This is a genomic window from Labrys sp. E2SS-1L (assembly GCF_057073705.1).
In genome coordinates this window covers 1,017,128-1,072,871 of the sequence record NZ_CP172712.1, presented here as the reverse complement: position 1 = coordinate 1,072,871, position 55,744 = coordinate 1,017,128, and the positions used below count along the sequence as shown (strand labels likewise).

The window sequence follows — 55,744 nt, the reverse complement described above, 5'->3', positions numbered from 1 at the left end:
CCCAGGCTGGAATTGCGGTCGACATAGGCGTAGCGCATCGCCTCCACCATCAGATGCACGGTATTGGCCGAATCAGCGCCGAGATAGGAGAGCGGATAGCCCTCCAGCACGTTGAGGATCTCGCAGATGATCACGCCGCCGGAGCTCGGCGGGGGCGAGGAGATGATGTCGTAGCCGCGATAATTGCACTTCACCGGCTCGAGCTCGCGCACCTTGTACTGCTCGAAATCCTCCTTCTTGAGGATGCCGCCCTTGGCGCCGGACGCCTTGACGATGGCATCGGCGATCGCGCCCTTGTAGAAGGCATCCTGGCCCTTTTCGGAAATGGCGGAAAGCGAGGCGGCGAGATCGGGCTGCTTGAAGGTGTCGCCGACCGCATGCGGCTTGCCGTCGGCCTGCAGGAAGATCTTGGCCGCGTTGGGATCGCGCTTGAGCCAGTCGGCATTCTCCTTCACCGAGGCGACGTCGCCCTGGCCGAGCACATAGCCATCCTTGGCATAGCGAATGGCGGCTTCCATCAAATCCTTGCGCGGCAGGGAGCCATATTTCTCGCGGGCATATTCGAAGCCTGCCACCGAGCCGGGCACGCCGACGGCGAGATAGCCATCCGTGGAGGCGCCCTTCACCGGGTTGCCCTTGTCGTCGAGATACATGTTCTTGGTGGAGGCCGCCGGCGCCCGCTCGCGGAAATCGATGAAGGTCGACTTGCCGTCCTTGGTGCGGATGGTCATGAAGCCGCCGCCACCGATATTGCCGGCTTCCGGCCAGACCACCGCCAGCGTGTAGCCGACCGCCACGGCGGCATCGATGGCGTTGCCGCCTTTCTTGAGGACGTCCACGCCGGCCTGCGTGGCCAGGCGCTGGGTGGTGACGACCATGCCGTGCTCGGCCTCCACCGGCGCCGGCGAAGCGGCATGGGCCCCTGCAAGGGGTGCGAAGGTCAGTGCGACGACAAGACCGGTGACGGTCACCGGACGGACGTGGTGCATAGGCTCCTCCTCTGACTGCGCGGTTTCCGCCCCCCGAGGCCGGAACGCCGCGCTCATTTCCTTGACGTTCAGAGCCTGATTCGAACCAGGTTGAGAGAATCAGGCCTCCGCTGCACCCGACTTGCTCGGGAACATCGATCATCTCGGCACGACCGCTCCCCGGGACCGCATCAACGGCCCGCCGGCGGCGCACGCCTCCGAAGGTCTCATTGCTAGACGGGATTTCGGCTTGCGTCGATAGAGCCGTGTCTGACCCGGCCCCCTCTCAGCCTCAAGAAATCGTTCGGCGCTTTGCCACCGGCAGGCTGGCCACGGCCGCATCGACCGCATCGCCAAGGCGCTCGACCACGGCATCGACCGCGTTGCGCTCGATGATGAAGGGTGGTGCCAGCAGGACATGGTCGCCCTCGACGCCATCGATGGTACCGCCCATCGGGTAGATCATCAGCCCGCGCGCCATGGCCTCGCGCTTGACGGCGGCGTGGAGCTTGAGCGCGGGATCGAAGGGCTGCTTGCTGCTGCGCTCGGCGACGAACTCGATGGCGCGGAACAGGCCGCGGCCCCTGACGTCGCCGATATGGGCATGGTTGGCGAAACGTTGCTCCAGCCGTTCCTGCAGGTGGCCGCCCATGACGACGACATTGGCCAGAAGATTATCGCGCACGATTGTCTCCTGTACGGCCAAGGCGGCCGCGGCGGCCATGGCATGGCCCATATAGGTGTGGCCATGCTGGAAGAATCCCGAACCTCCGGCGAAGGCCTCGAAGATCGCGCCGCTGAGCAGGACGGCGCCGATCGGCTGATAGCCGCCGCCGAGGCCCTTGGCGATGGTCATGAGATCAGGCGCCACGCCCTCCTGCTCGCAGGCATGCAGCGTGCCCGTACGCCCCATGCCGCACATGACTTCGTCGAGGATGAGCAAGACACCGTAGCGGTCGCAGATCTCGCGGATGCGGGCGAAGTAGCCCGCAACGGGCGGCACCGCGCCCGCCGTGGCGCCGACCACCGTCTCGGCCAGGAAAGCGAGGACTTCATCCGGCCCCAATTCGAGAATCTTGTCCTCAAGGGCCTGTGCGGCCCGCGCTGCATAAGCTTCGTCGCTCTCGCCCGGTGCCTGGAAGCGATAGGCGAAGCAGGGATCGATATGATGGGTCTCGATCAGCAGCGGCAGGAACTGGGCCCTGCGCCACTGATTGCCTCCGGCGGCGAGGGCCGCCAGCGTATTGCCGTGAAAGCTCTGGCGCCGAGCAATCACATGCCGGCGCTGCTGCTGCCCCTTCTCGACGAAATATTGCCGCGCCATCTTCAGGGCCGCCTCGACGGCCTCCGAGCCTCCGCTGACGAGATAGGCCCGCTCCAGCCCGGCAGGCGCATGGGCGATCAGGCAATCCGCCAGTTGCTCGGCGACCTCGGTGGTGAAGAAAGAGGTATGGGCATAGGCGAGCATATCGAGCTGGCGGTGCAGGGCCTCCCGCACGGCCGGATGGCCATGGCCGAGGCAGGAGACCGCGGCCCCGCCCGAGGCATCGATATAGCGCTTGCCGGCGGCATCGATCAGTTCGATGCCGCGCCCCCCGGCGGCGACCGGCATGACGGCATTGGCGGCACGATGGAGCAGATGGCTCATGGAGAGGTTCCAGGAAGTTTCGGCTGGGGACGCTGGGTCAAGTGGGTGCCGAGGGCGGCCAGATGCGCATCGGTCCGGCGCAAGGCGGCAAGTGCGGCTTCGCCGTCATGGCCGGCCACCAGCGCAGCCAGCACTTCGGCCGCCGCGAAGGCCGGCGTCACGGCATGCAGGAAGGAGGGGCTGGCCGTCGGCACGACGAGGTGATGGCGCGAGATCCTGGCCAGCGGCGCCACTTCGCTGTCGGTGATGGCGAGGACCGACAGCCCATGCGAAGCGGCATGCTCGGCGAGCTCGAGGGTGAGGCGCGTATAGGGTTGCAGGCTGACAGCCACCATCACCTCGCCCGGGGCGGCACCGATGAGGGCGTCGGCGCCGGTGGCGGCGATCCCGTCGAGCAGCACGCTGGGCCTGCCGATCAGGGTGAGTGCATAATGCAGGTGCCAGGCGACCGGATGGCTCGCCCGCAGGCCAAGGCAATGGATGCGGCGTGCTGAAGCAAGCGCCTGCGCAGCGCCAGCAAATGCGGCGAGCGGTTTGGCTGTCGCAAGCCCACCAAGCTGGGCGCCGAGCATGGCGAGCATGGCGGCGGCAAGGTCTCCGTCGCCGCCGCGCTCCTGCCGGGTAAGATGGTCGCCCGCCTGGCCCGCGAAACCTGTCGGCGCTTCCCGCAGCGTATCGGCATGCCGTTCCCGCAGGGCCTCGTAACCGTCGAAACCCAATTGCCGGGCCAGCCGCATCATGGTCGCCGGCTGCACGCCGGCACGGCGGGCCTGTTCCCGCATCGACAGAAGAGCGACATCGCGCGGATTCTCCAGCACATAGCGCGCGGCTGCCTTGATCTGCGCCGGCATCGCGTCAAAGCCCCTGACGATCTCCTCGGCCAGGCCGTCGAGATCCACAAGCTTGGTCATGCCCTGTGCTCCGTCGGAAGGATTATTGAAACAAATGTATCATATGCTATCGTATTGATACAAATGAATCCTTACCCGGAGACGGATTTGTCGGCTACGCTGGATTGCGCCCCCCGTTTCATAGCCGTCGCTCCCAATGGCGGCCGACGGACCAAAGCGGATCACCCGGCCCTGCCGATGACGGCCTCCGCCCTGGCGCAGACGGCCGCAACCTGTCTCGAGGCCGGAGCGGCCATGATCCATGTCCATGTCCGGCGCAAGGATGGCAGCCATTTGCTCGATGCCGAGGCCTATCGCGCCGTCATCGCCGCGATTGCCGCCGTGACGGGCAAGGATCTCGTGGTGCAGGTCACCAGCGAGGCGCTCGGCCTCTATTCACCGGCGGAACAAAGGGCCGTCATCCGCGCCACCAGGCCGGAGGCGGTATCGCTTGCCTTGCGCGAACTCGTGCCCGTTGCCGCTGAGGAAGCCGCCTTTGCCGAATTGCTGCTGTTCCTCAGGCTGATCGGCGCCATGCCGCAGATCATCCTCTACACGCCGGACGAAGCCGTGCGCCTGGCCGACATGCAGCAGCGGGGCCTCATCCCCTATGAAAAACTGCCCGTGCTCTATGTTCTCGGCCGCTATACGGCGGACCAGACCTCCAGCCCCGCCGATCTTCTGCCCTTCCTCGCCGAGGACATGCCACGCTTCGATCCCTGGAGCCTGTGCGCCTTCGGGCCGCAGGAAGCAGCCTGCGTCACCGCCGCAGCCCGACTTGGCGGGCACGCCCGCGTCGGCTTCGAGAACAACCTTCATCGCCCCGACGGCACGCTGGCCCGGGACAATGCCGAACTGGTGTCGCTGACACGCCAGGCGATCGAGGCGATCGGCCTGAAGATCGGCGATGCCGATGCCCTGCGTGCGGCAACGCTGGCGGCATGAAAAAGGCGGCCCGGAGGCCGCCTTCATTCACAAAGCAGATGCTGAAGCGAGTTTTCGCCTCAGGCCGCCGAGGCCGAAACCCAGCGCGACAACTCGCCCTTGGGAGCGGCGCCGACCTTCTGGGCGACGGGCTTGCCGTCCTTGAACACGATGAGCATCGGGATCGACATCACGCGGAACTGCGAAGCGATCTGCGGGTTCTCGTCGACGTTCAGCTTGGCGATCTTGACCTTGCCGGCCATCTCGGTGGCGATCTCGTCGAGGGCGGGCGCGATCATGCGGCAGGGACCGCACCACTCGGCCCAGAAATCGACGACGACCGGCTCAGCCGAATTCAGCACGTCATTGGCGAAGGAGGCATCCGTGACCTTGATCGTGTTGGCACCCATTTCGAGAATCTCCACAGCGGGAATGGCGGAATCGCCATGCAAATATCCGTTGCCCTCAAGCTAGGAATGCACCGGCCCAGCGTCAAGGAGCGGAATGGCCTCTCGCGCGAATGTGCACGGCTGATATGCAGATTCGAGGCGATTACCGGCCCAGTTCGGTGAAATCCAGCGGCTAGCCGATCACCACGCGCGTATCCGACATGCCTCGGTGCCGGATGAGCTGGTAGAGGGCTGCAGCGTGGGACGGCGCCAGCCGGATGCAGCCATGGGAAGCGGCACGACCGAGCTGCTTGACCGAATAGGTACCGTGCACCGCATAGCCCCCCTTGAAGAACACCGAATAGGGCATCGGCGAATTGTCGTATTTCTTCGAGTAATGCATGCGCTTGAGCAGCTTGGGGCGGTAGATGCCGCGCGGGGTATAATAGCCGCGCCGCGCGGTCGACACGGCCCAGACCGCCTCGACATTGCCGTCCACGATCACGGTCATGCGCTGCCTGGCGATATCGACCTTGGCCACGACGCCCGCGGAGGCCGGGGCCAGCTGGCAGAGCGCGGCGACGAAGAGCGTGAAGGCAACGGCGATCCAGCGGAATTTCGCGCTCAGATGCGGGGCAGGCATGACAGGTTCCTCGATGCGGTTCGCTGACATTGGCCGTACCGGGCCCTTATTCGCCATGCGCTTTCGCACAGGATGCAAGTCCGCCCGGAGCCGAACAAAGCATGAATCGAACATGGTTAATTTTCGGTTTCCATGCTCCGGCCGGCGGGATCCGAAATCCGAGGGATTACCGCTCGATGCTGCCGTTTGGGAAAAGACAGGATAGGATGCGGTCACGAATCACTTCGCGGGAGCACGCATGCGCCGTTTCGTCCGGACCTTTCCGTCGCTCAAATGCGGCTTGGCCCTGGCCGCCTTGCCGCTCCTGGCCATGGGGGGATCGGCCGTGGCGCAGGACATCACCCCGCCCGGCTACAAACTGCCGCCGCTCGGCGCGGTGACGGCTGCCACCCCCGCCAAGCAGCTCTTCGGCCGCGCCGAGACGCCGGCCAATATCGGCCTCGGCTCGATCGGCTTCTACGCCAAGGGCTGCCTGTCGAACGGCGTGGAACTGCCGGCCGACGGACCGACCTGGCAGGTCATGCGCCCCTCGCGCAATCGCGCCTGGGGCAATGCTGCCGTCATCCGGGTGGTGAAGAATCTCGCGGCCAAGGCCCCGACCGTGGCCGGCTGGCCCGGCATCCTGATCGGCGACATGGCGCAGCCGCGCGGCGGCCCGATGTTGACAGGCCATGCCTCGCATCAGATCGGGCTCGATGCCGACATCTGGCTGACGCCCATGCCGAACCGCAGGCTCAGCGTCGCCGAGCGCGAGACCAAGAGTGCCGTGATGATGGTGCGCCCGGACCGGCTCGACGTTTCGCGCTCGTGGACCGCGGGCCAGATGGGCATCGTGCGCGCCGCCGCCCAGGATCCGGCGGTCGAACGCATCTTCGTCAACGCCGCCATCAAGAAGGCGATGTGCCGCGATGCCACCGGTGACCGCTCCTGGCTCGGCAAGGTGCGCCCGATGTATGGGCACGACTATCATTTCCATGTCCGCATCACCTGCCCGCGCGGCAGCCCGAGCTGCACGCCCCAGAAGCCGCCGACAGGCGATGAGGGCTGCGGCAAGGAACTCGACTACTGGTTCTCGGATGCGGTGCTGCATCCCAAGCCGCGCCCCAAGCCGCCGCACCCGCCGCGCCAGCTCACCCTGAGCGATCTGCCCGCCGCCTGCAGCCAGGTCATCGCAGCGCCGTAGAAACGGCCCGAAGCCTGCCTTCCGGCCGAAGGCGGCATGGGCAGTCGAGCAGCGCCAAGCCGCGACCTCAATCGTCGGGATGGCCCGCCTTGGCCTGCAACAGGTCCGAGAAGGCCAGCAACACGCCCGAGATCATGAACACCATGTGGATGCCGACCAGCCAATAAAGGTCGCGGTCGGTCAGCTTCTCGATCTGCATGAAGCCCTTCAGGAGCTGGATGGCCGAGATCAGCACGATCGAGGCCAGCAGTTTGAGCTTGAGGCCGGCGAAATCGACCTTGGTCATCCAGGACGGCCAGGACAGATGTTCGGTGCCGTCGATCTTCGAGACGAAATTCTCATAGCCCGAGAAGATCACGATCAGGATCAGGCTGCCGAGCAGGGCAAGATCGACCAGCTCCAGCACGCCGATCACCGTTTCCTCAGTGGTGAAGCCATAGGCGCCGACGACATAATGCAGCAGTTCCTGCCCGAATTTCAGCAGGACGACGAACAGGGCGATGACCAGCCCGATATAGAAGGGCGCCAGCACCCAGCGCGAGGCGACAAGGCAGCGCTCGATCATTTTTTCCATGGAAAATCTCAACCCGATTGAACAATCGCGGGCAAAATAGAGGGACGCGCCCGGCCTGGGAACCCAGCCTTGCCAAATTGTAATCGAGTTGGATGGCTATCGCGGCCGCGGCCGGCTACTTGACGCGCAGGATCTCGACGCCGGCCATGGCGCCCGGCACGGCGCGCGGCTTTTCGACATGCACGCGCACGGTTGCAGCACGGTCGAAGGCAAGGCAGCGCTGCGCGAGCCGCTCGGCGAACGTCTCGAGCAGGTCGACATGGCTGGCGGCCAGGTCCCGGCCGATGGCGGCGATCTTGTCATAATCGATCGTGCCCTCGATATCGTCGTCGCCGAAACGGGCTTCGGCCAACGTCAGCTCGACATCCACGACCAGGGGCTGGGTTACGCCCTTCTCATGCTCGTAATAGCCGATATGGGCTTCGAGATTGAGGGCGCGCAGAAAGACGCGGCTATAGGATCGCGGTTCGGTCATGGCAGCGAGACATGCCACACTCAGCCGCGAAGCGCCATCGCCGTTTCGCCCGTTGCTTGCGCGGCTTCGCCATTCAGCGGGTTGTCGGGATCCCAGCCATAAAGGGTTTCGCCGAAGCGCATGTCGCGCGCATCGAGATGGATCAGGCGGCCGGTGAGCCCGGTGCCGAAGCCGACGATCTCGCGGATCGCCTCCAGCGCCATCATCGAGCCGGCCACGCCGGCAAGCGCGCCGAGCACGCCGGCCTCCGAACAGCTTGGAATGGTGCCCGGCGGCGGCTTTTGGGGGAAAAGGCAGCGCCAGGTCGGGTTGGGCTCGCCTTCGGCATTCCTCTCGAAGGGCCGCAATGTGGTCAGCATGGCGTCGAACACGCCGAGCGCCCCCATGATCAGCGGCTTGCGGCCGAAGAAGCAGGCATCGGAGACGGCATAGCGGGTGTCGAAATTGTCCGAGCCGTCGATCACCAGGTCATAGGAAGCGATCAGGCCGGCGGCGTTGGCGGGATCGATGCGCAGGGCATGCGGAACCACCGTCACATGCGGATTGAGCCGTGCGATCGCCTCGCTTGCCGTCTCGACCTTGGGACGGCCGATATCGGGCGTGGCATGGATGATCTGGCGCTGCAGGTTGGAAAGCGAGACGATATCGTCGTCGGCGATACCGAGCGTGCCGACACCTGCCGCCGCCAGATAGAGCAGCACGGGGGCGCCGAGCCCGCCGGCGCCGACCACCAGGATACGGGCCCGCGACAGGGCCTGTTGCCCGGCGCCGCCGACCTCGTGCATGACGACATGCCGGGCGTAACGCTCCAGCTCTTCGGATGAGAATGCCATGGGGCGAATGTAGGGGCGCGGAAGGTTGGGCGCAATCGCGGGGAGGGCCCTCCTGGGAGGACTTATCCATGGTCTCGCCTTCTCGATGCGAGCCTGTATGATCGCGCTCCAAGAATCAGTCCTGAACAGACCGAAGACGAGGCCCTGATGACTCCTGCTCCGCGCCCCCCCGGAAAGGGCGACCACGTCTTCCTGGTCGACGGCTCATCCTTCATCTTCCGGGCCTATTTCCAGTCGATCAACCAGGACGCCCGCTACAATTACCGCTCCGACCGCCTGCCGACGGGGGCGGTGCGCCTGTTCTGCAACGTGCTGCACAAGATGATCAAGGAAGGGGTGATGGGCAAGCAGCCCACCCATCTCGGCATCATCTTCGACAAATCTGAAGACTCCTTCCGCAAGGAGATCTACCCGCCCTACAAGGGCCACCGTCCCCCGCCGCCGGAAGAGCTGGTGCCGCAATTCCCGCTGATGCGGGTTGCCGTACGTGCCTTCGGCCTGAAGCCGGTGGAGCAGTCCCGCTACGAGGCAGACGATCTGATCGCCACCTATTGCGACATCGCCGTCAAGGCCGGCGCCGACGTGACCATCGTCTCGGCCGACAAGGATTTGATGCAGCTGATCCAGCCCGGCGTGGTGATGTTCGATCCCGCTTCCGGCGACCAGAAGGCCAAGGGTTCGCGTCCCGAGCGCCTGATCGCCGAGCCCGAGGTGCTGGAGAAGTTCGGCGTGACGCCCGACAAGGTGGTCGATGTGCAGGCCCTGGCCGGCGATTCCACCGACAATGTCCCCGGCGTGCCCGGTATCGGCGTCAAGACGGCGGCGCAGCTGATCAATGAATATGGCGACCTCGAAGGCCTCCTCGCCCGGGCCGGCGAGATCAAGCAGCCCAAGCGCCGCGAGAGCCTGACCGACCCCGTAAACATCAAGCTCGCCCGTATCTCGCGCGAACTGGTGAAGCTCGTCACCGACGTCACCCTGGAAACGCCGATCGAGGATCTCATCGCCCCCGGCCTCGATGCCAAGGGCGCCATCGCCTTCCTGAAGGCGATGGAGTTCTCCACCCTGACCCGCCGCATCGCCGAGGATGCCGGCCTCGACGTCGCCGATATTCCGGCCGACGAGGCACTGAAGATCCCCGACAGCGATTTCTCGCCCGCCCCGGCCCGGACGCCGGCGCCCAAGCCGGGCGCGGACGGCGTCTCTCCCGTTCCTGCGGTTGCCACGGGGGCTGGCACGCCCTCCGCCGTGGTGGAAAGCGTCAAGGCCAGGCTCGCCGCCATTCCCTTCGACGCCGGCTCCTACGAAACCGTCGCCAGCCTGGAAGCGCTCGACGGCTGGATCAGCAGGGCCCGCGAACTCGGTTATGTCGCCTTCGACACCGAGACCACCTCGCTCGACGCGCTGCAGGCCGATCTCGTCGGCTTCTCCCTGTCGGTCGAGCCGGGCAAGGCTTGCTACGTGCCCCTGCGCCATCGCGACAAGGCAGATCTGTTCGGCGGCGGCATGATGGCCGGGCAGGTCGAAGTGTCAGAGGCCCTGAAGCGGCTCAAGGGCCTGCTCGAAGATCCCGGCGTGCTGAAGATCGGCCAGAACCTGAAATACGACACGCTGGTGATGGGCGAGGAGAACGTCAAGGTCGCGCCCTATGACGACACCATGCTGATGTCCTATGTCGTCGATGGCGGGCGCGGCAATCACGGCATGGATGAATTGTCCGTGCGTCATTTCGGCCACAAGCCGATCGCCTTTTCCGAGGTCTGCGGCTCCGGCAAGTCGCTGATCGGCTTCGACCAGGTCACCATCGAGCGCGCCACCGCCTATGCCGCCGAGGATGCCGACGTCACGCTGCGCCTGTGGCTGCTGCTCAAGGCCCGCCTGGTCGCCGAGGGGCTGGTCACCATCTACGAGACGCTGGAGCGTCCGCTCGTCGCCGTGCTCGCCAAGATGGAATCGCGCGGCATCATGATCGATCGCCAGATCCTGGCGCGCTTGTCCGGCGAATTCGCCCAGAGCGCCGCCCGGCTCGAGGCCGAGATCCACGAGCTTGCCGGCGAGAACTTCAATGTCGGCTCACCCAAGCAGCTCGGCGACATCCTGTTCGGCAAGATGGGACTGCCCGGCGGCAAGAAGACCCCCACCGGCCAATGGGCGACCTCGGCCCAGGTCCTGGAGGACCTGGCCGACCAGGGCCTGGAACTGCCGCGGCGCATCGTGGCCTGGCGCCAGCTCACCAAGCTCAAATCGACCTATACCGATGCCCTGCCCACTTATGTGAACCCGAAATCGGGCAGGGTGCACACCTCCTACTCCCTGGCGGCGACCACCACCGGCCGCCTGTCCTCCTCCGAGCCCAACCTGCAGAACATTCCGGTGCGCACCGAGGAAGGCCGCAAGATCCGCTCGGCCTTCATCGCCGCTCCCGGCGCCAAGCTGATCTCGGCCGACTATTCGCAGATCGAGCTGCGCGTGCTCGCCCACGTCGCCGAGATCCCGCAGCTGACCAAGGCCTTCGAGGACGGCGTCGACATTCACGCCATGACGGCTTCGGAGATGTTCGGCGTGCCGGTCGCGGGCATGGACCCGCTGGTGCGGCGGCGCGCCAAGGCCATCAATTTCGGCATCATCTACGGCATCTCGGCCTTCGGGCTCGCCAATCAGCTCTCGATTCCCCGCGAGGAGGCGAGCGCCTATATCAAGAAGTATTTCGAACGCTTCCCCGGCATCCGCGACTACATGGACCGGATGAAGGCCGAATGCCGCGCGAATGGCTATGTCGAGACCGTCTTCGGCCGCAAGATGCATTTTCCGGCGATCGAATCGAAGAATCCGTCCGAGCGGGCCTTCGTCGAGCGCCAATCCATCAACGCCCCGATCCAGGGTTCGGCCGCCGACATCATCCGACGCGCCATGAGCCGGATGGACGCCGCCCTCCTCAAAGCCGGGCTCTCGGCCAAGATGCTGTTGCAGGTGCATGACGAACTCGTCTTCGAGGCACCCGAGGAGGAAGTCGAGGCGACGCTGCCGGTGGTCTCCCAGGTGATGGAGCATGCAGCCCTTCCGGCCCTGCAGCTCAAGGTGCCGCTGCAGGTCGAAGCGCGGGCCGCCGGCAACTGGGAAGAAGCGCATTGAGGCCTGGAGCGCGGACATCCTGTCCGCTCTTGAAACAATCAGATATCAGGATAGGACAACGCCCGTTTTTCTCTGCAAAAGCCGAAGGCAAACGAATTTCCTGGCAGCGTATCGTTTCAAGAGCGGACAGGATGTCCGCGCTCCGGGGCATTACTCCTTTGTAACGCGCCCCAATTCTGGCCGGTTCTTGTCCGATTGAGGTGCAGCACCCACATGGGAGGCGTTGCGGCCTACCCCCTCAGGAAGCAGCCGCGAAGGAGAGTCAGGATGACCCCCAACGAAAAAGCCCTCATCGAGGACCTGTTCAACCGCCTGCGCAGTTCCGCCCCGACCGGGCGCGATAACGAGGCGGAAGCCGCCATCGCGACGGAGATGGCTCGGTCGCCCGGCGCAGCCTATGCGCTGGTGCAGACCGTCCTGGTGCAGGACCACGCCCTGCGCGAGGCGCATGCCAAGGTGCAGGCCGCCGAAACGGCCTCCCAGCAAGCGCAACAAGCTCCGCAGGCGCCCCAGCAGCCTGCACAGCCGCAATCCATCCTCGAGCGCGCCGGCTCGGCCCTGCAGGGCTTCGGTGGCCAGCGCAACCAGGCTCAGCCAGGGCAGGTGCCTCCGCAGCAGGCCGAGCAGCCCGCCCGTGGCGGCGGCTTCCTGCAGGGCGCCCTGCAGACGGCGGCCGGCGTCGCCGGCGGCGCCTTGCTGTTCGAAGGCGTGCGCTCGATGTTCGGCGGCGGCGGTGGCCTGTTCGGCGGCGGCAGCTCTGCTCCCTGGGGCGAAGGCAACACCACCATCAACGAGACCATCATCAACGAAAACGCCGACAAGGGCCGCGACAACGACGACAATGTGCGCGACGCCAGCTACGATTCGAATGACGACGACGATGATGGCGATTACGATTCGGACGATTCCGGCGGCAGCGACGACAGCTGGATCTGATCGAGCCGTCTCCGGGTGCACGGGCATCACAGCGACATGTTTGCATGTCGCGATGCCCGTCCTTGGAAACGTACCGTTTGCCGGTGAGATAGAACGGGCAGGATGCCCGTGCACCGGAAAGACGCGAACCATATGACCTGACAAAACACCCCCGGCCAGTGCCTGACCGGGGGTGTTTTGCGTGGCAGGCAGGTCGCCTTACAGCCCTTCGAACAGGGCGCTGGAAATGTAGCGCTCGGCGAAGGAGGGCACGATCACCACGATGGACTTGTTGTCCATGCCAGGGCGGGCCGCCAATTCCAGCGCCGCGGCAACTGCCGCACCCGAAGAAATACCGCAGGGGATGCCCTCGATGCGGGCGAGGAGGCGGGCGGTGTCGAAGGAGGTCTGGTTGCCGACGGTGATGATGTCGTCGATCACCGAGCGATCGAGCACGTCGGGCACGAAGCCGGCGCCGATGCCCTGGATCTTGTGGGGGCCGGGCTGGCCGCCCGACAGCACCGGCGAATCCTCCGGCTCCACAGCGACGATCTTGAGATCGGGCTTGCGCGGCTTGAGCACCTGGCCGACGCCGGTGATGGTGCCGCCGGTGCCCACGCCCGAGACGAAATAGTCGATGTCACCCTTGGTGTCGTTCCAGATCTCCTCGGCCGTGGTGAGGCGATGGATCTCGGGATTGGCGGGATTGCGGAACTGCTGGGGAATGATGGCGCTCGGCAGTTCCTTGACGATCTCCTCGGCCTTGGCGACCGCGCCGCGCATGCCCTGGGCAGCCGGAGTGAGCACCAATTCGGCGCCGAGCAGGGCCAGCATCTTGCGGCGCTCGATCGACATCGATTCCGGCATGACGAGGATCAGGCGATAGCCGCGGGCGGCCGCGACGAAGGCGAGCGCGATGCCGGTATTGCCGGAGGTCGGCTCCACCAGCACGGTGTCGGGCTTGAGATGACCGGACTTCTCCAGCGCATCGATCATGCTGACGCCGATACGATCCTTGACGCTGGCGATCGGGTTGAAGAATTCGAGCTTGGCGAGGATGCGCGCCTTGACGTTCTTGGCCTTGGCCAGCCGGTTGAGCTGCACCAGCGGCGTGTCGCCGATGGTCTCGGTGATCGACTGGTAGATGCGGCCGCGGCCGGGCACATGATTGGCATTCGCCATGGGGAACGTCCTTGATTGAAAGCGGCTGGAATTCAACATTAATCCACGAAAATGTCGAGGTTTATGTTGAATTACATATTTCTAATGTTTTTAGATCGCCAAGTTTTTCAGATCGCAAAGTCGATATTCGCAGGCGTGCCGCCAAAGACATGCTTGCGCTCGGCATCCCGGCAAAGATCCTCGACGGTGATCTGGTCGAGTTCGGCCAGGAAGGATTGCGAGGCCTGGTTCACCGCCGGGGCGATAACCTGGTCGACCAGGGTGGAGACAGGCGCCGGATCATCCTCGCCGGCGGCATCGGTCATCGCCGCGCGTACGATGTCGCCGACGCTGATGCGCCGCCGCTCGCGGGCCAGTTCATAGCCGCCCCGCGGACCGCGCACCCCCTTGAGAATATTGTGGCGCACCAGGGTCTGCAGCAAGGTTTCCAGATGGCGCGGCGGCAAGGCATGCCGGGAAGCAAGAGCCTTGGCGGCGACCGGCGTGGGCCTCGAATGGTGGGCGATATCGACCACGGCGGCGAGGCCAAGCAAGGAACGGCGCGAAAGCAACTGCATGTCGACCCCCTGATACGGTCCTATTCCAGAGCAAAGAGCGTTCAAGACTGAACGCCCATTTCCTCTGACTTCTCGTTCCGACGCGTCCTTGCGATTCGAATGATTCTTTCGAACCGCAAAACGCTTTAGGTTGCGGTGCCCGTCGAACCGAAGCCGCCGCTGCCGCGAACGGTCGAATCGACTTCCGCCGTTTCGACCAGGACAGACAACGTCACCGGGGCAATGACCAACTGGGCGATTCGCATGCCATGGGTGATGGCAAAAGATTCTACACTCAGATTGATCAGGGCGACTTTAATCTCACCGCGATAATCGGCGTCTATCGTACCGGGTGCGTTCAAAACGGTAATTCCGCTTTTCACAGCCAATCCGGAACGTGGGCGCACTTGTCCTTCATAGCCCTGTGGAATTTGGAAAACCAGCCCGGTCGGCACCAGAGCACGCATCATCGGTGCAAGAACCAGGGTTTCCCCCGGACCCAGCGCTGCCGGCAGGTCGAGACCTGCCGCCCCCTCGCTCTGGTAGGCGGGCAGCGGCAGGTCGGCGGCATGGGCGAGTTTCTTGACGGGAATGGTCAGGGTCATGGCAATCCTGCGTGGAGGGCGGGTCTTCAGACCCGCCTGTTTCAAAATCGTGGGGACAGGTGACGGCGTCGATGGGTCTGAAGAGCCTGTCTCAAAACTCGCAACACGGCCCGGAATAACTCCACCTTTGCCATGCTCGGCCTCGTCCGGGGCATCCCGATACCGCAACCCCATCGAGACTGGGATCCCAGGATCACCGGGACAAGCCCGGTGATGGCAAAAAGTCGAGGTTCCCCCGGTTTTCGGTCAGGCCCCGAAGACCGGCCCCCGGTCACGCCGCGGCACTGGCCAATTCGCCAAAACGAGCCACCAGAGCCCGGGCGACCGCATCCTTGTCCATGTCGGGCCAGGTCTCGATGCCCGAGGCGGAGACGAGATGAACGCGGTTGCGGTCCCCGCCCATCACGCCGCTCTCCGGCGAGACATCGTTGGCGACGATGAGATCGCAGCCCTTGCGGGCGAGCTTGGCCTTGGCATGCTCGACGACATGCTCGGTCTCCGCCGCGAAACCGACGACCAAGGACGGCCGGTGCGCCTTGTCCTTTGCGATGGTGGCGAGAATGTCGGGATTTTCCACCAGCGAAAAGCTCGGCGTGGCCTCGGCGCCCTTCTTGATCTTCTGGGCACCGGCATCGGCCACGCGCCAATCGGCCACCGCTGCCGCAAAGATGGCGATATCGGCCGGCAGCGCAGTGCTGACGGCATCCAGCATTTCGCGCGCTGTCTCCACCGGCACCAGGTTCACCCCCGGCGGCGGCAGCAGCGCAACCGGCCCCGAGACCAGGGTGACGCGAGCCCCCGCGGCCAAGGCCGCCGCCGCAATGGCATAGCCCTGCTTGCCGGAGGAGCGGTTGGCGATGTAGCGCACGGGATCGATCGGCTCATGCGTCGGCCCGGCCGTCACCAGTACATGCTTGCCGGCAAGCGGCAGTGCCGGCAGCAGGCGCGTATCGGCAGCCACCGAACCAGGCAGCGGAATGAAGGTCGGGCCCGCCAGGGCCTTTTCGATCGCAGCGACGATCTCCAGGGGCTCGGCCAGCCGTCCCGGCCCGTATTCGCCGCAGGCCATCTCACCGTCATTCGGGCCGACAAAGAGCACACCGTCCTCGCGCAACTGGGCGATGTTGCGCTGGGTCGACGGATGCAGCCACATGCGCACATTCATGGCCGGGGCGACCAGCACGCTCTTGTCGGTGGCCAGAAGCGTGGTGGAGGCAAGATCATTGGCGAGCCCCTGCGCCATCTTGGCGAGGAGATCGGCCGTCGCCGGCGCCACCACCAGTAGGTCGGCATCGCGCGACATCTCGATATGCCCCATCTCGGCCTCGTCCGTCAGCGAGAACAGGTCGGTATAGACCTTGTCGCCGGTGAGGGCGGAGACGGAGAGCGGTGTGACGAAGGCTTCGCCGGCCTTGGTCAGGATGGCCCGCACATCGGCACCGCGCTCGCGCAGGCGGCGAATCAGTTCGAGGCCCTTATAGGCCGCGATACCGCCACCGATGATCAGAAGAATACGCTTGCCGACGAGGGGAGTGGACATGGATCGATCCGCCTGGAGCCATTATCGCATTGTGCCAAAGCTTTGCGATTCCTAGAGCAAAACGCGTCCAAGTGTGAACGGCTATTTGCCCTAACTCTTTGTTTGGACGCGTCTTTGCGATTCTTGGCGATTCCAGGAAATCACAAAACGCCGTGGCGAGTCAGCCAGATCGCAAAACACTCCAGGAACTGGGCGAAAGAACCTTCCACCGGAATGTGCTCTGCTCCAGGACCTGCCGCACACACATAAATAGCGGAACCCGGCGATTCAATCGTTTCAGCGTTTGCTCGCCTGCGTCTCCATCCCGACGGGATGGGCCAGCCAGGCGAATCGATCCATCCCCGCATAACGGATCGGATCGCTGCTCGGCGACGCCGGCATGCCTTCAAGGATGAGGCTGGCAATCCTGTCGTAGTCACCGTCGAAATGGTGCCCGCCGGGGACTTCGACCACCTGCACCTTTGCGGCATCGACATCGTTGCAGCCCGACCGCGCGCCTTCATCGGCGCCGTGGAAGCACTGGATATGGGGGCCGTCAATGGCGTCGACGGCCGGGATGGTCGCCCTGCGCCCGCCGGCGACCTTCATGAAACCGACGGCGTAGTCGGCTTCCCGCGAGAGGCCGAGTAGCGAGACCTGGCGAATGCGCGCGCGCAGGTCGTCGGAGAGGCGGGTATAAATCGTGGCAGCGATATCGGCGCCGAAGGAATAGCCGACCAGGATGACCGGCCTGTCGGGGCCGATCGAGGCGGCCATCCTGTCGATCGCGGCCGCGACCTCGTCGGGGGAGCGGCGATGGATGAAATAGGCCAGGCTGTTCAGGCCGACCGTGGTCACGCCGGCGCGGGCAAGCCCCTCGGCGATACCGTCATCGATGCCCCACCAGCCGCCATTGCCCGATAGCAGGATAGCAACGGGGCCATCATCGCGCCTGCCCTTGACCAGGACGACCGGAAGGTCGCGCAAGGAAGCGGGCACATTGGCATTGTCGGGGGCGGCCAATCCACCCCAGACCCCGCCAAAGGCCTGCGGAAACCAGCGCGGCAACACCTTGGCGTCGACGAAGACGCCACCTGCGACGACAAGGGTCAGAAAGGCGAAACGCCGTAATGTCAGGGAACGGACCATGGGACGGCATGAAACAGATGAACTGTCTGTTCCTGTGCCCTGAACATGGCGCGACGATGGCGGCCCGGAACCGCATTAGATCTAGAACGTCGACCACGCTCCATCAATCGATGGAGCCGAGAGATCGACAATCTTGGCGCCACCGCCTTTGCCGACAAGAAGGATGTCGACCAGTGGTCGACACTCCATCCATCCGGCTCGATCAGCGCGGTGCCAGCACCATCACCATCTGGCGGCCTTCGAGCGAGGCATCGGATTCCACCTTGGCGATCAGGCCGGTGTCGTCCTTGACACGGTTGAGCAGGCGATAGCCGATCTCCTGATGCGCCATTTCACGGCCACGGAAGCGCAAGGTGACCTTGACCTTGTCGCCTTCCTCGAAGAAGCGCTTCATGGCCTTCATCTTGACGTCATAGTCGTGATCGTCGATGGCCGGGCGGAGCTTGATCTCCTTGATCTCGACCGTCTTCTGATTCTTGCGGGCCTCGGCGGCCTTCTTCTGCTCGTTGAACTTGAACTTGCCGTAGTCCATGATCTTGCAGACCGGCGGCTCGGCATTGGCTGCCACTTCGACCAGGTCCAGTCCGGCTTCAAAGGCCATGGCGATCGCCGCCCTGGTGTCGGTGACACCGCGATTCTGCCCGTCCTGATCGATCAGCATGACTTCGCGGTTCCGAATCTCCTCATTGATGCGCGGGCCGTCCTTGACGACGGGTGCGTTTGTCCTCATAGGGCGACGAATGGCGGTAAACTCCTCTACCATGAATTGATTTGGGCGAGCCGACGGCTTCGCGTCGAAGCCCGCGCCCGGATGCGGGAAGATGTTGCCGAAGCGCCCGGAAGTCAACGCTTTCATGCCCGCTGCGCGAAATTTAGATCACAAATCAGCCCGATAGACTGTCACGGGCTCGCCATGCGGCGAACAATTCGCGGCTTTTCGCTCACTCGTCTTTGAGCTTGCGGCTCTTCATCAGAAGGTCGGCATAGACATCGAGCGTGGCATTGCACATCACGTCCAGCGAGAAATGTGCCTCGACATGCGCGCGGGCACGCGCCGCGAGGCCATCGCGGGCCGAGGCGCCCAGGGTCAGCGCCTCGTGCAGGGCCTCAGCCAGGGCTTCGGCATCGCCCACCGGCGTGCGCCAGCCCGTACGCAGATTGCCGACGATCTCCGGCGGAGCCAGCACGGTTTCGGAGGTGGCGCCATGGTCGGCCACCACCACTGGGCAGCCCATCGCCTGCGCTTCCACCGCCGTGCGTCCGAACGCCTCCGGGCTGGTGGACGGAATGGCGACCGCTGCCGCGGAGAGATAGGCGGCCGGCATGTCCGAGCAATGGCCGACGCGCAGCACCAGCCCCTTGAGGCCGCGCTCGGCGATGCGCGTCTCGAGCTCGGCGACATAGCCGTCCCGGCCCTGGGCATCGCCCGCCAGGACGAAGACGGTGTCTTCGATACCCTTCTGCTTGAGGATGGCGGCGGCGTCGATCAGCACGCGCTGGCCTTTCCAGCCGGTGAGACGGCCGGGCAGCAGCACGATGCGCTGATGCGGCGCCACGTTCCAGGCCCGGCGCAGCGTCTCCACGCGCTCGAAAGACACGGCGGAAGGCGTGAAGGCCGTCAGGTCGGTACCGCGATGGATGACGCGCAGGCGCTCCGCCGCCTCCGGCCAGTTTTCCTTGATGGTGGCGGCGGTGAAGTTCGAATTGGCGATGACGACATCGGCCTGCGCCATCACGCCGTTATAGCGCTTCTTCCATTCGGAACTCGCCGAATAGGCGCCATGATAGGTGGTGACGAAGGGCAGGTTGAGCTTCTTGGTGGCGAGGCGGGCCGACCAGGCCGGCGCGCGCGAGCGGGCATGGATGAGATCGACCTTCTCCTCGCGCACCAGGCGTTCCAGCCGCCGGGCATTGCCCCAGATGCGCAGCGGATTCTTGGTCGAGGCATTGAACGGGATCCAAAGGCCGCCACGGGCCTGCAGTTCGCCGACCAGCCGGCCGCCTTCGGTGGCGACCAGGGCCCGGGCACCCGCCCGCGTCAGCGCATCCGCGATGTCGATGGTGGTGCGCTCGGCACCGCCGGCATCCAGGGCCGGAATGATCTGCAGCACGGTGATACCGGCAAAGCGTTCCTCCTTCGGCCGTCGGCCGACCGGGCGAGCTTTGGACGAGAAATCGGACATGGGTGCAGATTTTTCCGGCTTGGTTCGGCGTGATGATGAGGGTGGCCAATGGACCTTCGTCCATGACACCCTCTATAGAGCGCCCCATGTTCTAAATGAAAGGTGATGCAGCGCAGGATTTTCGGGCCGGCCCCGCATATTTTTTCGGGCGTCCCACCAGAACGCGCCGCCGCACCAGCAAGAGGAAGTGACCGGATGACCAGCAACCCCGCCATGATCAGCGTCGGCGAAGGCCCGTCCAGCCGTGCGATTGCCTGGCGTCACCAGCCCGGACGCGGCCCGGATGTGGTATGGCTCGGCGGCTTCCGCTCCGACATGCAGGCGACCAAGGCCAGTTTTCTGGCCGAGTGGGGCGCGCGCCATCACCGGGCGGTGACGCGATTCGATTATTCCGGCCATGGCGAATCAGGCGGCCGCTTCGAGGAGGGTACCATCGGCTCCTGGCTCGAGGACGCCCTGGCCGTGATCCGCGAAGGCGTGAAGACGCCGCCGATCCTGGTCGGCTCCTCAATGGGAGGCTGGATCGCCCTTCTCGCCGCGCGGGCCCTGGCCGGCACGCCGCTGGCACCGGCCGGAATGGTGCTGATTGCCCCCGCTGCCGATTTCACCGAAAGGCTGATGTGGGACCAGTTTCCCGATGCGGTGAAACGCGAGATCATCGACAAGGGCGCCTGGCTGCGCCCATCCGACTATTCGCCCGAGCCCTATCCGATCACCCGGGCGCTGATCGAGGAAGGCCGCAACCATCTTCTTCTCGGCGACATGGTGAAAACCGGCTGCCCCGTCCATATATTGCAGGGGATGGAGGATCCGGACGTGCCCTGGCAGCATGCCATGGCGCTGGTCGAGAGCTTGGCCGAGGACGATGTGACGGTGACGCTGATCAAGGATGGCGACCATCGCCTGTCGCGCCCGCAGGATCTCGACAAGCTGGTCGAAGCGGTGGAGGGCATTGCGCCCAAATCGCAGCTTCTCCTATAATTGCGAGGTCCTGGCCGGCCTTGACCCGGCCCTTGGAGCGGAGAGACAGATGTTCATTCAGACCGAGGCGACGCCGAATCCCTCGACCCTCAAATTCCTGCCCGGCCGCGAAGTGCTGCCCGAAGGCATCACGCTGCACATGACGAATGCCGCCGAGGGCGCGCAATCGCCGCTGGCGCAGAAGCTCTTTTCCATCGAGGGCGTCGCCGGCGTGTTCTTCGGCTCGGACTTCATCACCATCACCCGCTCGGGCGTGGAATGGCAACACCTCAAGCCTGCCGTGCTCGGCGCGATCATGGAGCACTACCTTTCCGGCGTGCCCATCCTCAACAAGGATGTCGCGCCGCTGGAGGAAGGCGAGGAGTTCTTCGACGAGGCCGACGAGGACACGGTCGAGACCATCAAGGACCTGCTCGAGACCCGCGTGCGCCCGGCCGTGGCGGCCGATGGCGGCGACATCACCTTCCGCGGCTATCGCGAAGGCGTAGTCTATCTCGCCATGAAGGGCGCCTGCTCGGGCTGCCCCTCTTCCACGGCCACGCTGCGCAACGGCATCCAGAACCTGCTGCGTCATTTCGTGCCGGAAGTACAGGAAGTCCGCGCGGCCTGAGGCGGCAGGGTGCTTTGACGAGCGGCATCGTCCGGCCGCTTTCATCAATGTTTAAGGTGGCGGGTGCTTAATCCCCTCGGGGGGCCGGAGTTCGCTACGGCCATGCGCCTGCTGCCATCTATCCTCTTTGCGAGCGCCCTGTTCGGCGCAGCCCAGGCCCAATCCGCACCGCTGACGGAGCGGCGCCTGATCGACCTGTTCGATGTGCGCCTCGTCCGGGACGGGCTGGATCCGATCCGTGCCTGTCGCGGGAAGGACGACGAGTCCTATGCCTGCACCTTCGGCGACGCCGAATATCTGACGACGATCACGCCGAGAGGTGATGTCACCGGCTCGATCGGCACATCCCGTTCGCCCACCTCGATGACCATCGTCCTCGCCGGCGATGTAGTCGATTCGATCGGCCTGGTGGGTGACCGGGCCAGCCCGGCGGACCTGATCAACTTCACCGCCCACCTCGAAAGCCTGTTGCATGCGATCGGGCCGGAAAAGAGCGACTACGACATCGAGCAGGACACACTCGATCTCGGCGTGATGCGCGGCGATGCCGATGGCGACATCGGCAAGGCCCGGGTCGTTACCGAGGGCTTCGCCACCATCCGCTGCCTCAACCAGCGCCTCACGGTGAGCGCCGGCATTGCCTGCATGATCACGATGAGGCCGACCGGCTGAACCTTCTTCGGCTCGTATCACATGGATAATTGGGAAACGGGCGTTTCCAAAGCGCCCACCCGTTCCCCCGACGCAAAATGCTTCATTCCCACTCGAAGAAGTCCGGATGGGTACGGCGCCATTCCGCCACGCGCTCGCGATGGGCGCCGATCATTTCGCCGAACTGGACGCAGGCCCGGCGGTCGCCCCTGTCGCAGCCTGCATGCAGGCGATCGAGGCGGTCGACATAGGGATCATAGGCGACCGGGGCCGGCTCATACACCGGCGCAGGCCGCGGCGGCGGGGCGGGACGGTCGGCCAGTGCCTGGCCGAGCAGGACGCCGCCGACCGCGCCAAGCGCTGCACCGCCGACGAAAGCACCGGTGCGGCCATCGCCGGCAGAGGCCGGCGTGACCGCCAATGCTGTCGTCACGCAAAGAATCGCGGCTGAAAGGCAGATCTTCATCGTCATTGTAACAGGAACTCCGATTTGATTACCCCAGCATTGTCAGTAAAATATCGGCTGACGCCTTAAGGCCAGATGAACAACAATGGTTTATTTCAAATATTTCTTCCTAAGAAATCAGTAATTCTTGTGACGCTGACGCCGAATTTGGCCACAATCTCGAACCGATTGACTGATTTGATTGCGATCCCTGCGGTTCAGGCAACAAGTCCGGCCAGCGGTTGAACCGGCAGCGAATCCGGGAAAACAGTCGATCCCAGCACCATTGGCGAGAGGCCGAACTGGTCGGCCAACAATCCCTTCAGCACGCTGCGCACATCCGTGGTCGGCTTGAGATCGCGGCCCTCGTGAAGCTGGGCGATCTTCAAGCCCGGCCAATCGGCGACGACGCGCCCTCCCTTGACCGCACCGCCCGCCAGCAGCATGACCGTGCCGGTGCCGTGATCGGTCCCTTCGGTGCCATTGATGCGCGCAGTGCGACCGAATTCGGTGACGGCGACCACGATCGTATCTTTCCAATGCGGCCCCAGGCCGCTCTCGAACGCCGCAAAGGCACCATCGAGACCACCAAGCAAGGTCGCGAGCCGGCCGGTCGCCCCGCCCTCGTTGACATGGGTGTCCCAGCCGTCGAAGGCCAGCGCCGCCACGCGTGGCCCGTCATCGGCCGCAATCAGGCGGGCCGCTCCTTCGGCGGCCTGGCGCATGCCGGCGGCACTGTCGAGACCTCCCTTGCGCCTGGTCATGCCCATGCCGTCTCCGGCCGCCATGCGTTCGGCCTCCAGCCCCCTGCGCAAGGCGGAGGCGAGGACCGGATCGCGGTGGTCGTAGAGATCGAGAAGCCGCGCGGCGAGATCATCGCCCGCATCCGGCAGCACTTGCGGGGCCCAGCCGAGCACCGGCGCGGCACCCCGCATCACCAGGGGCGTCGAGGGCCCGACGGCGAGACCGCCCTGCGGCGCGACGCGGTCGCCGGCAGGAAGGGCGGCGAGAGCGCGGTTGAGCCAGCCCGTCGCGGTATGGCCCGGCCCCGGAAAGCCGCTCTCCAGCACGTCCTGCCCGTCGAAATGGGAGCGTTCGCGATAGCCGGTGGCAGCGGCATGCACCACCAGAGCCTGCCGGGCCTGGAACAGCCGGGCAAAGGTCGGCATGGCCGGATGGAGAGCAAAGAACCCATCCAGGGGCAGGGCCGGATGCGGCCCGTCCAGCGCCAGGGCGATATCGCCATGCGATCCGCGATAATCGGGGTCACCGACCGGCGCCACGGTCGAGATCCCGTCCAGCGCGCCACGCAGCACGAGCACGACCAGGCGCGGATCCCTTGTCCCGGCCGCTCGGGCAAAACGCGGCAGATAGGCCCAGCCGAACAGGGCGCCGCCGGCCAGCAGGACAGCGCGGCGGGAGGGATGCGGACGCTCGCACAATGAATCCATGGCTATCTCCTCTGGAACTCGGGAGCCATCAAGAGCAGCGCCACCGCCTGCTGGCGCGACTCGGCGCGGATGACGGCATCGCGCGTCTCGGCTGATACCGAGGGACCGATGAGCGCTTCCAGGAGATCGGCAGGCTCGGCAAGAGTCCTGGCCTGGCGCGCCGCCTGCGAGGCGATATCGAGGCGCATCGCCATGCCCGCCGGGGAGGCCTGTGCATCGACGAGATCGGAAAAGCCGTTCGGGCCGGGCGGCTGCCACAGGGGCGCGCCCAGCACCGCCAGCCAATTGAGGGTCTGCCCGGGATCGGCCTCGGAACCGGGACCGATACCGCGGCGCAGGGCGAGAACGAAATCGAGGGGAGAGCGCATCTTCGCCAGCGGCTGCGACCAGGCGTCCGGCGCGTTGACCAGCGCCACGGCGATGGCGCGAAGATCGCCATCCGTCTTGGCGAACGTCTCCGCCAGGCGTGCGACCATCTGAGGTGGTGGATCGTCCGCGATGAAATGGCGCGCGATCTTCGTGGCGATATGCCGGGCGGTGGCGGGATGGCGGGCAATATCGTTGAGCACGGCCTCGGCCTGGCCCATGCCGCCGGCCGGGTAGGTCTTGCCGAAGAAGACCTGGTCGCCGGGCTCATGCGTGTTGGCATTGAAGACGAAGCTGCCGGGCTCGCCGAGCCGCCCTTCCCGCCCCGCCACCATCCAGCCGGTGAGGATGCGCGCGAAGGCGGTCACGTCGGCCTGGCTATAGCCGCTGCCGACACCAAGCGTATGCAGTTCGAGGATCTCGCGGGCGAGGTTCTCGTTCAGGCCACGGTTATGATTGCGCCCCGCCCGCGAGCCTGGGCCGATGGATTGCTGGTTATCCAGGTAATAGAGCATGGCCGGATGATGCTCGACGGCCACCAGCATGTCGGCAAAGCGGCCCAGCACGAAGGGGCGGATCGCCTCCCGCTCGAAGGCGCCCGCCGCCGCGCGCACGATGTTGTCCTTGGCGGCCGAGACGCAGAAATGGTTGGACCAGAAGGCGACGAGGCGCTCGACGAAGCCGATTTCCGCCGCCATCGCCTTGGCAAAGCGCGCCTGCGCTTCCGCCTTCAGCAGCCTGGCCTCGACGGGCGGCTCCGGCTTCATCGGCCCCTGCGGGGCGGGAGCGGCGGATATAGCGGGCTTGCCTTCCGGGTCCATCTGGACGGCGGCGGGCGCCGTCATCCGCTCCATCTTGCGCTGCAGGTTTTCGTTCATGACGGCCTGGATGGCCGCGGCACTGCCCGGCAGGCGGTCGGCATCCGCCGCAACCGGGATCAGGGCAATATCGGGTTTGGCAAGCTCCGCCCGCAACGCCGCGCGCGGGTCGCCGCCCAGCCTCGCCAGGTCGCCGGGGCGAGGCCCCAGGCCGAAACGATTGAAAACGACCCGTGCAGGGTCAAGGTCCTGCTCCACCACCACCGCCTCCCCCATTCAGGGTGGCAGCAGTATCGGCGAGGTGTCCGCTGCCATCGCGGCGATCCGATGACTTTAAGAAGGTCGACTATTTCCAAACTTTGCTGAACAACCGACGGCCTGAGCTTGACCGGGCAGCATCGTCCACCAGCAGACGCGGATGGTTTGCCTTTCTACCGTAAAGGGAGTAGGCAGGCTTCCCGCGACAGCGAATACTTTTCAATTTGGCCAAAGAAAGCCTCCTGCACCAAGTAGAGGCATGACCCAAAACAAGAAAACCGACGAGGAAAGCCCACGAGCCGGCCCTTCCCGTCCTGCCCGCCTCCTGGACGTGGCACGTCTTGCCAAGGTTTCCCGCGCAACGGCGGCCCGCGCTCTCGGCGGCTATGGCCTGGTCACCGAGGAGACGCGCGAGCGCGTCGCGGCGGCGGCCCGGACGCTGAACTACCGGCTCAACGAAGCGGCCCGGGCCATGCGGGCAGGTCGCACCCAGGTCATCGGTGTGGTGCTCGCCGACATCAGCAATTCCTTCTTCGCCAGTGCGGCCCGGGCCATCATCGATACCTGCGCTTCCCTCGGATACCAGACCCTGATCGTGAACACGGACGACGATCTCAAGACCGAGGTCGAGGCGGTGCAGACCCTGATGGAAAAGCGCGTCGCCGGCATGATCGTGGTGCCGTCCTCGCCCGACCATAACGAGCATCTGCAGAAGGCCGGCGCCGGCGAGGGACGCATGGTGCTGCTCGACCGCCGCATCGCGGATATTCCGGTCAGCGCGGTGACCACGGATGATCGCGGCGGCGCCCGCGAAGCCGTGGAATTGTTCATCGCCCGCAGACACACCCGCATCGGCCTCGTCGTCTTGACGGCAGCTGCCACCTCGCATCGACAGAGCGAGCCGCGGGGCGCCGTCTCGAGCGCGCGCGATCGCGTCCTCGGCGCGCGCGAAGCCCTGGCAGCGGCTGGCCTCGACCTGCCGAAGGCCTGGCTGCGTTACACGCCGAACAATCCCCAGATGATCATCGACGCCGCGACATCGATTCTCAGCGCCGATCCGCGGCCCACCGCGATCCTGGCGACATGCGAGGAAATCGCCATCGGGGTGCTGGCTGCCTGCCGGGCCCTGAATCTCGCGGTGGGGCGGGATGTCGCCCTCATCAGTTTCGACGAATCGCCCTGGTCGGGCGCCCTCACGCCGGCGATCTCGGTGGTGCAGCGTCCGATCCATGAAATGGGGCGCGCAGCCGTCAATCTGCTGGTCCGGCAGATCCAAGGCGGCGAATCCGGCAGGGATGTCGAGATGCCGACCATCCTGATCGACCGGGAATCGGTCTTCGATCTCGCGCCTTGATCGCGGACCAGCGTTGACAGACCTGCCTTCTCATGCATCATTTGATCTGTAAGTTTTTATAATAAAATGAGATCGATCTCATTCATGAGGAGGAAATCATGAAGGCTTTGAAATGCCTCGCCGGCATCGCCATGGCCGGCGCGGCCCTGGTCACGGGCATATCGGCCCCTGCCCTGGCCAAGGAGGTCAAGACGGTCGGCATATCGGTAGGATCGCTCGGCAATCCCGGCTTCGTGATCATCGCCAACACGGCGACCCGGATCATCAAGAAGGCCTATCCCCAGGCGCAGGTGACCACCGTCGGCTACGACTACGACCTCGGCAAACAGGTCAACCAGATCGATAATTTCATCGCGGCCGGCGCCGATTTCATCCTGCTCAATCCCGGTGATCCCAAGGCGATCACGCCGGCGATCAAGAAGGCCCAGGCGGCTGGCATTCCCGTCATCGCCTTCGACACCGGCGCCGAGGGCGCCGACGCCATCGTGATGACCGACAACATCATGGCCGGCAGCGTTTCCTGCCAGTACATCGCGGACAAGCTCAAGGGCGCCGGCAATGTCGTCATCCAGAACGGGCCGCAGGTCTCCTCGGTGATCGACCGCGTGGTGGGCTGCAAGCAGGTCCTGGCCAAATATCCCGACATCAAGATCCTGTCGGACGACCAGGACGGCAAGGGATCGCGCGACGGCGGCATGGCGGTGGCCCAGGGCTACCTGACGCGCTTCCCCAAGATCGATGCGATCTTCACCATCAACGATCCGCAGGCCATCGGCACGGCGCTCGCCGCCAAGCAGGCCGGCCGCAGCGAGTTCTTCATCACTTCGGTCGACGGCTCGCCGGATATCGAGGCCGCCTTGAAGGATCCGGCGCTGGACATGATCAAGGCTTCCGCCAGCCAGGATTTCTACGCCATTCCCAAGGTCTCGGCGCAGACCGCGATGGACCTGGTCAACGGCAAGAAGCCCGAGAAACCGGTCATCCTGATTCCCTCCGCACTGGTCACCCGCGAGAATGTCGGCGACTACAAGGGATGGAATGCCAAGCACGACGACTGACGTCGCCGTCTGGTCCAAGATGGCCTCCTCCTGCCCGAGGAGGCCATTTCAACTCCTGAAAGTACAGGCCATGCTCCCGCTCAAGACATCGACACTCGCCTCGTTCGGCCCGACCGTGACCCGGCCGACCTATGATCGCAGCCGGCTGCGGGTCGGGATCGTGCATTTCGGGGTCGGCAATTTTCACCGCGTGCACCAGGCCATCGCCATCGAAGCCTGCCTGCATCATCCCGGGCAGGAGGAGTGGGCGATCTGCGGCGTGGGCCTGACCGACGGTCCCGCCGCACGGGCCAAGGCCGAAGCCTATCGCCTGCAGGACAATCTCTACACGGTGACGCAGCTCACCTCCCCGGCCCCGAAGGAAACGCAGATCGTCGGCGCGATGATCGACTATCTGCATGCCCCAGCCGATCCCGAAGCCGTGCTCGCCCGCCTCGCCGATCCCGCCACCCGCATCGTCTCGCTCACCATCACCGAGGGCGGTTACAACATCGACGAAACGAGCGGCGCCTTCCGCCTCGACGCGCCCGACATCCGCCACGACCTCGAGGGCGGGCCGCCGCGGACAGTGTTCGGCTATATCGTGGCCGCGCTGGCGCGCCGGCGCCAGGCCGGCCTGCCGCCCTTCACCGTGATGTCCTGCGACAACCTCCCCCGCAACGGCGACACCTCGCGCCTTGCCGTGCTCGGTTTTGGCCGTGCCCTCGATCCCGGCCTCGCCGACTGGATCGAAGCGAACGGCGCCTTCCCCAATTCGATGGTCGACCGCATCGCGCCGCAGGTGCCGGAGGATGAGCGCCGGCGCATCACCGCCGGCATCGGCGTCGAGGATCTCGTCGCCGCCACCTGCGAACCCTATACGAGCTGGGTGGTGGAGGACCGTTTCTGCGCCGGCCGCCCCGAGCTCGAACGGGCTGGCGTGGTATTCAGCAGCGAAGTGCCGGCCTATGTCGCGGTGAAGGGCAGGCTGTCCAATGCCGCCCATATGCTGATGTGCTACCCGTCCCTGCTGATGGGCGCCCGCCTGGTCGACGAGGGCATGCGCCACCCCGACATTCCCCGCCTTCTCCACACGTTCTGGGAGCACGATGCCCGCCGTCTCGTCGAACCGCCCGCCGGCTATTCGACGACGGCTTTCACCGACACGGTGATCGAGCGCTTCGCCAATCCCGCGATCAAGGACCAGCTCCTCCGTGTGGCCGGCGATGGCGCCTCCAAGATCGTGGTCTTCCACGGCAAGACCATCGGCCAGCTGATCGCTGGCGGCTCGGACCTTGCGCGCGAAGCCTTCCTGCTTGCCTGCTTTGCCCGCTATCTCGGCGGCGTGGACGATCGGGGCATTGCCTTCGACATCTTCGAGCCACGCATCGGCGAAGCCGATTGGCAGCGGCTGAAGAGCGGCGATCCCCTGGCCGTGCTCGACATCGAGGCCTTTGCCGGTCTCGGCCTGCGCCAGAGCCCGGCCTTCGTCGCCGCTTACCAAATCCAGTCAAAATCATTGGCAAGCCAGGGAACAGCTGCAACATTGGCGCAACTGCTGAAATAACAGCATGAAAACGGGGGCAGGATGAACCCAGGCCAGACGCATCCCTTCCTGGAAATGCGCAATGTTTCCAAGACGTTCGGCCGGGTCCAGGCCCTCAAGAACGTGTCGCTCGACGTCAAGCTCGGCGAGATCCATGCCTTGATGGGCGAGAATGGTGCCGGCAAATCGACCCTGATGAAGATCCTCTCCGGCGCCTACACGCCGGATGAAGGCTCGGAAATCCTGATCGATGGCCAGAAGGTGGCGATCTCGGGCCCTATGGCAGCCAAGCAATTGGGGATCGCCATCATCTACCAGGAGCTCGCCCTCGCTCCCAATCTCACCGTGGCCGAGAATATCTATCTCGGCCGCGAACCGAGCCGGGCCGGCCTGATCGACCGCGGCGCCATGATTGCCGGCGTCGAAAGCGTGCTGCAGCGCCTCGGCGCCACCTTCACCGCGCGCGACAAGGTGGCCGAGCTCTCGATCGCCGAACGCCAGCTGGTGGAGATCGCCCGTGCGGTGCATGCCCGTTCCCGCGTGCTGATCATGGACGAGCCCACCACCACCCTGTCGGAGCGCGAGACCGAGCGGCTGTTCGCTTTGGTGCGCCAGCTCAAGCAGGAGGGGCTCGCCATCGTCTATATCAGCCACCGCATGAAAGAGGTCTACGAGCTCTCGGACCGCGTCTCGGTACTGCGCGACGGCACCTATGTGGGCACCCTGGACCGCGAGGCGATCACTCCCGCCGCAGTGGTACGCATGATGGTAGGGCGCGACCTCTCCTCCTTCTACAAGAAGGAGCATGATGCCCACCAAAGCCGCGGCCGGATCATCTTCTCGGTACGCGACATCGCCGACGGCCGGCGCATCCAGCCCTGCTCCTTCGACATTCACGAGGGCGAGGTGCTCGGCATTGCCGGCCTGGTCGGCGCCGGCCGCACCGAGCTTGCCCGCCTGGTCTACGGCGCCGATGCGAGGATATCGGGCACCGTGGCGGTCGATGGCAAGGAGGTCAGCATCCGCTCGCCCCAGGACGCCATCGAGGCCGGCATCGCCTATCTCACCGAGGACCGCAAGCTGCTCGGCCTGATGCTGGACATGTCGGTCGCCGAGAACATCAATCTGGGGGTGATCGCCCGCGACGCCCTGGCCGGCGGTTTCCTCAACCTCGCCAAGGGTCGCAAGCGCACGGCCGAGGCGATCCAGGCCACCGGCATCCGTACCGCCTCGCCCGACGCGCCGGTCGGTGGCCTGTCCGGCGGCAACCAGCAGAAGGTCCTGCTTTCGCGCCTGCTCGAGACCAAGCCGCGCGTGCTGATCCTGGACGAGCCGACCCGCGGCGTCGACATCGGCGCCAAATCGGAAATCTACCGCCTGATCGACCGGCTGGCCCGCGAGGGCGTCGGCGTGGCGGTGATCTCGTCCGAACTGCCCGAAATCGTCGGCATCTGCGACCGCGTCATCGTGATGCGCGAAGGCCACATCGCCGGGGAACTCGGCGGAGGCGGCAATGCCGAAGCGGTCAGCCAGGAGAACATCATGGCGATCGCGACCTCAGCCGCAAAGGATGCCGCATGACCTACCCGGCTTCCACCCGACGATCCCGCACCGCGAGATACCGGCAAGACGCGACAGCCCCCAAGACGGCTCACAAGACAGGCAGGACTGTGCGATGACATCCACCAACCCTTCCACCGCAGATACCGCCCGCCGCAAATTCGCCCTGTCGGGCACCCTGCGGGGCCTGGGCATGCTGCCCGCCCTCGTGCTGATCGCCATCCTGTTCCAGCTCCTGTCGGGCTATGTCGAATCCGGCGGCCTGTCCTGGGCCAGCGGCCGCTTCATGAGCTGGAACAATCTGTCGATCGTGGCCCAGCAGGCCTCGATCAACACCGTGCTCGCCGCCGGCATGACCTTCGTCATCCTCACCGGCGGCATCGATCTCTCGGTCGGCTCGGTGCTGGCAGCCTCGGCGATGATCGCCCTGATCGTCTCGCTGATCCCGGGCTGGGGCATGATGGGGCTGGTGGCCGCCCTGGTGACCGGCGGCCTGCTCGGCCTCGTCAACGGCGCGCTGATCGCCTTCATGCGCCTGCCGCCCTTCATCGTCACCCTCGGCTCGATGACGGCGGTGCGCGGCCTCGCCCGCCTGTTCGGCGAGGACAAGACGATTTTCAATCCCAGCCTGCCCTTCGCCTTCATCGGCAACGGCACGATCTTCGGCGTGCCCTGGCTGATGGTGATCGCGCTCGCCACGGTGGTGGTGTCCTGGCTGATCCTGCGCCGCACCGTGCTGGGCCTGCGCATCTATGCCATCGGCGGCAATGCCGAGGCCTCCCGGCTGTCGGGCATCAAGGTCTGGTCGATCCTGCTCATCGTCTACGGCATTTCCGGCCTGCTGGCGGGCCTGGGCGGGGCGATGTCCGCCGCCAAGCTCTATGCCGCCAACGGCCTGCAGCTCGGCCAGTCCTATGAGCTCGACGCCATCGCCGCCGTCATCCTCGGCGGCACCAGCTTCGTCGGCGGCATCGGTTCGATCTGGGGTACGCTCATCGGCGCCCTGATCATCGCCGTGCTCTCCAACGGCCTGATCCTGATCGGCGTGTCCGACATCTGGCAGTTCATCATCAAGGGCCTGGTGATCATCGGCGCCGTCGCCCTCGACCGTCTGCGCTCCTCCGGCAGCGCCCGCACCTGAGCCGACGCGGCAAGTTCCACGCCTCGCGCCTTTCCCCGCCTCCGTTGCATATGTGACGGAGGCGGTTCTCGTTGCGGCGCTTGCCATCCCGGCTTCACCGAAACCGGCATCCGCATCGGGCGCCGTGGCGTTCTCCCGACGTCCTCCGCCCCAGGCTGAAGTCCGCCGAGCCCCTGCCGGGATTCACGGCGCTCTCACGCGATTATGCTAAAGCGTCTTGCGATCGGACGGAGATACTTGGAACCGCAAGGGCGCGTCGAAGCAGGGAGCTCGAGCAAGCAGGCGCTCAGCCGGGAGCCGACATCGGGATAGTCGAGCGAGCGGCAAGCGCCAGGCGGCAAGAGGGGGCGAAGGTGGACAAGCTCACAGGCGCGCAAGTCTCCGAACTGGCCAAGGCCCTGTCGACGACCGTCAATCTCGATGATCTCGGCAATTTCGTCTATGTGGCGACCGGCGACCAGCTCGAGGTCTACTGGGCCGATGTGAGGCAGCCGCTGGTCTCGGTGCTGCGCGAACTCGTCATTCGCCTCGAACAGGAAGGCCAGACCGGCAATTTCCTCAAGGCGATCTACGTCAACCGCCCGCATCGCGACGATATTCGCCAACTCATCGTCCGCCTGGCGCCGGAAGCGGCGGCTGAAACCCTGACCAACCCCTATGACCTGGTGGTGCTGGACAAGGATCATCGTGGCACCCAGCCCAGCGCCGAAACCTTGGGCCCCGGCCTGCAGCGCAACATCAAGCCCCATCTGCGCATGCTCGATCCCGCCTTGTGGGTCGCCGGCATGAACGAGACGCTGCGCCGGGTGTGCCGCATCGAGATCGACGGCAGCCCGGCCGGCACCGGTTTCCTGGTCGGGCCGCAGGCCGTGCTGACGAACTGGCATGTCGTCGAGGCAGCGGCCGGACAGAATGACTGGCCGATGGTCTCCTGCCGCTTCGACTATGCCCGCAAGACCGACGGTTCCTTCAACGAGGGCGAGGCGGTCGCCTTATCCGGCACTGCGCTGCTGCATCATCGCCCCTATGCGCCGGCCGAAATGACCGAGGCGCCGGACGAGCCGCCGCCCTCGGCGACCGAGCTCGACTTTGCGCTGCTGCAGCTCGCCGGGACCGTCGGCGCCGAACGCGGCTGGCTCGCCCTGCCGAAGCGGGACGAGGCCCTGGGCCAAGGCTCGCCGCTGATCATCGCCCAGCATCCCCATGGCGGCCCCGTCAAGCTGGCGATCGACACCGAGGCGATCCTGCCCACGCCCGCCCCGCCGGACCGGCCGAGACTACGCTATGCCACCAACACCGATCCGGGCTCCTCGGGCTCACCCTGCCTGAGCATGGAATGGCAGCTTCTCGCCCTCCATCATTTCGGCGATCCGGCCTGGGGCGAACCGAAATTCAACCAGGGCGTCCCGGCGGGCCTGATCCGGGCCGATATCGAGGCAGCTGGCTTCGGCGCGGCAATCCCGGCGGCCTGAGGAAGGGAGAACGGCATGGGCGTCGTCACACTTCCTCCTCAAAGCGTCATCTCGATCTCCAACGCCATCGGAGACCTGTGCACCTTTCGTGAACTCGGCGACCTCATGCAGATCTGCTACGGCACCTCGGTTGCCATCACCGGGGTAAGCTTTGCCGAACAGCCCCGGCGCAAGGTCGCCCGGGATTGCGTCGACTGGGCGCAAAAATGCGGGATCCTGACGAATTTCGTCGCCATCGTGCTGCATGCCAAGAACGACAACACCGCGTTCAGGGAGCTGGTCACGCAATTGATCCCCGATGCCCTGACCGCACCGCCGAGCGTGGCCTCGCAGGTCGGCACCGTCGTCTCCGGGCTCGACAGCCTCGCCGCCTATCTGGCCAAGGACGAGGTGCGCAAGAAGGCCGGCATCTCGAAGCAGCGGCTTGCCGAAATCGGCCAGCGCATCAACCTGCTGGCCGCCTATAAGGGGCTGCATGACAGCCTTCATCACATCCAGATCAACCACACCCGCATCCTGCTGCAGGCCGTGGCGAGCATGGACAATCCGATCAGCTATGAGACGGTGCAGGTCTATATTTCGCAGGTGCGCGCCGCCGTCACCGCCATCCGCACCCAGATCACCAGGCCGGGTGCGGACGAGATCCTGGCCGGTCTCGATCTTTCCTGGGTCGACGACCTCGAAAGCAGTTCGCAGCGTTGCCAGGAGGGGCTCGATGCCGACAGGCCGGGACCGGTGCTCATCGCCGTCCGGCAGATCGCCGCGATCAGCGACAGCCAGTCGGTGCAATTGAACAAGGGCATCTTCGATGCAGCGACCAAGTTGCCCCTGCCGGAACTGGCAGGTGCCCTGGTCGAAATCGGCGGAGCCGATACCGGCCTGCAGGCAGCGCTCGATGAGGCGATCAGCGCCCTTGGCGCCCTGCAGCGCACCTTGATGAGCCGGATCGCGACGCATAACCGCCTGCAGAGGGTGGAGCAGAACCTCTCGATCCTCGCCAGTTGCCTGGACGATCCCGGCGTCCTGATCGTGGATGAGATCGCCGCCCTCTGGCCCGAGACCAGGGCCATGCTGCTGAACCTGGCCGCGCTTGGCCTGGAACGGGCAGATCTGACTGTCGACGGGGAGGATTGCGACAAGATCGATGCCTGCCTGCAGGATGTCGAGATCGCGCAGCGCGACACCGCCTTCAACCTCAAGAGCGCCCCGGCGATCCGGGCCCTGCAGCGCTCCTTTTCGGGTTTCCAGAAGAATGCCAGCGCCCAGTTCTTCGCGCTCGACAGCAGGCTGAAGGCGGATTTCGACAGCGTCTTCCAGATCAGCGACCGCCTGAAGAACATTCTGGGAGCCGTGCAATGAGCGAGACGATGCCTCCTCATCCGCCGCAGACTTTTGCAAGCATCGCGGATATCAGCCACGAGCATCTCGACCTGCTCAGGTCCAGCAGCCAGCGGGATGGCGATACGCCGGAGGCGATCTCGGCCTTTCGCGATCGCATCACCGCTTTCCGAGGCGAAGTCGCAGCCGCCGGGGCACGGCTTGGAAAGGAGGAGGATCGCGAGACGGCCCAGGGCATCATCGACTATTGGAGCACGCAACTGCTGACCTGGTCGACGAACGGCGCGAGGCCGGATCTCGACCTGCCGCTCGCGCCCTATCTCGACTCGCCGGAACCGCCCTTGCCTGCCGGCACGCCGCCGGCCAGGAGATCGAAGCGAGCAGGGACGGCGCAGGATGCCCGCGCCCAGATCCGCATCGGCGCCCTGGCCTATCAGTGGCGCCGATCGAACCGGGCACCCGGCTACCTGCTCACCGGCAATGCCCTGGTGGAAGCCGCCGGATATCGCGACAAGGATCCGGAAATCGAGGCCTTCGTCAGCGCGAGCACGGCGGCCGAACGCCGGACGCGCCATATTCGCATGGGCTTCGTCGTCACGCTCGTCCTGTCCATTGCCTTTGCCGTCCTGGCACTCATCTCCTTCCTTCGAGAGAACGACGCGCGCAAGGAGGCCGATCGCCTGCGCGGGCAGGCCGAGGAGTTGTCGGCGGACAATGACAAACGGGCCCAGCGTTTCCTGGCGGCCGACGTTCGGCTCCAGACCGAACGATTTCAGCATGCAGCCGAACTCAAGGAGCTCAACGATCAGCTCTTGGCGCTGAAAAGCGCGCTCGAGGAAGCCCAGGCCAAGCTCAAGGTCGCCCTGGCTCAGACGCCATCACCGACGTCGAATCCAACCCAGCACATGTATCTGCGCGATTCGAATGCCGTGCTGACACAGGCCATCGACCAGTCCCGCGCCTACAAGCCGCCGCCCGTCCCCCAGCTCACGGCCGGGGAGCAGCTGCTCGCCAATGTCAACCTGATCGATGGTCCCGACGGCGATGTGCGGCGAGCGACCACGGAGAATCTCGTGCGTGCCTTGCGCGACGGGACGGTCTCGCCCGACGACCAGCGCATGCTGGTCGGCGCCCTCGTCAACATGCTGGCCCGGCCCGCCGTCCAGAGCCTGACGCTGACGGGGCGCTACAATGTGCTCTATATCCTCTCGACCATCACGCAGGCCCAATGGGCCTTGCCGGACTGGTCGGCCCTGCGCGACCGGGCCCGCGTGGTCACCGCCGACCTGGTTGGCCCCAATGCCCAGAACGACCTTCCGATGGGCAGGGATTCGCAGAAATTCTACCAGCAGCTGGTGCAGAGACTGCAATAAGGACTTCGTTCAAAAATCACGGAAAGGCCGTTGCGCAGCGTCGGCCCCGCCCCGTTCAGCCCGATTTCCCCTCGCGCCGGAACACCGCCAGCAGATTGCTGCGGATGCTGTCCTGGCGCTGCACGGACGTAATCTTCGCCCCGGTGAGATCGGTGACATAGAACACGTCGACCGCCTTCTCGCCGAAGGTCGCGATATGGGCCGAGGCGATGTTGAGGTTGAGCCGCGAGATCGCCGTGGTGAGGTCGTAGAGAAGGCCGGGACGATCGAGGCCCCAGACCTCCACCACGGTGTGGCGGTTCGACCATTCATTGTCGACCACCACCTCGGGCGCGACCTGGAAGGCCTTCTGCCGCGGCTTGATGGCACCGCGCTTGGCCACGGCTTCCGGCAGGCGGATGGTGCCGGTGAGTGCCTGCTCCATCGCCTGGGCGATGCGGCCGGCGCGCCGCAATTCGTCCTCGTCCTGCGGAAATTCGCGGCTGACGAAAATGGTGTCGAGTGCCAGCCCGTCCGTGGTGGTGTTGATCTGGGCATCGACGATGTTGGCGCCGGAAGCCGCGCAGGCGCCGGTAATGATCGACAACAGGCGCGGATGGTCGGGGGCGAGAATGGTCAGCTCGGTCACGCCGCGGAAGGCATCGGTGGCGACTTCGGTCGCGAGCGTCTCGCCACGTTCGCGCGCGGCGCGGATGAAGCGAGCATGACGCAGGCGACGCGGCAGCTCGACCTTGAGCCAATAGGGCGGGTAGTGGCGTGACACATAGGCATCGACCTCCGCCGCGCTCCAATCGGACAGGCCGGCCCTGAGTTCGTCCTGGGCCAATTGAACGCTGGCGCGCCGGTCGGATTTGGAATGGCCGCCGGCCAGCACCAGCTCGGTTTCCCAGAACAGCGAGCGCAGGAGCTGACCCTTCCAGCCGTTCCACACACCCGGCCCCACTGCCCGGATATCGGCCACGGTGAGGATGAGCAGCAGCTTCAGCCGTTCCAGCGTCTGCACGGTGCCGGCGAAGGTCTCGATGGTCTTGCGATCGGAGATGTCGCGCGACTGCGCCGTCATCGACATCACCAGATGCTGCTCGATCAGCCAGGACACCGTGTCGGTCTGGCCCGGCGTCAGGCCGAGGCGGGGCCCCAATCGCTTGGCGATCTTGGCACCGGCGAGCGAATGGTCCTCCGGCCGGCCCTTGGCGATGTCGTGCAGGAAGGTGGCGACATAGAGGGCGGTGCGGTTCTGGATGGTCGGCATGATCTCGTTGACGAGGGGATGCTCGTCGCCACCCTCGCCGCGATCGATGTCGGCGAGTTCGCCGACCGAACGCAGGAGATGCTCGTCCACGGTGTAGCGGTGATACATGTTGAACTGCATCATCGCCACGACCTTGCCGAAATCGGGGATGAAGCGGCCGAGTACGCCGGCCTCGTTCATGCGCCTGAGCACGGTCTCGGGGGCATTGCGCGAGGTCAGGATCTCCAGGAACAGCCGGTTGGCCTCGACATTCTCGCGCAGCGAAGCGTTCACCAGCTTGAGCGAGCGGGTGACGAGGCGCATCGCGTCGGGATGCAACGCCAGCGAATGCAGGTCGGCAAGCTGGAACAGGCGGATCAGATTGACCGGATCGCGCGCGAACACCTGGTCGTTGGCGACATTGAGCCGACCCGTCTCGATCACGAAATCCTTGGTGCCGATCAGGGCCTGGCGCTGGCTGCGGCGGAAAGGCGCGATGAAGCGATCCAACATCGCCTTGGGTTTTTCCTGGCGCGCTTCCAGCGCGGCACAGACGATGGCGGTGAGATCGCCGACATCCTTGGCCACCAGGAAATAATGCTTCATGAAGCGCTCGACGCCGCGCAGGCCGCCACGATCCGAATAGCCCAGAAAGGCGGCGATCTCACGCTGGATGTCGAAGGTCAGGCGCTCTTCGGCGCGGCCGGTGAGGAAATGCAGGGCGCAGCGTGTCGCCCACAGGAAGTCCTCGGCCAGGGTGAACTGGCGGTATTCGCGCCGGGTGAACAGGCCGGCCTCGACGAGGTCGGCGGCATCCCTGACGCGATAGACATATTTGGCGATCCAGTAGAGCGTGTTGAGATCGCGCAGGCCGCCCTTGCCTTCCTTGACGTTGGGCTCGACCCGGTAGCGCGAATTGCCGGCCTTGATCAGGCGTTCGTCGCGCTCGGCGAGCTTGGCGGCGACGAACTCGGCTGCCGTGAGCTGGACGAGTTCGCGGTCGAAGCGGGCGGAAAGTTCGCTCGCCAGCCCCATGTCGCCGAGGATCGGACGCGCTTCGAGCAAGGCGGTGCGGATGGTCATGTCGCCGCGGGCGAGGCGCAGGCACTCGTCGATCGTACGCGTGGCATGGCCGACCTTCTGCCCGAGGTCCCACAAGACATAGAGGATGGCCTCGGTGACGCTCTCGCCCCAGGCCGTCTGCTTGGCCGGCAGCAGGAAGAGCAGGTCGATGTCCGACCCCGGCGCGAGGGTGCCGCGGCCATAGCCCCCCACGGCGATGACGGCCATGCGCTCGCCGGCCGTGGGGTTGTGGGTGGTATAGACGTAGCGCGTCACATAGGCGTAGGTGGCGCGGATGATCTCGTCCTCGAGCCAGGACAGCCGCTGGGCGCAGGCCGTGCCGAGACGATCCTCGCTGAACCAGGTGCGGATGGTCTCGCGGCCGTCTCGCAGGGTGGTCTTGAGCAGGGTGACCACCGCCAGCCTGAGGGCGTCGGCATTGCCCTCATGCTCCAGCGCCAAGGCGTCGATCTCGGCTTCGAGCGCCATGCGGTCGAGGACGAGGTGAAGCTCACGATCGGGCTTGTCGAGCATTGCAGGCCTTATAGCGTTTTGCGGTTTGACGGATCACCTAGAATCGCAAAGACGCGTTGGAACAAGGAGTTAGAGCAAATGGGCGTTCACACTTGAACGCGCTTTGCTCTAGGAAGGAGAATTTCGGAGCGCGAACATCCTGTCCGCTCTTCCCATCCTGCGGATGCGGCGTTACCAGGCGTGGATGGCGGCAATGCGGACAGGATGTCCGCGCTCCAACTTACCCCTTCTTGGCGCTATCGCGCTTGGCTTTCAAGGAAAACAAGGCATCGAGCGCCTGGCGAGGCGTCATGTCGTTGGGATCGAGCCCATCGAGGGCTTCGGCGACCTCGTCCGGCACCTTGACCGTTGCCTGTGCCGGCGCCCGGGGGGCTGCGGCGAACAAGGGCAGGTCGTCGACCAGGCGAGCAGCCGGAGCCTGGCGATCGGTCGCCTCGAGCTGCGCCAGCACGGCCCGTGCCCGCTCGACCACGGCGGCCGGCATGCCGGCGAGCTTGGCGACCTGGATGCCGTAGGAACGGTCGGCGGCGCCCGGCACCACCTCATGCAGGAAGACGACGTCGCCATGCCATTCGGTCACCCGCATGGTGGCGTTGGCGAGGCGCGGCAGCTTCTTGGTGAGCTGGGTGAGCTCGTGATAATGGGTGGCGAACAGGGCCCGGCAGCGATTGACGGCGGAAAGGTTCTCGATTGCCGCCCAGGCGATGGAGAGGCCGTCGAAAGTGGCGGTACCGCGGCCGATCTCGTCGAGGATGACGAGGGCGCGGGGACCAGCCTGGTTGAGGATCGCCGCCGTCTCCACCATCTCGACCATGAAGGTGGAGCGCCCGCGCGCCAGGTCGTCGGCGGCGCCGACGCGCGAGAACAGCGCGTCCACTGCGCCGATATGGGCCGATTTCGCCGGCACGAAGGAGCCGATCTGCGCCAGGACGGCGATCAGGGCGTTCTGGCGCAGGAAGGTCGATTTACCCGCCATGTTCGGGCCGGTGAGCAGCCAGATCCTACCGGCGGCCTTGCTGCCTTCGCCCTCGCCGCTCAATTCGCAATCATTGGCGACGAAGGGCTTGCCCTCGCGCTTCAGCGCCCGCTCGACCACAGGATGGCGCCCACCCTCGATGGCAAAGGCGAGCGAGGTGTCGACAACGGGACGGACATAGTTTTCCTCGTCGGCCAGCACGGCGAGCGCCACGATGACGTCGAGAAGGGCGAGGGCCTCGGTGGCGGCCCGGATGGCGGCGCCGTCACCGAGCAAGGCCGCGGCGAGATCGGAGAAGACCTGGAGCTCGCTCGCCAGCGAGCGCTCGGCCGCCGAGGCGATGCGCGATTCCAGCGTCGAGAGCTCGGCGGTGGAGAAGCGCATGGCGCCGGCCATGGTCTGGCGATGCACATAGGTCTCGCGCAGGCCCGGCTGCAGGAAGGCTTCACCGGCCTGCTGCGGCACCTCGACGAAATAGCCGATCATGTTGTTGTGCTTGATCTTGAGCTGGCGGACCTGGCTCTCCTCGGCATAGCGCGCCTGCAGGCCGGCGATGACGCGCCGGCTCTCGTCGCGCAGGGCCCTGGTCTCGTCGAGGGCCTGATCATAGCCGGCACGCACGAAGCCGCCATCGCGCTTGAGCAGCGGCAGATCGTCCTGCAGGGCTGCGGCAAGGCGCGCCGCCTGGCCCTGGTCCGGCCTTGCCAGGGCCGACAGGATGCCGGCGAGCACCGGCGGCAATTCAGCTTCGCGCTGCCGCAGCAGGGCTTCGATGGCGGCAATGCCGGTCAAGCCTTCCCGGAGAGCGGCGAGATCACGCGGCCCGGCCCGGTCGAGGGCGAGGCGCGCCATGGAGCGGGCGATGTCCGGCGCCGATTTCAGCCGGGCGCGGACCTGGCCGCGCAGCAGGGCCTGTTCGGCGAAGAAGGCCACCGCATCCTGGCGCAGCGCGATGGCCTCGGGCTGTAACAGCGGGCTCGCCAGCCATTGCGCCAGCAGGCGGCCACCGGCCGCCGTCACCGAGCGGTCGACCGCATCGAACAGGGAGCCGGCGCGCTCGCCGCCCAGGGTACGCGTCAGCTCCAGATTGGCGCGTGTCGCGGCATCGATCGCCATATGCGCGCTGGCGCCGTCCCGGCGTGGTGGGTCGAGCGCCGGCTTCTGGCCGACCTGCGTGCGCAGGATATAGGTGACGAGGCCGGAGGCGGCGACCAGCTCGGCTCGCGAGAAGGTGCCGAAGCCATCGATGGTGCCGACATCGTAGAAGGCAGCAAGCCGGCGCTCGGCCTGGCTGCCATCGAAGACGTCGCGCCCGACCGGTGTGACGGCGGCACGGCATTCGCGCCAGAGCGAGGCCAGCTCCGCATCCTCATGCACTGTCTCGGCCATGACCACTTCGGACGGGTCGAGCCGGGCGAGTTCGGCCGGCAGTCCCGCCTCGTCGCATTCGGACAGGCCGAACTCGCCGGTGGAGATGTCGGCGAAGGCGAGACCGTAGCGAGCCTCGTCATCGGAGATGCGCAGGCGCGCCAAAGCCAGCAGCAGATTGGTGCGCGTCGGCTCCAGCAGCGTCTCCTCGGTGATGGTGCCGGGCGTGACCAGGCGGACCACGCCGCGCTTGACCACCGATTTGGAACCGCGCTTCTTGGCCTCCGCCGGATCCTCCATCTGCTCGCAGACCGCGACACGGTGGCCATGGGCGATCAGGCGCTGCAGATATTCGTCGGCCCGGACCACCGGCACGCCGCACATGGCGATGTCCTCGCCCTGGTGCTTGCCGCGCTTGGTGAGGACGATGCCGAGCGTCTTGGAGGCGATCTCGGCGTCCTCGAAGAACAATTCGTAGAAATCGCCCATGCGATAGAACAGCAAGGCGCCAGGATGGCCGGCCTTGATCTCGAGATATTGCGCCATCATCGGCGTGACGGGCGCCGACGCATCGGCGGTTTCGAGTTTGCGGGGCGAGGAGGTCATGGCCGCACGCTAGCAGATGCGGTCAAAGGGAGCACGAGGCCGAGGCCGGAGGCTTGTGGATAGGTGGGTCGATCTCCGGATCGCCCCACCACCGCGCCCATATTGACGCTCCCAAACGAACATGGCCTGTTGTCACCCGATTCAATCACGTGAAAGCCGACCATGCCGCAACCGCTCACGCCCGACATCATCGTGCCCGAAGCCTTCGATCCCGCTGCAGAGGCCGAACGGCGCGTCGCATTCCTGGCCGATTATCTCAAGGCCTCGGGAGGGCGGGCCTATGTGCTCGGTATCTCGGGCGGCGTCGATTCGCTTACATCAGGCCTGCTGGCGCAAGCAGCGGTCGAACGCCTGCGCGCGGAGGGATATCAGGCCCAGTTCCTGGCCATGCGCCTGCCCTATGGCGTGCAGGCAGACGAAAAGGATGCGCAGCAATCCCTGGCGACCATCAAGGCCGACCGCGTCGTCACCGTAAACATCAAGCCGGCCGCCGACGCGATGATGGCCGAACTCATGCGCGAAGCCGGCGATTTGATCGAGGGCCCGCGCTCCGATTTCCACCACGGCAACATCAAGGCGCGCCAGCGCATGATCGCCCAATTCGGCCTCGCCGGGGCCGTGCGCGGCATCGTCATCGGCACGGACCACGCTGCCGAGGCAGTGATGGGCTTCTACACCAAGTTCGGCGACGGTGCGGCCGACATCCTGCCGCTGGCCGGCCTCAACAAGAGACGCGTGCGGGCCCTCGCCGCCCATCTCGGCGCCCCGCGCGAACTGGTGTTCAAGGTGCCCACCGCCGATCTCGAAACCAATGTGCCATTGAAGCCCGACGAGGACGCCTATGGCGTGACCTATGACGAGATCGACGATTTCCTGGAGGGCAAGGCCATCGCCGAGGCCTCGCACCAGCGCATCCTGTCGACCTATCGAGCCAGCGCCCACAAGCGCGCTCTGCCCGTGGCGGCGGGGTAGTCGGAGCGCAGGCGGGACGCCCGCGATCCCCGCAAGCCCCTCTCGACAAATCGGCATCGCAGAAATTATCTATAAAATCATGAGCGGGCCCAAGGACGACACCATCGCCATCCGCATCGCCAAGGTGCTGGCGGATCGCATCATCTCCGGGGCGATCGAGCCCGGCGCCCGATTGCGCCAGGACCATGTCGCGGAGGAGTTTGCCACCAGCCATGTGCCGGTGCGCGAGGCTTTCAGGCGCCTGGAGGCACAGGGCCTGGCGGTGAGCGAACCCAGGCGCGGCGTGCGTGTCGCCGCCTTCGACCTGGAAGAGGTCAAGGAGGTCGCCCAGATGCGGGCGGCCCTGGAGGTGCTGGCCCTGCGCCAGGCCGCGCCGCACCTCACCGCCACCATCCTGGACGAAGCCGAGGAAGCCACCAAGGCGGGCGACCGCTCGCGCGACGTGCGCAGTTGGGAAGAGGCCAATCGCCGCTTCCATCGCCTGATCCTGGCCCCCTGCCGCATGCCGCGCCTGCTCGCGGCGATCGACGACCTGCATGCCGCCAGCGCCCGCTTCCTGTTCGCAGCCTGGCGCTCGGAATGGGAAAGCCCGACCGACCAGGACCACCGTGCCATCCTGGCGGCGCTGCGGTCAGGCAAGCTGGACGACGCTGCCGTCACCCTCGCCCGCCATGTGCAGCGGGTCGGCCTGAAACCGGTTCGGTCGGCCTCCGGCACCACGCGGGAAGCCTTCGCCATCATCGGCTGAGTTCCGGGGGCGCGGGCATCCTGCCCGCTCTTGGAGCCACTATGCCTGCGGGATGAGAAGAGCGTGCAAGATGCCCGCGCACCCGGATATTGCCAAACTTGCCGTTTTGTGACCTCTATAGATCATCGGATTCAAGATTATCTATAATTTCCCGGAGCCTCTCCATGTCGCACAGCGCCACCTCCTCCCTGACCCCGGCTTTCAGCCCCCTCGACATTTCGCGGCGCTCGCTTGGCTGGCAGGCGGCGGCGGTCGTCGCAGGCACGGCCGTACTGGCCCTGGCATCGCATATCCAGGTGCCAATGTTCCCCGTGCCGATGACCATGCAGACCCTGGCCGTGACCTTGATCGGGGCGCTTTATGGCTGGCGGCTCGGTGCCATTACCGTGCTGGCCTGGCTGGCTGAAGCCTGGATGGGTCTTCCGGTCACTGCGACGGGCAGCATCGGCACCCTGTTGTTCGTCGGTCCGACGGCCGGCTATCTGATCTCCTTCCCGCTCGTCGCTGCCCTTTGCGGCTTGCTGGCCGAGCGTGGCTGGAACGGCAACCGCCCGGTTCTCGCCTTCGTCAACATGACCCTGGGCAATGCCCTCTGCCTGGCCATCGGCGGTGCCTGGCTTGGCGCTCAGATCGGCCTGGAAAAGGCCTTCCTGCTCGGTGTCGCGCCCTTCCTGCTCGGCGGCCTGCTGAAGTCGGTCATCGGCGCCGTCACCCTGATGGCCCTGGTTCGCGGCAAGGCCGGCGCCGCCCGGTGACGGTGCGGCTTCGCGCCCACCATCTCCTCTGCATGCTGACCTATGTCGGCAAAGGATACAGCCCCGGCTTCGTCGCCAATTACGACGCGATCGCAGCGCGACTGAGCCAGGGTGAAGACATCGTGATCGTGGCGGGGCCTGATGATATCTGCGCCCCGCTGCTGCAAGAAGTCGATTCGCATTGCCATGAGCCTCGGATCGACCAGCGCGACGAACTCGCCATCCGCGACGTCAGTGCCCTGATGCGCCTACCCGTCCGCACCGGCACCCGCATCGCCCTGACCCCAACCCTGCTGGCACGTTTCCGCGGCGCCTTTGCCGCCAATCTCACCCGCTCGGCCTGTGTAGGCTGCGAATGGTCGGGCCTATGCAGCGAAGTGGCCCGCGACCGCTACCAGGAGTCCCGTGTGAAGCGGGACTGAGACAACCGCGGACGAACCGCCCCCCTGCTGGACCAACCATGCGTATTCTCGACATCCGCGAGCGCAGTATCTCGATCTCCCGCTATGCCGGGCCGGTGCAGCCGGGCGGATTGACCACCAGCACGTCGCCGTCGTCACCGATACCTCCCGCGCCGGCCGGCCCCTCATCGGCTATGGCTATGCCTCGGTCGGCCGCTATGCCCAGAGCGGACTGATCCGTGAACGTTTCGCCCCGCGCCTCAAGCAGGCGCCGGCGGATGCCTTATCGGGAAAGGGTGGGGGTCTGGATCCCTTCAAGGCCTGGCAGGCGATGATGGCGGGCGAAAAACCCGGCGGACATGGCGAGCGCTGCGTCGCGGTCGGCGCCCTCGACATGGCGCTGTGGGATATTGCCGCCAAGCAGGCCGATCTGCCGCTCCACGCCTATCTTGCCGATCGGCTCGGCAGCAAGGCTGCCCAGACCGACAGGGTCCGAGTCTATGCGAGCGGCGGCTATCGCCATCCCAGCGACGACCTTGCCTTGCTGGCCGAGGAGATGGGCCGCTTCGCCGATCTTGGCTTCGTCAATGCCAAGATCAAGATCGGCAGCGCCGGCCTCGACCAGGATCTTCGGCGCATCGAGGTGGCCGCCACCGCACTGGGAGCGTCTAGCCGCCTCGCCGTCGACGCCATGAACGCCTATGATCGGATATCCGGCCTGGAAGCGGCCGTAAGGCTCGCCCCTCTGGGCCTGTGGTGGTTCGAAGATATCTGCGACCCGCTCGACTTCGAGGTCCAATCCGTTTTGGCATCGGCCTATGCGCCGCCGATCGGGGCAGGCGAGGCCCTGTTTTCGGCGGCGGAAGCTCGGCTCCTTGCCCGCCATGGCGGCCTGCGCCCGGATCGCGACGTGCTGCTGTTCGACCCCGTGCATTGCTACGGCCTGCCCGGCTATCTCCAGATCATCGAGGCGATGACCGCGAGGGGCTGGACGAGGCAGGCCTTCTGGCCGCATGGCGGGCACCTGTTCGGCCTGCACCTGGCCGCAGCCCTCGGCCTCGGCGGCGCCGAGATTACCCCCTTTGCCTTCCAACCCTTCAGCGGCCTCGCGGATGACAGTGTGATCGCGGAAGGCTACGCCTCGCTGCCACAGGCCGAGGGAATCGGCTTCGAGGCGAATACGGCGCTGAAGCAGTTGTTCGGGGAGCTTGCGGGGTAACTCGCCTGGAGCGCGGACATCTTGTCCGCCTCTTCCTTGCAGCGTGGTGCTTCCAAGAGCGGACTAGAAGTCCGCGCTCCGGGATTGACGTAGCCCCAAGCAACTGCCACTTGAGCCGGCATGATCCCCAACTCCTCCGAGCCCGGTTTCGGCGTTTACGTGCATTGGCCGTTCTGCCTGGCCAAATGCCCCTATTGCGACTTCAACAGCCATGTCCGCACCGGCGGCGTCGATCAGGCCGGCTATGTCGAGGCCTACCTCAAGGAAATCGCCCACATGGCCGCCATCGCGCCGGGGCGGCAGGTCCAGTCGATCTTCTTCGGCGGCGGTACACCCTCGCTGATGGAGCCGAAGACGGTCGGCGCCATTCTCGGCGCCATCGGCGGCGCCTGGACCATTGCCCCCGATGCCGAGATCTCGCTGGAAGCCAATCCAACCAGTGTCGACGCCGCCCGCTTCGCCGGCTACCGCGCCGCCGGGATCAACCGCGTCTCCCTCGGCGTGCAGGCGATGAACGATGCCGATCTCAAGCGGCTGGGCCGCATGCATTCGGTGGCCGAGGCCATGGCGGCCGTCGAGATCGCCGCCAAATCCTTCGAACGCTATTCCTTCGACCTGATCTATGCCCGCCCGGACCAGCAGCCGAGGGATTGGCAGGCCGAGCTCGACCAGGCCATCGACCGGGCGGCCGAGCATTTATCGCTCTATCAGCTCACCATCGAGCCCGACACCATGTATGAGCGCCTGGTCGCGGCCGGCAAGCTCATCCCGATGCCGGATGAGGATGCCCGTGTCCTGTTCGACATCACCCGCGAGACCTGCGAACGGCGCGGCCTGCCAGCCTATGAAATCTCCAACCATGCCCGCCCCGGCGCCGAATGCCGGCACAATCTGGTCTATTGGCGCTATGGCGAATATGCCGGCATCGGCCCCGGCGCCCATGGCCGCCTGATCGATGCCACTGGCGCCCGCCGGGCACTGTCGACCGAACGCAGCCCCGAGAAATGGCTCGCGAGTGTCCGCACGAACGGCCATGGTCTCGTCGATGATCAGGCGTTGACGCCGGACCAGCAGGGCGACGAGATGCTGCTGATGGGCCTGCGCCTGGCCGAGGGCATCGATCTCGCTCGTCTCGCCCGGTTGCGCGGCCGGCCCATGGCGGAGGCTACACTGGCCGGGCTGCAGCAAAACGGTATGGTCGAGCGCCGGGATGATCGGGTTCGCGTCACCCGCGCGGGCTTTCCGCTGCTCGATGCGGTGGTGGCGGAACTGGCGGCCTGACGGTCAACCGGCGTAGGATCGCCTGCACCACGGCACCGGCATCGCCATCGCGATCGTGCCCGCCGGGCCGCGCAATGCGCTCGGCTCCGGCAAGCTCGGGCAAGGTGCAGGCGCTGTGCTCCTCCCGGCCATAGAGACAGACCACCTTGCGAACGGGTAGCTGGCGGAGCATCGGAGCGACCGGCACGTCGTCGGCAGCCGGCAAGTCGAGCATTTCCAAGAGGGAAATGCGGAAATTAGCTTCCGGCAGCAATCCGACGAGGGCAATCAGTCTGGTTTCCTGCCGTGTCCTCGGCGAAAGCAGGGGCCAGGCGAAAGGCAGGGCGTCGGCGCCGAAGGAATAGCCGGCCAGAGCGATGCGGCCGGCATGCCAGCGTCGGCGATAGACGGCCAGGATACGCTCGATGTCCCGGGCGAGCTCGGCAGGCGAGCGCCCAGTGAAGAAATAGCGACGCGCATCGAGCCCGACGACGCCGATTCCCGCCCGGGCGAGGCGGCGGGCCAGGCTCCGCTCCAGCCCGCCCCAGCCGGTATCGCCCGAGAGAAACAGCACCAGCCCGCCCTGCCCGGCAGGTGCCGGAGAGATTTCGAGCGGCAGGTCCGCGAGGCGGTCAACGGTCACGGAGAGCCGGGCGGCTGCGATTTGCACCGAGCCGAACAGCAGCCCGGATGCGAGCCCCATGGCGAGAACACGCCAGCCGGACCGCCAGGGCAAGCGGCTACCCGGCCTGCCAGGGTTCGACCAAGCCCTGGCGTAGAGCCTCGCTATAGGCTCCCTTGTCGATGGTGCCGACGATATCCTTGTCGAAAGCGATCTCGACGTCGAAGCGATGGCGGGCCGAAAGCTGGCGCAAATGCTCGATCAGCGCCATGGCGCCGGCAAAGTCGGCTTTCTCGCCCGCGATAGTGTCTCCGGCGAGGCTGGCGCGTACCGGCAGTTCCACCGCGCAGCCCATATCCGGGGCGGTTTCGCTGACCTTGTGCTTGAAGGCATCCGGCGCCTCGATCGGCCAGTCCACGCCATCGGCGAACTCCTCGATCTCATCGATGATATCATCCATGGCATCCTCGCCGGCGATGCCGAGGAGGTGAAAGGTCAAGGTATGGATCTTGCGGGCGGCGCTCATCAAGCTCTCGTTCTAACGGATCATTGCTGACAGGAAGATGTCAGCAGGCAGGCTTTATCAAGAGCTAGCGCGAAGATCGGAAAGGAACAAGCCATGGCTCTCAAAGGCAGCTGTCATTGCGGCGGCACCACATTCGAATTGAGCGAGGCGCCGCAGGAGGTGACGCGTTGCACCTGCAGCTTCTGCTCCAAGCGCGGCTCGCTCTGGGCTTACTACAAGCCCGAACAGTTCCGCTTGACCTCGCCGCCCGAGCAGGTGGCCACCTATCGCTGGGGCTCCAAAACCATCCAGCATCATTTCTGCGCGACCTGCGGCTGCGGCACCTATACGCAGACGCCGGACTGGTCGACCGGCGAGCCCGATTTCGACAACCCCAAGATCAGCATCAATGCCAGGCTCTTCGACGATTTCGAGCTGGAGGCCGTGCCCGTCACCGTGATCGACGGCCGGAACTTGTGGTAGCGGACGCTCAGTCCTTCCGATCGACGCGCAACGGCTGCCAGATCGAGACTTCGCGCGGCTGCGCCAGGAGTTCCGGCAGCGCCTCGTGCCAAGCCTGCCGATAGGGGCGGTTGAGCTGGACGTCGAGCACGTCCTGGTGATCGACCCAGGTTTCATGGAGCAGGAAGCGGCAGGGGTCTTCGGGATCGCTATGAAGCGTGGCGTTCACGAAATTCTCTTCGTGACGCATGGTGTCCAGCAATTCATCGAGCATGACGAGAAAGCGCTCGCGCTGCTCGGGCTTGACGATACCGGTGATCAGATAGGTCACGCTCATTCGACTGTCCTCCTGCGGCATTCCCGCTGCTAAAGCATTTGCGATTTGGTGGAATCACCAGGAATCGCAAAAACGTGTTGGAACAAGGAGTTAGAGTAAATAAGCGTTCACGCTTGAACACGCTTTGCTCCAGAGAAAGTACGACTTCCCGCAATCGCACTTTCTCCCTAACCCGCTGTCTTGACGCCACAGACAATAGCGGGAAGGTCGGGGAAGGCGATTACCTGCCGGGTAATCGCCGAGCGCCGTGCGAGCGGGCAGGATCGGGGCCACTCAACCCGGAGGAACCACCATGACCGCACCTTTCGTCGAGATTGCCGACGGCCACCGCCTTTTCGTTCGCGACTGGGGCCGGGGCGCTCCCGTACTGCTGCTCGCCGGCTGGGCGATGGATTCCAGTGTGTGGGCCGACACCATGACCGGGCTCAACGCCCAGGGCCTGCGTACCATCGCCTATGACCGCCGCGGCCATGGCCGTTCGAGCGATCCCGGCAGCGTCGATTTCGATGGGCTGGCCGACGACCTTGCCGCGGTGATCACCCAGCTCGGTCTCTCCGACCTCACCGTGGTTGCCCATTCCTGTGCGGCCGGCGAAGTGCTGCGCTATATCGGCCGCCATGGTGCCGAACGAATCGGGCGCATCGTCATGGTCGGAGCACAAGGTCCATGCCTGCCCGCCGGGCCAGGCAACGAACAGGGCATTCCCAGGGTAGCCATCGAGGCCCTGATGGCGGAACTTGCCGACAATCTGCCGGCCTGGCTCGATGCCAATATCGAACCCTTCGCACCCGGGGCCGACCAACGCACGCTGGACCGGCTGATCGCCGGCGTGTTCGCCTGTTCCCGGCGCGTCCTACTCGATCTCCAGCGCGAGATCGTGGAGACGGATTTGCGCGAAGAAGCCGCCGCCCTCAGGGTGCCCGTCACCCTGATCCATGGCGACCGCGACGCCTCGGCGCCGCTGGACCTCACCGGCAGGCGCTATGCTGCCCTGATTCCGGGCGCGGATCTGCTGGTCTATGAGGGCATCGCCCATGGCGTGATGGTGACCCACGCCGCCCGCCTCGCCCGGGACATCGCCAGCATCGCCGCGCGGTTCACGCCTCTGGCAGCCTGACCTCGCCTATTTCTGCGGCTGCAGGCAATTCGGCGGAAGCGCCGGATTGCCGAACCAGATCTCGAAGGTGTTGGGGCGCGAATCGCGGGCCCCGCTCCAGCTCGTCGACAGGTCCTTGGCGGTGAGCTGCAGGCCGACGGTGGCAAACAGTTCGGCCAAGGCCTCCGCGCGCTTGCGATCGGACGCCTTGAAATAGCGCAGCTCGTGCGTCTCGCCCGACCATTTGGCCAGCACCACCGACGGGAAGGTGATGGCCGATTTGTCGCCGTCCTTCATCTCGTCGAGCAGGATGCCGGCGCAGGGGCGCTGGCTATCATTGAGGGCATGCACGAAGACCCGGCTCGGCAGGCGGGCGGTGGCCTCCTCATAGGCCGACTTCACCGAATTGTTGACCAGAGACGCCTTCTGCACCGCGCTCTCCAGCAAAGGCAGCAGATCGCGATCGGAAGAGGAATTGGCGTAGTCGAGCTGGGCGGTGATGAACTCCACCGGCACCTTGTCGTTCTTGAGGAGATATTCGAACATGGCGACGCCATATTTGCGCTTCTCCGGCGCGGCATCGGTCATCAGGTCGATCATGGTGCGCAGATCGGCGAGATTTTGCTGCCAGCGCGTGTAGTACCAGCCGATTCCGGCCACGGTGAGCGGAATCAGAGCGGTCGACAGGAGCTGCGGCAGGATCTCACGCCAGGGGCGAGGCAGCGACATTGGGGGGACTCCGAGGAGACTTCCCTGCTTAGCGCCGAATCGGCACGCCAGCCATGGCCTCCGGAGAGCAGGCACGCGTCGCCCACAGGATCCGCGTGCCCGATTGGGGGATGATACGACCGTACCGCGCCGGACCATCCCGGGGGCCTCGGGCGGAACTATGTTTTCCGCCAAAGACGGGGAAAGAGCCGGTCTCAGACCACGCTGAGGCGGACGTCGAGATTCTTGCGGGTCGCTTCCGAATAGGGGCAGACGATGTGGGCCTTGGCGACGAGATCCTCGGCGCGGGCATGCTCGATGCCCGGCAGGGCGACGGCAAGAGCGACATCAAGGCCGAAACCGGCGCCATCGTCACGCGGGCCGATGCCGACCGTGGCGGTGACGCTGGCGTCCTCGGGAAGGGCGACCTTTTCCTTGCCGGCCACGAAGCGCAGCGCGCCCATGAAGCAGGCGGCATAGCCGGTGGCGAACAATTGCTCGGGGTTGGTGCCAGGGCCGCCGGCGCCGCCCAGCTCCTTGGGCAGATCGAGCTTGACCGAGAAATGGCCATCCACGGTACCGGAACGGCCGCCGTCACGGCCATTGTGATCGGAACGGGCAGCGGTGGTGTAGAGAACCTTCATGACAGAACTCCCTTCGAGGGTTGAACACGGCGATATATATCGCACACATTTATATCGTACGCGATATTTATTTTGGCAACCGAGACGATTTTTATCGGGAAAGCTTGCGAAAATGATTCTGCCTCCCTGTCGCGTGCGATATGATTCGCATCTGACAGCCGCCGGCCATGTCCTGCAGCCGGCTTCGCGACGAATGAAAGTGCGTCACGCATTTGCTGACATCCAGACGTTGCGTCACATGCATTGCGCCAGAGGAGGCACCGATGGAACCGTCTTCCAACGAGTTTACGCCACTGCTCCTGCAGAACCAGCTTTGCTTTGCGCTCTACGCCGCCAACAATGCCTTTGGCCGCTCCTACAAGCCCCTGCTCGACCCGCTCGGCCTGACCTATCCGCAATATCTGGTCATGCTCTGCCTGTGGGAGCGCGACGGCCTCAAGGTCGGCGAGATCGGCGCCCGGCTCTTCCTGGAAACCAACACGCTGACCCCCTTGCTCAAGCGCCTGGAGGCAGCGGGGCTGCTCAAGCGCCGGCGCGACAGCCATGATGAGCGCCAGGTCCGCATCTCCCTGACTGCCGAGGGCAAGGCCCTGCGCGAGAAGGCCCGGGCCGTGCCGGCCCAGATCACCGCGACCACCGGCCTCGAAGCCGGCCAGGCCGGTGCCCTCAAGGACTGGCTGGAATGGCTGCGCGAGGCCCTCGACCTGCACCAGAAACAGGAAAGCGACGCCGCCTGAGGCGGCATCTGCTCAGCCTTCGCCGCCAGTCTTGCGCCACACCAGGATCGCCGCGGCGAGGTCCTCCAGCGCGCTGCCGATCGACTTGAACAGCGTCAATGATTCGCCCGATGCCCGGCCGCCATGGTTGCCACGGGCGAGATCGGCGAGAGTGGCCTGGATATCGTCCCGGCCGATGATACCGGCCCTGAGGGCGAGCGCGATGTCGCCGCCTTCGGTCAGGGCACTCGGCGTGTCGATGAACAGGTCGCTGGTGCGCACGGCCTCGTCATCGGCTTCACGCATCTGCAGATTGAAGGCGCCGACCAGATCCAGATGCATGCCCGGCCGCAGCCAGGCGCCCTTGACCAAGGGCAGATTCGACAACGTAGCGCAGGAAACCAGGTCGGCCGTGCGCACCGCCCGTTCGAGATCCGGCTCGTAGCGGGCCGCGATCCCCTGGAGCGCCAGGTCCTCCGCCAGCTTTTCCGCACGCTCCGCCCGGTGGTTCCAGATCGCTACATCGCCGATCGGCCTCTGGCTGGCATGGGCCCGGATGAGGAAAGGTGCCAGCGCCCCTGCCCCGACCATGGCGAGGCGGCTCGCCTCCGGGCGGGCGAGATAGGAGGCAGCGAGCCCGGAGGCGGCAGCCGTGCGCCAATGGGTCAGCCGAGTGCCGTCCATCGCGGCCAGCGGCGCTCCAGTCTCTCCCGACATCAGCACATAGGTGCCGAGCACGGCCGGCAGGCCGCGGGCGCCATTGGCCGGGAACACATTCACCAGTTTCGTGCCCAAATAAGCGCCCGGCCCCGGTGCGTTGCCGCTCCAGGATGGCATGATCAGGGCGGTGGCCGCATCGGCGCCATGTCCGATTTCGAAATGCTGGCGCGGCGGCGTGACGAAGTCGGCGGCAAAGGCCGCGCGCAATGCCTCGATCAGGTCGGGAAAACTGAGAAGGCCATCGATCTCATCGGCCGTGATGACGCGCATGGCTGTTTCGCCCAAGGCAGCGAGAAAGGTCCGGCCGTGTGGCCGGCAGCGGCCATTATAACCGATCCGGCTGCGGGAAGCAGGCAGGATCCGATGAAGGGGGGCCGAGAGCGGACGGGAAGGTCTGCTCTCGCGGCAGGCGCGTCAGAACGGCACGCTCGAGGGCAGGACGGCGTGGCTGTCACGCGATTCGGCCGCGGGAGTCGCCTGGCTGCGCAGCCGGTCGAGCTCGTTGCGATGGCGCTCCGCCTCGACCTGGGCAACCCGCGCGGCACGGCGAAAACGGCTCTGCTTCAGCCAGACCGTGATGCCGCCGATCAGCATGCCGATGACCAGGACCCCGAACAGAATCAGGAACATCGGCAGATGCAGCGTGCTGGCTTCAGCCCCCGGTGCGCTGGGGTCGTAGGAGAGCGCGACGCCTTCGGCGATCCACTGCTTGTTTGCGATGGCAAAGGCCGCCATCACGATCAAGGCCAGGACCAGGATGAAATAGTAGAATAGGCGCTTCATGGCCTGCCCCGCTCCGGCATGATCGCAAAAGCCTCCTGCGATTTCCCGGCATCGCCAGGAATCACGAAGACGCATCCAAACAGAGAGTTAGAGCAAACGAGCATTCTCGCCAAGGCGCGCTTTGCTCTCGGTCAGGCCGTCGACTTGTTCAGCCGCAGCCGCATGTCCTTGCCGGTCTTGAAGAACGGCACGAATTTCTCGTCCACCGGCACATGCGCGCCGGTGCGTGGATTACGGCCGATACGAGCGGGACGCGACTTGACCGAAAAGGCTCCGAAGCCACGCAGCTCGACGCGATCGCCCTTGGCCATCGCATTGACGATTTCGTCGAGGATGGCATTGACGATGTTCTCGATGTCGCGCTGATAGAGGTGCGGATTGGCTTCCGCAATCTTCAGAACCAGTTCGGATTTGATCATTTTCGTTCCCGTCAGTCGCCGGTCTTGTGAAGTTATGTTCGCTCGACGCGAATCGCGTCCAAGCTTCCCTTACAGCATGATGCGGATCGAACCCAAAAGCTCCCCCGCCCTTCGTCCTGGCTAGACACCCTACGCTGGTCCGGACAGACCGTGAGACACGAGTGGCTCAAGGGTGCCAAACCGAAACAAGCCCGTCAAGCGCAGCCGGAGGCGTTTCAGGCGCGGAGCGGATGGCATCGCCCAGGCTGGCGAGGCCGACACTGTCGGCAAGCCAGGCCAGGCCCGTGCGCGCAAAGGGGAAGGAGGAAGTGGTGGAAGGCTTGTCCCAATCCTCGACCGGCAGCGCCTTCATGCCCGGCTTGTCCTTACCGAGCCAGGCAATCGCCGTGGCCTCGTCACCCATCTCGTCGACGAGCTTGAGATCGAGCGCCTGCTTGCCGGTGAAGACGCGCCCGTCGGAGACAGCGGCAAGGCCGGCATCGTCGAAGTTGCGACGGTCCTTCACCAGGTTCTTGAACCAGCCATAGGTGTCGTTGACCACCGAGGCGAGGGCGGCCCGTGCCTCGGGGCTGGTCGGGGTGAATCCGTCCGGCGCCGCCTTGAGCGGGGACGACTTCACCGCTTCGACGCTGACGCCGATGCTGTCGAGCAGCTTGGAGACATTGGGATATTGCACCAGCACGCCGATCGAGCCGACCAGGGAGGAACGCCGGGCCACGATATGGTCGGTGCCGACGGCGGCCATATAGGCGGCGGACGCCCCCAGCCCATCGATGAAGGCCACGGTCGGCTTGCTGGCCGAGAGCTTGCGCAGGCCGTCATAGAGCGCCTCGCCGCCGGAGGTCGTGCCGCCGGGCGAATTGATGCGCACGATCACGGCTTGGGCCTGCGACTGGGCGATCTGATCGAACAGCTTGAGGTTGGCGGTCTGGTCGCCGACGAAGCCGTCGAGTTTGATGCGGGCGATATGCGGGCTGCGATGCTGCAGGGCACTTGTGCCTGCAATGGCGAGATAGGCCACCACCAATGTAATGGCCAGGAACAGGAACGCCAGCACGCGCCAGACGGAGAGCTTGCGGCGCAGGACACGCCTGTCGACCAGGAGATCGGTCTCTAGGGACATGGAGGTATACCCTTGGGGAAATCGGCCCGAAACCTAGCCGAGCGACGAGGCCGCGGCAAGGCGAGCAATTGGGAAGCGGGACTTCGGACCCGCCTGGCACGACAGTTGCGTTAGTTGCATTTGTCCAAAGGGAACGGGATACGCGAAGTGTCAGCCTCCACAGCTCCATCAAGTGATGGAGCAGGGCTGACATCCCAATCCGCCAGCAAGCGCTTCGTTTTCAAGATGTCAGCCGGGAGGCTGACACTCCAAATCCCTTTCGAGTGAAGATGGCAACTGCAGTGCTGGGATCACGACGCCCGTTGGAAGGTCGGGCGGGTCCAAAGAC

General features: G+C 65.5%; 53 protein-coding genes (1 of these 53 only partly in view). 24 read left to right on the top strand and 29 right to left on the bottom strand.

Features of this window, described 5'->3' with window-relative positions; all coding sequences use genetic code 11:
- The 3 genes from ggt to ACIGJE_RS04880 all read right to left on the bottom strand — a co-directional run.
- Window positions 1-989: the 5' portion of a gamma-glutamyltransferase gene (gene ggt, locus ACIGJE_RS04890; RefSeq protein ID WP_483679423.1), read on the bottom strand. 757 nt of this gene lie to the left of the window's left edge; only the first 989 of its 1,746 coding nucleotides appear in the window; the start codon lies at window positions 987-989; the stop codon falls past the left edge of the window.
- Window positions 990-1,260: 271 nt separating this feature from the next.
- Window positions 1,261-2,616, bottom strand: a complete 1,356-nt coding sequence (locus tag ACIGJE_RS04885; RefSeq protein WP_311939791.1) for an aspartate aminotransferase family protein — start codon at window positions 2,614-2,616, stop codon at window positions 1,261-1,263.
- Window positions 2,613-3,515, bottom strand: coding sequence for a MurR/RpiR family transcriptional regulator (locus ACIGJE_RS04880; protein WP_483680206.1), 903 nt, complete (start codon window positions 3,513-3,515; stop codon window positions 2,613-2,615). The genes ACIGJE_RS04885 and ACIGJE_RS04880 overlap by 4 nt, the downstream gene beginning before the upstream one ends.
- Before the next feature lie 99 nt (window positions 3,516-3,614).
- Between ACIGJE_RS04880 and ACIGJE_RS04875 the strand changes: the two genes are divergently transcribed.
- Complete coding sequence (locus ACIGJE_RS04875; protein WP_483679421.1) at window positions 3,615-4,451, top strand: beta-keto acid cleavage family enzyme; 837 nt, start codon at window positions 3,615-3,617, stop codon at window positions 4,449-4,451.
- 59 nt (window positions 4,452-4,510) lie between these two features.
- On the opposite strand, the gene trxA is transcribed toward ACIGJE_RS04875, so the two are convergent.
- Both trxA and ACIGJE_RS04865 read right to left on the bottom strand, forming a co-directional pair.
- A complete protein-coding gene (gene trxA / locus ACIGJE_RS04870; protein WP_068292695.1) occupies window positions 4,511-4,840 on the bottom strand; it encodes a thioredoxin in 330 nt (109 codons plus the stop codon).
- A gap of 172 nt (window positions 4,841-5,012) precedes the next feature.
- Window positions 5,013-5,462: a L,D-transpeptidase gene (locus tag ACIGJE_RS04865; RefSeq protein WP_311939797.1), complete on the bottom strand. Its 450-nt coding sequence runs from the start codon at window positions 5,460-5,462 to the stop codon at window positions 5,013-5,015.
- Window positions 5,463-5,700: 238 nt separating this feature from the next.
- Between ACIGJE_RS04865 and mepA the strand changes: the two genes are divergently transcribed.
- The gene (gene mepA, locus ACIGJE_RS04860; RefSeq protein WP_483679419.1) at window positions 5,701-6,645 is read left to right on the top strand and encodes a penicillin-insensitive murein endopeptidase; all 945 of its coding nucleotides are present in this window, start codon (window positions 5,701-5,703) and stop codon (window positions 6,643-6,645) included.
- 67 nt (window positions 6,646-6,712) lie between these two features.
- On the opposite strand, the gene ACIGJE_RS04855 is transcribed toward mepA, so the two are convergent.
- From ACIGJE_RS04855 to ACIGJE_RS04845, 3 genes are all read right to left on the bottom strand, one after another.
- A complete protein-coding gene (locus ACIGJE_RS04855; RefSeq protein ID WP_068292686.1) occupies window positions 6,713-7,219 on the bottom strand; it encodes a TIGR00645 family protein in 507 nt (168 codons plus the stop codon).
- A 115-nt stretch (window positions 7,220-7,334) separates the two neighbouring features.
- On the bottom strand, window positions 7,335-7,694 hold the full coding sequence (folB, locus tag ACIGJE_RS04850; protein WP_210249987.1) for a dihydroneopterin aldolase: 360 nt from the start codon (window positions 7,692-7,694) through the stop codon (window positions 7,335-7,337).
- A 20-nt stretch (window positions 7,695-7,714) separates the two neighbouring features.
- A complete protein-coding gene (locus tag ACIGJE_RS04845) occupies window positions 7,715-8,527 on the bottom strand; it encodes a HesA/MoeB/ThiF family protein (RefSeq protein WP_311939807.1) in 813 nt (270 codons plus the stop codon).
- Between the two features lie 147 nt (window positions 8,528-8,674).
- Here ACIGJE_RS04845 and polA point away from each other — a divergent pair, with 147 nt between their 5' ends.
- Together polA and ACIGJE_RS04835 are read left to right on the top strand one after the other, a co-directional pair.
- Window positions 8,675-11,659, top strand: a complete 2,985-nt coding sequence (gene polA, locus ACIGJE_RS04840) for a DNA polymerase I (protein ID WP_483679417.1) — start codon at window positions 8,675-8,677, stop codon at window positions 11,657-11,659.
- Between the two features lie 267 nt (window positions 11,660-11,926).
- The gene (locus ACIGJE_RS04835) at window positions 11,927-12,595 is read left to right on the top strand and encodes a DUF2076 domain-containing protein (protein WP_483679415.1); all 669 of its coding nucleotides are present in this window, start codon (window positions 11,927-11,929) and stop codon (window positions 12,593-12,595) included.
- Window positions 12,596-12,793: 198 nt separating this feature from the next.
- Here ACIGJE_RS04835 and cysK read toward each other — a convergent pair whose 3' ends face one another.
- From cysK to ACIGJE_RS04800, 7 genes are all read right to left on the bottom strand, one after another.
- A complete protein-coding gene (gene cysK / locus ACIGJE_RS04830; RefSeq protein WP_068292673.1) occupies window positions 12,794-13,756 on the bottom strand; it encodes a cysteine synthase A in 963 nt (320 codons plus the stop codon).
- A gap of 107 nt (window positions 13,757-13,863) precedes the next feature.
- Window positions 13,864-14,313 carry an RrF2 family transcriptional regulator gene (locus ACIGJE_RS04825; RefSeq protein WP_311939813.1) on the bottom strand — a complete coding sequence of 150 codons (450 nt, stop codon included), beginning with the start codon at window positions 14,311-14,313 and terminating at the stop codon, window positions 13,864-13,866.
- Window positions 14,314-14,438: 125 nt separating this feature from the next.
- A complete protein-coding gene (dut, locus tag ACIGJE_RS04820) occupies window positions 14,439-14,897 on the bottom strand; it encodes a dUTP diphosphatase (protein WP_367623681.1) in 459 nt (152 codons plus the stop codon).
- 271 nt (window positions 14,898-15,168) lie between these two features.
- Window positions 15,169-16,437 carry a bifunctional phosphopantothenoylcysteine decarboxylase/phosphopantothenate--cysteine ligase CoaBC gene (coaBC, locus tag ACIGJE_RS04815; protein WP_311939817.1) on the bottom strand — a complete coding sequence of 423 codons (1,269 nt, stop codon included), beginning with the start codon at window positions 16,435-16,437 and terminating at the stop codon, window positions 15,169-15,171.
- A gap of 276 nt (window positions 16,438-16,713) precedes the next feature.
- Complete coding sequence (locus ACIGJE_RS04810) at window positions 16,714-17,565, bottom strand: AcvB/VirJ family lysyl-phosphatidylglycerol hydrolase (protein ID WP_367623680.1); 852 nt, start codon at window positions 17,563-17,565, stop codon at window positions 16,714-16,716.
- A 202-nt stretch (window positions 17,566-17,767) separates the two neighbouring features.
- On the bottom strand, window positions 17,768-18,307 hold the full coding sequence (gene infC / locus ACIGJE_RS04805; RefSeq protein WP_371260377.1) for a translation initiation factor IF-3: 540 nt from the start codon (window positions 18,305-18,307) through the stop codon (window positions 17,768-17,770).
- Between the two features lie 199 nt (window positions 18,308-18,506).
- Window positions 18,507-19,748 (bottom strand): glycosyltransferase family 4 protein, encoded by a 1,242-nt coding sequence (locus ACIGJE_RS04800; RefSeq protein WP_367623679.1) that lies wholly within the window; start codon window positions 19,746-19,748, stop codon window positions 18,507-18,509.
- Window positions 19,749-19,943: 195 nt separating this feature from the next.
- Between ACIGJE_RS04800 and ACIGJE_RS04795 the strand changes: the two genes are divergently transcribed.
- The 3 genes from ACIGJE_RS04795 (at window position 19,944) to ACIGJE_RS04785 (ending at window position 22,011) form a co-directional block, all read left to right on the top strand.
- Window positions 19,944-20,729, top strand: coding sequence for an alpha/beta hydrolase (locus tag ACIGJE_RS04795; RefSeq protein WP_415084985.1), 786 nt, complete (start codon window positions 19,944-19,946; stop codon window positions 20,727-20,729).
- A 49-nt stretch (window positions 20,730-20,778) separates the two neighbouring features.
- A complete protein-coding gene (locus ACIGJE_RS04790; RefSeq protein ID WP_311939824.1) occupies window positions 20,779-21,339 on the top strand; it encodes a NifU family protein in 561 nt (186 codons plus the stop codon).
- A gap of 102 nt (window positions 21,340-21,441) precedes the next feature.
- The gene (locus tag ACIGJE_RS04785) at window positions 21,442-22,011 is read left to right on the top strand and encodes a hypothetical protein (protein ID WP_415084983.1); all 570 of its coding nucleotides are present in this window, start codon (window positions 21,442-21,444) and stop codon (window positions 22,009-22,011) included.
- An 82-nt stretch (window positions 22,012-22,093) separates the two neighbouring features.
- On the opposite strand, the gene ACIGJE_RS04780 is transcribed toward ACIGJE_RS04785, so the two are convergent.
- The 3 genes from ACIGJE_RS04780 to ACIGJE_RS04770 form a co-directional block, all read right to left on the bottom strand.
- Window positions 22,094-22,462: a hypothetical protein gene (locus ACIGJE_RS04780; RefSeq protein ID WP_394313432.1), complete on the bottom strand. Its 369-nt coding sequence runs from the start codon at window positions 22,460-22,462 to the stop codon at window positions 22,094-22,096.
- A gap of 191 nt (window positions 22,463-22,653) precedes the next feature.
- Window positions 22,654-23,886: a DUF1501 domain-containing protein gene (locus ACIGJE_RS04775; RefSeq protein WP_415084981.1), complete on the bottom strand. Its 1,233-nt coding sequence runs from the start codon at window positions 23,884-23,886 to the stop codon at window positions 22,654-22,656.
- Window positions 23,887-23,888: 2 nt separating this feature from the next.
- On the bottom strand, window positions 23,889-25,346 hold the full coding sequence (locus ACIGJE_RS04770) for a DUF1800 domain-containing protein (RefSeq protein ID WP_415084979.1): 1,458 nt from the start codon (window positions 25,344-25,346) through the stop codon (window positions 23,889-23,891).
- Window positions 25,347-25,587: 241 nt separating this feature from the next.
- On the opposite strand from ACIGJE_RS04770, the gene ACIGJE_RS04765 reads away from it, so the two are divergent.
- From ACIGJE_RS04765 to ACIGJE_RS04730, 8 genes are all read left to right on the top strand, one after another.
- Window positions 25,588-26,682, top strand: a complete 1,095-nt coding sequence (locus ACIGJE_RS04765) for a LacI family DNA-binding transcriptional regulator (RefSeq protein ID WP_311939835.1) — start codon at window positions 25,588-25,590, stop codon at window positions 26,680-26,682.
- 98 nt (window positions 26,683-26,780) lie between these two features.
- Window positions 26,781-27,740, top strand: a complete 960-nt coding sequence (locus ACIGJE_RS04760) for an ABC transporter substrate-binding protein (protein WP_068292631.1) — start codon at window positions 26,781-26,783, stop codon at window positions 27,738-27,740.
- Window positions 27,741-27,810: 70 nt separating this feature from the next.
- On the top strand, window positions 27,811-29,286 hold the full coding sequence (locus ACIGJE_RS04755) for a mannitol dehydrogenase family protein (RefSeq protein WP_415084976.1): 1,476 nt from the start codon (window positions 27,811-27,813) through the stop codon (window positions 29,284-29,286).
- A gap of 21 nt (window positions 29,287-29,307) precedes the next feature.
- Window positions 29,308-30,846, top strand: coding sequence for a sugar ABC transporter ATP-binding protein (locus tag ACIGJE_RS04750; protein WP_415084974.1), 1,539 nt, complete (start codon window positions 29,308-29,310; stop codon window positions 30,844-30,846).
- A 94-nt stretch (window positions 30,847-30,940) separates the two neighbouring features.
- Window positions 30,941-31,966 (top strand): ABC transporter permease subunit, encoded by a 1,026-nt coding sequence (locus ACIGJE_RS04745; RefSeq protein WP_311939842.1) that lies wholly within the window; start codon window positions 30,941-30,943, stop codon window positions 31,964-31,966.
- Window positions 31,967-32,319: 353 nt separating this feature from the next.
- Window positions 32,320-33,438 carry a trypsin-like peptidase domain-containing protein gene (locus ACIGJE_RS04740; RefSeq protein ID WP_415084971.1) on the top strand — a complete coding sequence of 373 codons (1,119 nt, stop codon included), beginning with the start codon at window positions 32,320-32,322 and terminating at the stop codon, window positions 33,436-33,438.
- A 15-nt stretch (window positions 33,439-33,453) separates the two neighbouring features.
- A complete protein-coding gene (locus ACIGJE_RS04735) occupies window positions 33,454-34,797 on the top strand; it encodes a hypothetical protein (RefSeq protein WP_311939846.1) in 1,344 nt (447 codons plus the stop codon).
- Entirely contained in the window at window positions 34,794-36,149 is a 1,356-nt protein-coding gene (locus ACIGJE_RS04730; protein ID WP_415084969.1) for a hypothetical protein, read from the top strand. The genes ACIGJE_RS04735 and ACIGJE_RS04730 overlap by 4 nt, the downstream gene beginning before the upstream one ends.
- A gap of 55 nt (window positions 36,150-36,204) precedes the next feature.
- Here ACIGJE_RS04730 and ACIGJE_RS04725 read toward each other — a convergent pair whose 3' ends face one another.
- Both ACIGJE_RS04725 and mutS read right to left on the bottom strand, forming a co-directional pair.
- On the bottom strand, window positions 36,205-38,976 hold the full coding sequence (locus ACIGJE_RS04725; RefSeq protein WP_376717716.1) for a [protein-PII] uridylyltransferase: 2,772 nt from the start codon (window positions 38,974-38,976) through the stop codon (window positions 36,205-36,207).
- 220 nt (window positions 38,977-39,196) lie between these two features.
- Window positions 39,197-41,926: a DNA mismatch repair protein MutS gene (mutS, locus tag ACIGJE_RS04720; protein WP_483679411.1), complete on the bottom strand. Its 2,730-nt coding sequence runs from the start codon at window positions 41,924-41,926 to the stop codon at window positions 39,197-39,199.
- A gap of 162 nt (window positions 41,927-42,088) precedes the next feature.
- On the opposite strand from mutS, the gene nadE reads away from it, so the two are divergent.
- From nadE to hemW, 6 genes are all read left to right on the top strand, one after another.
- The gene (nadE, locus tag ACIGJE_RS04715; RefSeq protein ID WP_483679410.1) at window positions 42,089-42,898 is read left to right on the top strand and encodes an ammonia-dependent NAD(+) synthetase; all 810 of its coding nucleotides are present in this window, start codon (window positions 42,089-42,091) and stop codon (window positions 42,896-42,898) included.
- A 79-nt stretch (window positions 42,899-42,977) separates the two neighbouring features.
- Window positions 42,978-43,646, top strand: coding sequence for a GntR family transcriptional regulator (locus ACIGJE_RS04710; RefSeq protein ID WP_311939854.1), 669 nt, complete (start codon window positions 42,978-42,980; stop codon window positions 43,644-43,646).
- Window positions 43,647-43,810: 164 nt separating this feature from the next.
- A complete protein-coding gene (locus tag ACIGJE_RS04705) occupies window positions 43,811-44,401 on the top strand; it encodes a biotin transporter BioY (RefSeq protein WP_311939856.1) in 591 nt (196 codons plus the stop codon).
- Window positions 44,398-44,823, top strand: coding sequence for a DUF1284 domain-containing protein (locus ACIGJE_RS04700; RefSeq protein WP_311939858.1), 426 nt, complete (start codon window positions 44,398-44,400; stop codon window positions 44,821-44,823). Before ACIGJE_RS04705 ends, ACIGJE_RS04700 begins: the two co-directional genes overlap by 4 nt.
- Window positions 44,824-45,133: 310 nt before the next feature.
- A complete protein-coding gene (locus ACIGJE_RS04695; RefSeq protein ID WP_483679409.1) occupies window positions 45,134-46,021 on the top strand; it encodes an enolase C-terminal domain-like protein in 888 nt (295 codons plus the stop codon).
- A 120-nt stretch (window positions 46,022-46,141) separates the two neighbouring features.
- Window positions 46,142-47,302, top strand: coding sequence for a radical SAM family heme chaperone HemW (gene hemW, locus ACIGJE_RS04690; RefSeq protein ID WP_483679408.1), 1,161 nt, complete (start codon window positions 46,142-46,144; stop codon window positions 47,300-47,302).
- On the opposite strand, the gene ACIGJE_RS04685 is transcribed toward hemW, so the two are convergent.
- On the bottom strand, window positions 47,247-48,017 hold the full coding sequence (locus ACIGJE_RS04685; protein WP_394313449.1) for an AcvB/VirJ family lysyl-phosphatidylglycerol hydrolase: 771 nt from the start codon (window positions 48,015-48,017) through the stop codon (window positions 47,247-47,249). The genes hemW and ACIGJE_RS04685 overlap by 56 nt on opposite strands.
- 4 nt (window positions 48,018-48,021) lie before the next feature.
- Window positions 48,022-48,429, bottom strand: a complete 408-nt coding sequence (locus ACIGJE_RS04680; RefSeq protein WP_311939866.1) for a hypothetical protein — start codon at window positions 48,427-48,429, stop codon at window positions 48,022-48,024.
- 93 nt (window positions 48,430-48,522) lie between these two features.
- On the opposite strand from ACIGJE_RS04680, the gene ACIGJE_RS04675 reads away from it, so the two are divergent.
- Window positions 48,523-48,891 (top strand): GFA family protein, encoded by a 369-nt coding sequence (locus ACIGJE_RS04675; protein WP_415084956.1) that lies wholly within the window; start codon window positions 48,523-48,525, stop codon window positions 48,889-48,891.
- Between the two features lie 7 nt (window positions 48,892-48,898).
- Here ACIGJE_RS04675 and ACIGJE_RS04670 read toward each other — a convergent pair whose 3' ends face one another.
- A complete protein-coding gene (locus ACIGJE_RS04670; RefSeq protein ID WP_311939870.1) occupies window positions 48,899-49,207 on the bottom strand; it encodes a putative quinol monooxygenase in 309 nt (102 codons plus the stop codon).
- Between the two features lie 292 nt (window positions 49,208-49,499).
- Here ACIGJE_RS04670 and ACIGJE_RS04665 point away from each other — a divergent pair, with 292 nt between their 5' ends.
- Window positions 49,500-50,324 (top strand): alpha/beta fold hydrolase, encoded by an 825-nt coding sequence (locus ACIGJE_RS04665; RefSeq protein ID WP_483679405.1) that lies wholly within the window; start codon window positions 49,500-49,502, stop codon window positions 50,322-50,324.
- Window positions 50,325-50,330: 6 nt separating this feature from the next.
- On the opposite strand, the gene ACIGJE_RS04660 is transcribed toward ACIGJE_RS04665, so the two are convergent.
- Both ACIGJE_RS04660 and ACIGJE_RS04655 read right to left on the bottom strand, forming a co-directional pair.
- On the bottom strand, window positions 50,331-51,032 hold the full coding sequence (locus tag ACIGJE_RS04660; RefSeq protein WP_311939873.1) for a hypothetical protein: 702 nt from the start codon (window positions 51,030-51,032) through the stop codon (window positions 50,331-50,333).
- Between the two features lie 194 nt (window positions 51,033-51,226).
- Window positions 51,227-51,655: an organic hydroperoxide resistance protein gene (locus tag ACIGJE_RS04655; RefSeq protein WP_068282400.1), complete on the bottom strand. Its 429-nt coding sequence runs from the start codon at window positions 51,653-51,655 to the stop codon at window positions 51,227-51,229.
- Window positions 51,656-51,918: 263 nt separating this feature from the next.
- Between ACIGJE_RS04655 and ACIGJE_RS04650 the strand changes: the two genes are divergently transcribed.
- Window positions 51,919-52,392, top strand: a complete 474-nt coding sequence (locus ACIGJE_RS04650; protein WP_311939877.1) for a MarR family winged helix-turn-helix transcriptional regulator — start codon at window positions 51,919-51,921, stop codon at window positions 52,390-52,392.
- A 12-nt stretch (window positions 52,393-52,404) separates the two neighbouring features.
- On the opposite strand, the gene lhpI is transcribed toward ACIGJE_RS04650, so the two are convergent.
- From lhpI to sppA, 4 genes are all read right to left on the bottom strand, one after another.
- Entirely contained in the window at window positions 52,405-53,361 is a 957-nt protein-coding gene (gene lhpI, locus ACIGJE_RS04645; RefSeq protein WP_367623658.1) for a bifunctional Delta(1)-pyrroline-2-carboxylate/Delta(1)-piperideine-2-carboxylate reductase, read from the bottom strand.
- A 144-nt stretch (window positions 53,362-53,505) separates the two neighbouring features.
- Window positions 53,506-53,874, bottom strand: coding sequence for a LapA family protein (locus ACIGJE_RS04640; RefSeq protein WP_311939881.1), 369 nt, complete (start codon window positions 53,872-53,874; stop codon window positions 53,506-53,508).
- Between the two features lie 131 nt (window positions 53,875-54,005).
- The gene (ihfB, locus tag ACIGJE_RS04635) at window positions 54,006-54,293 is read right to left on the bottom strand and encodes an integration host factor subunit beta (protein WP_311939883.1); all 288 of its coding nucleotides are present in this window, start codon (window positions 54,291-54,293) and stop codon (window positions 54,006-54,008) included.
- 166 nt (window positions 54,294-54,459) lie between these two features.
- Entirely contained in the window at window positions 54,460-55,416 is a 957-nt protein-coding gene (gene sppA / locus ACIGJE_RS04630) for a signal peptide peptidase SppA (RefSeq protein ID WP_415084951.1), read from the bottom strand.
- Window positions 55,417-55,744 lie beyond the last annotated feature (328 nt).

What these genes read in the sequence shown, in the direction of transcription:
- ACIGJE_RS04765 (WP_311939835.1), top strand. Translation starts at nt 25,588, where the DNA reads ATGACCCAAAACAAGAAAACCGACGAGGAAAGCCCACGAGCCGGCCCT.
- coaBC (WP_311939817.1), bottom strand. Translation starts at nt 16,437, where the DNA reads ATGTCCACTCCCCTCGTCGGCAAGCGTATTCTTCTGATCATCGGTGGC.
- ACIGJE_RS04770 (WP_415084979.1), bottom strand. Translation starts at nt 25,346, where the DNA reads ATGGGGGAGGCGGTGGTGGTGGAGCAGGACCTTGACCCTGCACGGGTC.
- ACIGJE_RS04730 (WP_415084969.1), top strand. Translation starts at nt 34,794, where the DNA reads ATGAGCGAGACGATGCCTCCTCATCCGCCGCAGACTTTTGCAAGCATC.
- nadE (WP_483679410.1), top strand. Translation starts at nt 42,089, where the DNA reads ATGCCGCAACCGCTCACGCCCGACATCATCGTGCCCGAAGCCTTCGAT.
- ACIGJE_RS04755 (WP_415084976.1), top strand. Translation starts at nt 27,811, where the DNA reads ATGCTCCCGCTCAAGACATCGACACTCGCCTCGTTCGGCCCGACCGTG.
- polA (WP_483679417.1), top strand. Translation starts at nt 8,675, where the DNA reads ATGACTCCTGCTCCGCGCCCCCCCGGAAAGGGCGACCACGTCTTCCTG.
- folB (WP_210249987.1), bottom strand. Translation starts at nt 7,694, where the DNA reads ATGACCGAACCGCGATCCTATAGCCGCGTCTTTCTGCGCGCCCTCAAT.
- ACIGJE_RS04665 (WP_483679405.1), top strand. Translation starts at nt 49,500, where the DNA reads ATGACCGCACCTTTCGTCGAGATTGCCGACGGCCACCGCCTTTTCGTT.
- mutS (WP_483679411.1), bottom strand. Translation starts at nt 41,926, where the DNA reads ATGACCTCCTCGCCCCGCAAACTCGAAACCGCCGATGCGTCGGCGCCC.
- cysK (WP_068292673.1), bottom strand. Translation starts at nt 13,756, where the DNA reads ATGGCGAATGCCAATCATGTGCCCGGCCGCGGCCGCATCTACCAGTCG.
- ACIGJE_RS04835 (WP_483679415.1), top strand. Translation starts at nt 11,927, where the DNA reads ATGACCCCCAACGAAAAAGCCCTCATCGAGGACCTGTTCAACCGCCTG.
- dut (WP_367623681.1), bottom strand. Translation starts at nt 14,897, where the DNA reads ATGACCCTGACCATTCCCGTCAAGAAACTCGCCCATGCCGCCGACCTG.
- ACIGJE_RS04650 (WP_311939877.1), top strand. Translation starts at nt 51,919, where the DNA reads ATGGAACCGTCTTCCAACGAGTTTACGCCACTGCTCCTGCAGAACCAG.
- ihfB (WP_311939883.1), bottom strand. Translation starts at nt 54,293, where the DNA reads ATGATCAAATCCGAACTGGTTCTGAAGATTGCGGAAGCCAATCCGCAC.
- ACIGJE_RS04785 (WP_415084983.1), top strand. Translation starts at nt 21,442, where the DNA reads ATGCGCCTGCTGCCATCTATCCTCTTTGCGAGCGCCCTGTTCGGCGCA.
- ACIGJE_RS04855 (WP_068292686.1), bottom strand. Translation starts at nt 7,219, where the DNA reads ATGGAAAAAATGATCGAGCGCTGCCTTGTCGCCTCGCGCTGGGTGCTG.
- ACIGJE_RS04735 (WP_311939846.1), top strand. Translation starts at nt 33,454, where the DNA reads ATGGGCGTCGTCACACTTCCTCCTCAAAGCGTCATCTCGATCTCCAAC.
- ACIGJE_RS04790 (WP_311939824.1), top strand. Translation starts at nt 20,779, where the DNA reads ATGTTCATTCAGACCGAGGCGACGCCGAATCCCTCGACCCTCAAATTC.
- ACIGJE_RS04775 (WP_415084981.1), bottom strand. Translation starts at nt 23,886, where the DNA reads ATGGATTCATTGTGCGAGCGTCCGCATCCCTCCCGCCGCGCTGTCCTG.
- ACIGJE_RS04705 (WP_311939856.1), top strand. Translation starts at nt 43,811, where the DNA reads ATGTCGCACAGCGCCACCTCCTCCCTGACCCCGGCTTTCAGCCCCCTC.
- ACIGJE_RS04825 (WP_311939813.1), bottom strand. Translation starts at nt 14,313, where the DNA reads ATGCAGTTGCTTTCGCGCCGTTCCTTGCTTGGCCTCGCCGCCGTGGTC.
- ACIGJE_RS04675 (WP_415084956.1), top strand. Translation starts at nt 48,523, where the DNA reads ATGGCTCTCAAAGGCAGCTGTCATTGCGGCGGCACCACATTCGAATTG.
- ACIGJE_RS04810 (WP_367623680.1), bottom strand. Translation starts at nt 17,565, where the DNA reads ATGGTCCGTTCCCTGACATTACGGCGTTTCGCCTTTCTGACCCTTGTC.
- ACIGJE_RS04760 (WP_068292631.1), top strand. Translation starts at nt 26,781, where the DNA reads ATGAAGGCTTTGAAATGCCTCGCCGGCATCGCCATGGCCGGCGCGGCC.
- mepA (WP_483679419.1), top strand. Translation starts at nt 5,701, where the DNA reads ATGCGCCGTTTCGTCCGGACCTTTCCGTCGCTCAAATGCGGCTTGGCC.
- ACIGJE_RS04670 (WP_311939870.1), bottom strand. Translation starts at nt 49,207, where the DNA reads ATGAGCGTGACCTATCTGATCACCGGTATCGTCAAGCCCGAGCAGCGC.
- ACIGJE_RS04695 (WP_483679409.1), top strand. Translation starts at nt 45,134, where the DNA reads ATGATGGCGGGCGAAAAACCCGGCGGACATGGCGAGCGCTGCGTCGCG.
- ACIGJE_RS04660 (WP_311939873.1), bottom strand. Translation starts at nt 51,032, where the DNA reads ATGTCGCTGCCTCGCCCCTGGCGTGAGATCCTGCCGCAGCTCCTGTCG.
- ACIGJE_RS04750 (WP_415084974.1), top strand. Translation starts at nt 29,308, where the DNA reads ATGAACCCAGGCCAGACGCATCCCTTCCTGGAAATGCGCAATGTTTCC.
- trxA (WP_068292695.1), bottom strand. Translation starts at nt 4,840, where the DNA reads ATGGGTGCCAACACGATCAAGGTCACGGATGCCTCCTTCGCCAATGAC.
- ACIGJE_RS04800 (WP_367623679.1), bottom strand. Translation starts at nt 19,748, where the DNA reads ATGTCCGATTTCTCGTCCAAAGCTCGCCCGGTCGGCCGACGGCCGAAG.
- ACIGJE_RS04640 (WP_311939881.1), bottom strand. Translation starts at nt 53,874, where the DNA reads ATGAAGCGCCTATTCTACTATTTCATCCTGGTCCTGGCCTTGATCGTG.
- ACIGJE_RS04780 (WP_394313432.1), bottom strand. Translation starts at nt 22,462, where the DNA reads ATGACGATGAAGATCTGCCTTTCAGCCGCGATTCTTTGCGTGACGACA.
- ACIGJE_RS04795 (WP_415084985.1), top strand. Translation starts at nt 19,944, where the DNA reads ATGACCAGCAACCCCGCCATGATCAGCGTCGGCGAAGGCCCGTCCAGC.
- ACIGJE_RS04885 (WP_311939791.1), bottom strand. Translation starts at nt 2,616, where the DNA reads ATGAGCCATCTGCTCCATCGTGCCGCCAATGCCGTCATGCCGGTCGCC.
- lhpI (WP_367623658.1), bottom strand. Translation starts at nt 53,361, where the DNA reads ATGCGCGTCATCACGGCCGATGAGATCGATGGCCTTCTCAGTTTTCCC.
- sppA (WP_415084951.1), bottom strand. Translation starts at nt 55,416, where the DNA reads ATGTCCCTAGAGACCGATCTCCTGGTCGACAGGCGTGTCCTGCGCCGC.
- hemW (WP_483679408.1), top strand. Translation starts at nt 46,142, where the DNA reads ATGATCCCCAACTCCTCCGAGCCCGGTTTCGGCGTTTACGTGCATTGG.
- ACIGJE_RS04865 (WP_311939797.1), bottom strand. Translation starts at nt 5,462, where the DNA reads ATGCCTGCCCCGCATCTGAGCGCGAAATTCCGCTGGATCGCCGTTGCC.
- ACIGJE_RS04655 (WP_068282400.1), bottom strand. Translation starts at nt 51,655, where the DNA reads ATGAAGGTTCTCTACACCACCGCTGCCCGTTCCGATCACAATGGCCGT.
- ACIGJE_RS04710 (WP_311939854.1), top strand. Translation starts at nt 42,978, where the DNA reads ATGAGCGGGCCCAAGGACGACACCATCGCCATCCGCATCGCCAAGGTG.
- ACIGJE_RS04845 (WP_311939807.1), bottom strand. Translation starts at nt 8,527, where the DNA reads ATGGCATTCTCATCCGAAGAGCTGGAGCGTTACGCCCGGCATGTCGTC.
- ACIGJE_RS04725 (WP_376717716.1), bottom strand. Translation starts at nt 38,976, where the DNA reads ATGCTCGACAAGCCCGATCGTGAGCTTCACCTCGTCCTCGACCGCATG.
- ACIGJE_RS04745 (WP_311939842.1), top strand. Translation starts at nt 30,941, where the DNA reads ATGACATCCACCAACCCTTCCACCGCAGATACCGCCCGCCGCAAATTC.
- ACIGJE_RS04680 (WP_311939866.1), bottom strand. Translation starts at nt 48,429, where the DNA reads ATGAGCGCCGCCCGCAAGATCCATACCTTGACCTTTCACCTCCTCGGC.